This window comes from Saccharothrix sp. NPDC042600, assembly GCF_040647305.1.
GTDB lineage: Bacteria > Actinomycetota > Actinomycetes > Mycobacteriales > Pseudonocardiaceae > Actinosynnema > Actinosynnema mutabilis.
Genome location: NZ_JBEZBW010000036.1, coordinates 1 through 57,671 on the forward strand (window position 1 = coordinate 1; position 57,671 = coordinate 57,671).

Sequence of the window (57,671 nt, forward strand, 5' to 3'; positions counted from 1 at the left end):
AAGGGTGGTTGCCTCCGGCAGGCCGTACGGGGAACGAACCGACGCCCTTCCACCCCCGGGGGCCTGCCGCGCGGCGAGCGCCGCTTTTAGCTCTTGCTCTTCGCTCTTGCTCTTCGCTTTTGATCTCTCCGCTCTTCGCTAGTTCAAATGCGAAGAGGGCCGCTCCCCAAGAGCGGAACCGGTTCCCCAGTCCACTCCAGGGGAGCGGCTCATCCGCGCCCGCCCTCAGAGCTGCGCTTCCAGGTCCTCCTCGGACAACGCGTCAACCTCCAGGAAGATCTCCGCGACCTGCGCCAACCGCCCCGGCACCGACTCATCGGCCTGCATCCGAGCCGCCATAGCCCCCACCGTCAACGTCCCGAACAACGTCCTTACGGTCACCTCCGAGGTGTCCAGCGCCTCCCGCAACCGACCCACGATCATGGTCGCCAGCACCGAATCCCCGCCCAGCGCGAAGAACGGGTCGTCCAACCCCACCCGCTCGACGCCCAGCACCTCGGCCCACACCTTCGCCAGCACCTGCTCCACCGGGGTCACCGGAGCCACGTAGCTCTCGGTCTCGGCCTGCCAGGAAGCAGCCACCGCCTTGCGATCGACCTTCCCGTTGGCGGTCAACGGCATCTCGTCCAGCACCACCACCCGCACCGGCACCATGTGCGGCGGCAACAGGGACCGCACAAAGGAACGCACCTCTTCGCCATCAACCGCAGCACCATCAACCGCACCAGCCACGGCCGCCACCAACTGCGACCCCGCCACACCGGCCACACCGCGTCGCACACCGGGATGCTCGGCCAGCGCCGCCTCGACCTCGCCCAACTCGATGCGCATGCCGCGCACCTTCACCTGGTGGTCCCGACGCCCCAGGAACTCGACCGTCCCGTCCGGCCAGTACCGCGCGAGGTCACCCGTCCGGTACCAACGTCGGCCTTCATGACCCACGAACCGGTCCGCCGTGCGCGAAGGGTCAGCCCGATAGCCATGCGCGACGCCATCCCCGCCGATCCACAGCTCCCCGGTCACCCAATCCGGGCAGTCCCGACCCCGCACATCGACCACCCGCAGCGCCACGTTCCGCAAAGGCGTGCCATAAGGGACGGACCGCCAGTGCGGCGGCACCCCGGTCGACGCGTCCACCTCGCACACCGTGGAGTGGATGGCGGTCTCGGTCGTGCCGCCCAACCCGGCGAACCGGCACGCCGGGGCCTGCGCGTGCACGCGCCCCGGCAGGTCGGTCCCCACCCAGTCACCGCCCAGCAGCACCGTGCGCAGCTCGGCCAGCTCACCGGGCCGAGCGGCCACCAGCAGCATGTCCAGCAGCGCCGGCACGCAGTTGACCAGCGTCACCCCACGAGCCGCCGCGAGTTCGACCCACTGGCGGGCGTCCTTGCGGTCGCCCGCCTCCACCAGCACGACCGCGCCGCCCGCCGCCAGCAGCCCGAACACGTCGTAGACGGACAGGTCGAACTCCAGCGCCGACACCGCGAGGCACCGGTCGTCCGGCCCGACCCCGAACCGCTCGTTCAGGTCGTCGATCGTGTTCACCGCCGCCCGATGCGGCACCTCGACACCCTTGGGCTCACCGGTCGAGCCGGACGTGAACAGCACATACGCCACGTCCTCCTCCCCACCCCGCACCGGCTCGGCCAACGGCTCAACCAACCGCTCGGCCAACGGCTCAACCAACCGCTCAACCAACGGCTCGATCGCGCCCAACACGTCCGTCAACACATGCTCAAGCCCCGCGATGCGCCGAATCCGCTCGGCCCGCGCCGGCGGCTGGTCCACGCCGATCGGCACGTACCCCGCGCCCGCCGCCAACACACCCAGCACGGCCGCGATCTGGTCCGGTCCCTTGGGCATGCTCACCCCGACCAGGTCGCCGACCGAAACACCCTTGTCCCGCAACGAAGCCGCGATCCGCAACGCCCGGTCCGCCAACTCGCCATAGGTCAGCGCACCATCCCGGCCCCACAACAACGCGGGCGCGTCCGGGGTGCGGCGGGCCTGCGCGAAGAACCCGTCCTGCAACAGGTTCCCGCTGCGCGGCCCGTCCGTCGCGTTGGCCCGCGCACGAACCTCCAACTGGGCAGCCGGCAGCGCGTTGCCGACCGGCAGCTCCCACACGTCGTCACGCTGCCCCAGGCTCGTGACCAGGTCCCGGAACGCGGCGAACATCGCGTCCACCACGCCCTCGGGGAACGACCCCTCCCGCACGTCCCAGTTGATCAGCAGGCCTTCGTTGACCTCGGTGACCTGCGCGTCCAGCAGCACCTGCGGGCCCTGGGAGATGATCCACACCGCGTCGCCGAAGCAGCGGCGCACCCGCGCGTCGAACAGCTCGCCCAGGTTCAGGGCGCTGGTGAACACGACCGGGGCCAGCACCTGCTCGCCGTGGTGGCGGGACAGGTCGCGCAGCACCTCCACGCCGGAGTACGCCGAGTGCGCGGCGTCCTCGTGCATGCGGGCCTGCAACGCCTTGGCGTGCTCGGCGAAGGGGGCCTCCTCCGACAGGTCCACCTCCAGCAGCACCGAGGAGGTGAAGTCGCCGACCAGCTTGTCCACGTCCGGGTGGGTGCTCTGCCGGTCGAACATCGGCAGGTTCATCAGGAACCGGGGCTGCGCGCTCCACGCCGACAGCGTCTCGGCGAACGCGGCGGCCACCGCCATGGCCGGGGTGACGCCGTGCTCGTGGGCGCGGGCGGCCAGCCGCTTGCGGTCCTCGGGCGCGAGCCAGTGGTGCCGGCGGGTCACGCGTGACGAGTCGCCCTCCACCAGCGGCAGGTCCGGCGCGGTGGGCAGCTCGGGGATCCGGTGCTGCCACCACTGGCGGGCCTGCTCGCGCTCGGCGGCCTTGGTGACCTCGCGCTCGGCCAGGTAGCGCGGGTAGCTGTAGTCGATGGGCGCGGGCTCGTGGTCGGGCTCGTCGTAGTAGCGGGCGAGGTCGGCCAGCAGGACCCGGTAGCTCAGGGCGTCCGCGGCGAGCATGTCCACGTCCACGTGCAGCCGCGCCTTCCCGCCGGGCAGGCGGGAGAGCTGGATCTTGAACACCTCGCCGCGCGCCACGTCCAGGCGGGCGTGCGAGGAGGCGTCTCGCAGCTCCTCCAACGTCCGCTCGACCACGTCGTCGGCGGCCTCGCGCAGGTCGTGCACGACCACCGGGTCCTGGCGGCGCCGCGGCAGGATGCGCTGGCGGCCGTCGTCGCCGAACTCCGCGCGCAGCATCCCGTGCCGCGCCACCAGCTTGCGCACCGCGTCGGCGAGGCGCTCCGGGTCGAGGTCCGGCCCGTCGAACTCCACGTACAGGTGGGCGGCGACGGACCCGAGGGTGGCCTCCTCGTCGCGGCCGATCCAGTAGGCGTGCTGCATCAGGGCGAGCGGGAACGGCGCGTCCTCGTCGACCTCGACCGCCGGCTCCGGCTCGGGCGCGACGCCGGCCGCCTCGGCCAGGATCTCCCGCCAGCCGGCCAGCGTCGGGCGCTTGGCCAGCAACGCGAACGGCACCTTGATGCCGCGCCGGCGCCACCTGTTGGCCACCTGCATGAGCTGGATGGAGTCCAGACCCCACTCGATCAGGCTGTCCTGGTCGGACAGGCCCGCGGCCTCGGGTCCCAACAGGTCGGTGACCTCGCGCAGGAGTTCCCCCGCCGTCGGCTGCTGACTCACCACGTGCCCAGCTCCACTTCGAACTCGTCGATCTCTGCTTCGGAAACGTCCACCAGGGCCGTGTCCCGCGTGGTCGGCGCGCTGCCCGCCAACGCGGTGCGGAACGAGGAGACCAGGCCGGGTTCGTCGGCCCCGACCACCTCCACCCGCAACTCGTCGCCGATGACGACGGCGTTGACCTCCAACGCCCAGTGCTCCACCTTCGCCGGCACGCGCAGCACCGGCGCCTCCGGCGCGGGCGTCCACGGCGACCCGTCGCCCACGCGCAGCCGGCCGTGGTAGTTGACCACGATCGTCGGTTCCCGCAGGCCCGCGAGCGGGCGGACCAGGCCGTAGCCGATGCCGTTGTCGGGCAACGAGTCCAGCTGGTCCTTGATGTCGCGCAGCCGCGCGCCGGGGCGCAGCCGGACGGGGAAGACCGTGGTGAACCAGCCGACCGTGCCGGACAGGTCCACGCCGGGCGCGATGTGCTCTTCGCGCCCGTGGCCTTCGACGGCCACCACGACATCGCCCTTGCGCCCGCGCCACGACTCCACTGCCTGCGCGAACGCCGAGAGCAGCAGTTCCCGCACACCGGCTTGCTCCGCGCCCTCGGGCAGCGGCGCCGAGAACGCGGTGACGTGCCCGCCGCCCCTGGTCAGCACGGGGTCCGCGCCGTCGAGGACGTCCCGCCACAGCCCGGTCTCGCCGCCGCGCTCCTGCGCGGCCAGCAGTTCGGCCCAGCGGCGGAAGGACGTGCCGGTGCGGGTCAGCGGGCGGCCGGCCCAGGCGTCGGCGAGGTCGTCGGAGAGGATGCGCCACGACACGCCGTCCACCACCAGGTGGTCGGCGACGACCAGCACCCGGTCGGGGGCGAACCACACGACCTGGACCAGCCGGTCGGGGGTGAGGCGGTCGCGGGCGGCGAGCAGCTCGTCGTCCAACCCCCGCTCGGCCTTGCGGATGATCTCCCTGGCGTCGAACGACTCCTCGGGCACGACCAGCGTGCTGCCGTCCCACCGGGCGCGCAGCACGTCGTGCCGGTCCAGGACCGCCTGGACGGTGCGGACCAGCCCGTCCTCGGTCAGACCTCCGGGGGCCACCAGCAGCATCGCCTGCGCGAGGCCGCCCTTGGTCCACCGCATGATCGGGGTCGGTGCGACGCGGCCCACCGGGTCGTCGGTCGTGACCACGGCCGCCGCGGTGAGCGCCGCGAGGGCCGCCGGGGTGCGGTGCTCGAACACCTGTCGCGGCGTGATCGCCACCCCGGCCTTGCGGGCGCGGCTGACCAGCTGCACGGACATGATGCTGTCACCGCCCAGCGCGAAGAAGCTGTCCTGCGCGCCGACCTGCGGCAGTCCGAGCACCTCCGCGAACAACGCGCACAGCACGGCCTCGCGCTCGGTGGCCGGCTCGGCGTGACCGGCCAGCGCCGCGAAGTCCGGCGCGGGCAGGGCCTTGCGGTCCAGCTTGCCGCTCGGGGTGAGCGGGAGTTCGGGCAGTTCGACCACGACCGCCGGGACCATGTGCTCGGGCAGCACGCGGGCCAGGTCGTCGCGGATGTCGGCCCGGCCCACGACGTAGGCGACGAGCCGGTCGTCCCGCACCACCACGGCCGCCTGCCGGACACCCTCGACCGCGCTCGCGGCGGCCTCGACCTCGCCCAGCTCGACCCGGAAGCCCCGCAGCTTGACCTGGTCGTCGGTGCGGCCGAGGTACTCCAGGGCGTCTCCCCGACGCCGCACCAGGTCGCCCGTGCGGTAGAGGCGCTCGCCGGGCGCGAACGGGTCGGCCACGAAACGACTCGCCGTCAGCGCCGGGCGGTTGAGGTAGCCCCGCGCGAGCTGGACACCGCCCAGGTACAGCTCCCCCGCGACGCCGTCCGGCACCGGGCGCAGCGCGCGGTCCAGGACATGGACCTGCGTGTTCCACACCGGGCGGCCGATCGGCACCGTCGTCTCACCGGTGCCTTCGGACACCGGCCAGTACGTCACGTCCACAGCCGCTTCCGTCGGGCCGTACAGGTTGTGCGTGTGCGGCAGAGCCTGCGCGATGTCCGACGGAAGGGCTTCGCCGCTGCAAATCACCCGCCGCAAGGACTCCGGCCGGGCACCCGACTCCACGAAAGCCCTCAACATCGACGGCACGAAATGCACCGTCGTGACCCGCTCACGATCGATGAGATCCGCCAGATAAGCCGGGTCCTTGTGACCCTCCGGCTTCGCCACGACCAGCGTCGCACCGGTGATGAGAGGCCAGAAGAACTCCCACACCGACACGTCGAAACTCGACGGCGTCTTCTGCAACACCCGATCGTCAGCGGTCAGGCCGTACTCGTCCTGCATCCACAACAACCGGTTCACGATCGCCCGGTGTTCGACCACCACACCCTTGGGACGCCCCGTAGAACCCGACGTGTAGATGACATAGGCGGGATCGCCCGGCCTGGACTTCGCCGGTTCCGCGATCTCGCCGTCGCTCAGCAAGCCCGGCTCCAGCACGACCGTGGGCTGGGCGTCCTCGATCATCATGGCCAACCGGTCCGCCGGATACGACGGGTCCAAGGGCAGATAAGCCGCACCGGCCTTGACCACACCCACCAGAGCCACGACCAGGTCCAGCGAACGGTCCATCCGCACGCCCACCACGTGACCCGGACCCACGCCACGGCCCGCCAACCGACCGGCCAACTCGGAAGCCCGAGCGTCCAACTCGGCGTAGGTGGTGCCGACGCCCTCGAACACCACAGCGGTCGCGTCGGGGGTGCGGGAAGCCTGTGCCGCCAACAACTCCGCGAGGGTCGTGGCCGGCACGGGGCGGTCGGTGGTGCGGGCGAGAGCGGCCTCCCGCTCCTCCGGCGTCAGCACGCTGAACCGGGACAGCGGCCGGTCCGGGGCCGCGACCAGGTCGTCCACCAGTCGGACGAACCGGGCGACGACGGCCTCCACCGTGGCCCGGTCGAACAGGTCCTCCGCGTAGACCAGCCAGCCGTCCAGGCCGCCGTCGCCGCCGTGCTCGAACAGGTGGAACGACAGGTCCAGCCGGGCGGTGTAGAAGTCGACGTGCTGTTCGCGCAGGGACGCCGCGCCGAACGGCACCGGCCCGCCGGGGGCCTGGTTGAACGCGAGCATCACCTGGAACAGCGGGTGCCGGCCCAGCGACCGGGCCGGGTTGAGCGCCTCCACCAGCCGTTCGAACGGCAGGTCCTGGTGGGCGAACGCGGCCAGGTCGGTGCGCCGCACCCGGTCCAGCAACTGCCGGTAGGTCGGGTCGCCGCTGAGGTCGTTGCGCAGCACCAGGTTGTTGACGAAGAACCCGACCAGGCCGTCCAGGGCGGCGTCGGTGCGGCCGGCGACGGGCGCGCCGATCGGGACGTCGTCGCCCGCGCCGAGGAGGTTGAGCAGGGCCGCGACCGCGGCCTGCACGGTCATGAACACCGTGCCGCCGGACTGGCGGGCCAGCTCCGCCAGCGCCCGGTGGGTGCGCGGTGAGAGCCGGAACGGCACCGCGTCGCCGGCGTAGGTCGCCTCGGCGGGGCGGGGGCGGTCGGTCGGGAGGGTGATCTCCTCGGGCAGCCCGGCCAGCGCGGCGGTCCAGTGGGCGAGCTGTTCGGCGGCGAGGCTCTTGGGGTCGGCGTCGTTGCCGAGCAGGTCGCGTTGCCACAGCGCGTAGTCCGCGTACTGGACCGGCAGCGGGGCCCAGCCGGGGGTCCGGCCGCGCTCGCGTTCGGTGTAGGCGGTGGCGAGGTCGGCGACCAGGCGTTCGGCGGACCAGCCGTCACTGGCGATGTGGTGCGTGAGCAGGGACAGCACGTGGTGGTCGCCGACCCGGTGGAGCCTGGCCTCGAACGGCGGTTCGCGGTCCAGCTCGAACCTGCGGGCGGCGGCGTCGCGCGGGTCGCCGGTGTCCTTGATCAGGGTCGGCAGGACGTCCAGGACCTGCTGGTACGGCTTGCCCTCGAACTCGGGGTAGACGGTGCGCAGGACTTCGTGGCGGCGGACGACGTCGGCGAGGGCGAGGCCGAGGGCGTCCACGTCCAGGCGGCCGTCGATGCGGACGGCGAACGGGACGTTGTAGGTCGCGCTCGGGCCTTCGAGGCGGTAGAGGAACCACAGGCGCTGCTGGGCCGAGGACAGCGGGGTGCGGCGCGGGCGTGGCATCGGGGTGAGGGCGGGGCGCTTGCGCCCGCCGCCGTCGAGCAGGGCCGCGAGCCCGGCGACCGTCGGGGCGTCGAAGACCTCGCCGATGGCCAGTTCCACGTTGAGGTCCGCGCGGATGCGGCCGACCAGGCGGGTGGCGAGCAGGGAGTGACCGCCGAGGGCGAAGAAGTCGTCGTGGCGGCCGACCTCGGGGACGCCGAGGAGTTCGGCGAACAGCGCGGCGAGGGTGCGTTCGGCGCGGGTCCGCGGTTCTTCGTGGCGGGTGGCCGCGGTCACCTCGGGCTCGGGCAGCGCCTTGCGGTCGAGCTTGCCGCTCGGGGTGAGCGGGAGTTCGGGCAGCACCACGATGGTCGAGGGGACGAGCTGCTCGGGCAGGCCGGCCGCGACCGCCGCGCGGAGGGCGGCGGGGTCGAGCGCCGGCCTCCGGCCCCCGTCACCATTCTCCCACGCCCCACCGACAATTCCGGCACCACCGACAACCTCCGCCCCACCAGCGGCACCGGCGGCACCGGCGGCACCGGCGGTCTCAGCGGGCACGACGTAGGCGATGAGTTGCTGGCGGCCGGTGTGGACCGTCGCCGCTGCCGCTCGCACGCCGGGCAGAGCCGTGAGAGCCGCCTCCACCTCGCCCAGCTCGATGCGGAAACCGCGCAGCTTCACCTGGTCGTCGGTCCGGCCCAAGTACTCCAGGGCGTCGCCGGTCCAGCGCACCAGGTCACCAGTGCGGTACAGGCGCTCGCCGGGCGCGAAAGGGCTGGCCACGAAACGACTCGCCGTCAGCGCCGGGCGGTTCAGGTAGCCCTGCGCGAGTTGCACGCCGCCCAGGTACAGCTCCCCCGCCACGCCCGGTCCGACCGGCTTGAGGAACCGGTCCAGGACGTACACCTGCGTGTTCCACACCGGCCGGCCGATGGGGACGGTGCCCTGGCCCGCGCCCTCGGTCACCGGCCAGTACGTGACGTCCACGGCCGCTTCCGTCGGGCCGTACAGGTTGTGCGTGTGCGGCAGGGCGCGGCCCAGGTCGGACGGCAGCGCCTCGCCACTGCAGATCACCCGCCGCAGGCTTTCCGGCCGGGCGCCCGATTCGACGAAAGCCCTCAACATCGACGGCACGAAGTGCACCGTCGTGACCCGCTCCCGGGCGATCAGGTCGGCGAGGTACGCCGGGTCCTTGTGCCCCTCGGGCTTCGCCACGACCAGCGTCGCACCGGTGACCAGCGGCCAGAAGAACTCCCACACCGACACGTCGAAACTCGACGGCGTCTTCTGCAACACCCGGTCATCAGCGATCAGGCCGTACTCGTCCTGCATCCACAGCAACCGGTTCACGATCGCCCGGTGCTGCACCACAACACCCTTGGGACGACCCGTCGAACCCGACGTGTAGATGACATAAGCGGCATCACCCGGGCGAGGCGGTACGACCTCGGCGATCTCGCCGTCGGCCAGAAGGCCCGGCTCCAGGACCACCGTGGGCCGGGCATCCTCGATCATCATGGCCAACCGGTCCGCCGGATACGACGGGTCCAAGGGCAGGTAAGCCGCACCGGCCTTGACCACACCCACCAGAGCCACGACCAGGTCCAGCGAACGGTCCATCCGCACGCCCACCACGTGACCCGGACCCACGCCACGACCCGCCAACCGACCGGCCAACTCGGACGCCCGCGCGTCCAACTCGGCGTAGGTGGTGCCGACGCCCTCGAACACCACAGCGGTCGCGTCGGGAGTGCAGGAAGCCTGTGCCGCCAACAACTCCGCGAGGGTCGTCTCGGGGACCTCCACCGACGGCCCGACCAGGCGGGCCTGTTCGTCGGGGTCGAGGAAGTCCAGGTCGCGCAGCCGGCGGTCGGGGCCGGTGAGGCCGGCGGCGAGCAGGCGTTCCAGGTGGGTCAGGAAGCGGTCGACGGTGGCCGCGGTGAACAGTTCCGTCGAGTACGTGGCCTCCACGCGCATCCGGCCGTCGGTCAGGAACGCCTCCAGCGCCAGGTCGAACTGGGTGGTGTCGTTGTGCACCGTCTCCCAGCTCGCCTCCACGCCGGGCAGCTGGAAGCCCTGCAACCCCTGGGTCAGGAACAGCAGCATCACGTCGAACAGCACCGACCGGCCCGGCACGCGCGGCGGGCGCAGGCGTTCCACCAGCAGGTCGAACGGCAGGTCCTGGTGGGCGTAGCCGTCGGTGCACACCTCCTGCACGCGAGCCACCAGGTCGGCGAACGTCGGGTCGCCGGACAGGTCCGCGCGCAGCACCAGCGTGTTGCCGAAGTTGCCGATGAGCCGTTCGACCTCGCCGGCGTCGCGGTTCATCGACGCCGACCCGATCGGCACGTCCGTCGCGCCGGTGTACCGGCCCAGCAGGGCGGCGTACGCGGCGAACACCACCATGAACGGCGTGACGCCCCGGGCCTGCGCGAACTCGGCGATCCCGTCGGTCACGGCGGTGTCGAACGTGCGGAACCGGCGGTCGCCGCGGTCCGAGCGCAGGGCCGGGCGGGGCAGGTCGGTGGGCAGCGGCAGGTTCTCCGGCATCGGGTCCAGCGCGCGCCGCCAGTGGTCGAGGTCGCGGGCCAGGCGCTCGTCGGTGAACGTCCGGCGCTGCCACACCGCGAAGTCCGCGTACTGCACGGGCAGCGGCTCCAGGCCGGCGGGCTGCCCGGTGGTGTCCTCGCGGTAGAGCGCGGACAGGTCCCGGGACAGGGTGTTGAAGGTGAAGCCGTCCCACGCGATGTGGTGCACGGTCAGCACCAGCACGTGGTCGTCGTCGGCGCGGCGCAACAGCCGCAGCCGCAGCGGGTGGTCGCGGCGCAGGTCGAACACGTACCCCGACTCGGCTCGGGCGACCTTGCGCACGGTCCGCTCGCGCTCCTCGGGGGTGAGGCCGCGCAGGTCGGACTCGGGCATGGTGACCACCGCGTACGGGTCCACGACCTGGCGCGGCTCGCCGTCGTCGCCGGCGGTGTAGCGGGTGCGCAGGATCTCGTGCCGCTCCACCAGGCGTTGGAACGAGCGGTGCAGGGCGGCGGTGTCCAGCGCGCCGCGCAGCTCGATCGCCAGGCACACGTTGTAGGCCGGGCTGTTCGGCGCGATCTGCTGGAGGAACCACATGCGGGACTGCGCGTAGGACAGCGGCAGGTCGTCGTCGGAGGTCCGCTTCGGGATCTGCGTCGTGCTCGCCAGACCGGCCTGCGCCAGCCGTCGGCGCAGGAGTTCGCGCTTGCGGGCGGCCAGGTCACTCACCAGGGGTCTCCTTCGCGATCAGCGCCAGCGCGGTGAACCACTCGCGCGAGAGCTGGTGGATCCGGTCTTCGCTGAACAGGGCGGCCGGCCACTGCCAGTCCGCTTCGAGGGTGTCGCCGCGCACGAGCGCGTTGAGCACCAGGCAGTACGGCGCGGGCATGGCGTCGTCGACGCCGCCGCCCATCGCGCCCACCTCGGGCGCGCCGGACCACGGTTCGCCGGCGCGCTCGCCGAGGGTGAGCCGGCCCAGGTAGTTGAACTCGACCTGCGGCTCGGGCAGGGCCGCCAGCTCCGCGGCCGTGTCGGGGTTGAGGTGGCGCAGCAGGCCGTGGCCGATGCCCTTGTCGGGCAGCGCGAGCTGCTCGTTGACCCGCAGGAGTCCCTTGTGGACGCTCGCGGTCAGGTCGCCCGGGTCCACCCGGACCGGGAAGACGCTGGTGAACCAGCCGACCGTGCCGGACAGGTCCGCGCCGGGCACGACCGCCTCCTCCCGGCCGTGGCCCTCCAGCGCCAGCAGCAGCGAGGTGTCGTCGGCCGTGCCGCGCCACCGGGCCACGGCGTGCGCGAGGCCGGCGAGCAGGACGTCGTCCACGGTGACGCCGTGCCGCGCGGGGACCGTGGTCAGCAGCGCGGCGGTGGTGTCGGCGTCGAGGACCGTGCGGGTGGCGCGCATGGTGGCGCGGGTGTCCACCGCGGGGTCGAGGCGGCGGGCGCCCAGCACGGGGTCGGGGCCGGACAGGACGTCCCGCCACAGCGGCAGTTCGGCGGTCCTGGCGCGGGCCGCTCCGGTCAGGCCCACCGCCCACTCGCGGAACGACGTGCCGACCGGCGGCAGTTCGCGCCCGGCCCACAGGTCGGCCAGCTCGGGCACCAGCACGCCCCAGGACGCGCCGTCCACGACCAGGTGGTGCAGCAGGACCAGCAGGCGGCCGGCGCGGGTCGGGCCGGTGTCGAACCACACGAACCGGACCATGTCGCCGGTCGCGGGCCGCAGCCCGGCCAACTCCTCCTCCATCACCGCGCTGAGCTGTTCGGCGATGTCGGCGTACTCCAGGTCCGAGGCGTCGATCCGGCGCACGCACGCGTCCGCGTCCACGGCTCCGCGCGGCCGGACGGTGAACGTGCCGTCGAACGTCGCCCGCAGCACGTCGTGCCGGTCGAGCAGGGCCGCGACGAGACCCACCAGCCGGTCCCGGGTCAGCTCGGCGGGCGTGCACAGCATGCGCGCCTGGCTGAGCCGGTCGTAGGGGGCGTTGTCGTTGAGCCAGTGCAGCATCGGGGTCAGCGGCACCTCGCCGATCCCGGCGTCGGACGGTCCGCCGTGGACGGCGTCGCGGACGACCCGGGCGAGGCCGGCGACCGTGCGGTGCTCGAAGACGTCCTTGGGGCTGAACGACAGCCCCGCGCCGCGCGCCTTGCTGACCAGCCGCATGGACACGATGCTGTCGCCGCCCAGCGCGAAGAAGCTGTCGTCCGCGCCCACCTCGGGCAGGCCCAGGACCTCGGCGAACAGGTCGGCGATCCGGCGTTCGCGGTCGCCTGCGGGTGGTCGGGACGCCGTCGTCGTGTAGTCCGGCGCGGGCAGCGCCTTCACGTCGAGCTTGTCGTTGCGGGTCAACGGGAACCGGTCCACGGCGACGACGGCCGCGGGCACCATGTGCTCGGGCAGGGCCGCCGCGACCCGTTCCCGCAGGCCCTCGGTGCCGCTCGCCACGACGTAGGCGACGAGCCGCTTCACGCCCGGCACGTCCTCGCGCGGCACCACGACGGCCCGTTCCACGCGCTCGTCGCGCAGCAGCACGGCCTCGATCTCGCCCGGCTCGATGCGGAACCCGCGGATCTTGACCTGGTCGTCCACCCGGCCCAGCAGCTCGATCAGGCCCTCGGCGTTCCACCGGGCCACGTCGCCGGTGCGGTACATGCGGGTGCCGGGCGGGCCGAACGGATCGGCGACGAACCGCTCCGCCGTGGTGCCCGGCCGCTTGAGGTAGCCCCGGGCCAGGCCCGCGCCGGCCAGGTACAGCTCGCCCTCCACCCCGACCGGGCACGGCCGCAGGTGGCGGTCCAGCACGTAGGCCTGCGCGTTGCCTACCGGCGAACCGATGCACGGGTTCTCGGTGCGGTCGAAGTCGCACGCCGCCGAGTCCACGGTGCACTCGGTGGGCCCGTAGAGGTTCCACACGGCCAGGTCGGGCTCGTCGCGCAGCGACCGCCACAGCGACGGCGGCACCGCCTCGCCGCCCACGCCCAGCACCTTCAGCCCGCCGCGCCAGCCCGGTTCGGCGGCCACCTGCGCCAGCAGCGACGGCGACAACTCCACGAACTCGATGCGGTGGTCGTTGAGGAACGCGCGCAGCAGGTCGGCGTCGCGGCGGACGTCGGCGGGCACCAGGTGCATCTCGTGCCCGGCGAACATCCACAGCATCGGCTGCCAGGACGCGTCGAACGCCATCGGCCACGCGTGCGCGACCCGCAGCGGCCGGCCCAACCGGGCCTGGGCCGGGTCGAACAGGTCGGCGCGGTGGCTGACCAGCAGGTTGCGGATCGACCGGTGCGGCACGACGACGGCCTTGGGCGTCCCCGTCGAACCGGACGTGTAGATGACGTACGCGGGGTGCTCGGGCCGGGGCGCGGTGGGCAGGTCGTCGCCGGGGACGCCCGTGACGTCGGGCAGTCCGGTCAGCACGATCGCCGGGTCGGCGTCGGCGAGCATGAAGTCGATGCGCTCGGCCGGCCACTCCGGGTCCACCGGCAGGTAGGCCGCGCCGGCCTTGAACACGGCCGCGAGCGCGACCAGCATGTCCGGCCCGGCGGGCATCTTCAGGGCGACGATCTCCTCCGGCCCGGCGCCCCGCTCCACGAGGACCCGGGCGACCTGGTTGGCGCGGGTGTTCAGCTCGGCGAACGTGAGCCTCTCCGCGCCCGCGACGACCGCCACCGCGTCGGGCGTGCGGCGGGCCTGCTCGGCCAGCACCTCGGGCAGGGTCGCGGCGGGGACGTCGAGCGCCTTGCCGGTGCCGTAGCGGCGCAGGTCGGCCAGTTCGGCGTCGCTGAGCAGGGTGACCCGGGTGGCCTCGGTGGTCGGGTCGGCGACGAAGGTCCGGGCGGCGCGCTCGAACCACGCGGCGACGCGCTGCGCCCACCGCGCGGGGAACACGTCCGGTCGGTGCTCGAACACCACCGACAGCCGCTCCTCCGCCGCGACCGCGAGGGTCAGCGGGTAGTGGGTGGAGTCCTCGACCTCGACGCGGGTGATCGCGAGCCCCGCTTCCCGCTCGGCCGCCGCGACGGCGTCCCGGTCGACGGGGTAGCTCTCGAAGACCACGAGCGTGTCGAACAGGTCGCCGTGGCCGGCCGCGCGTTGCACGTCGGTCAGGCCCAGGTGCTGGTGCTCGATCAACCGCCCCTGCTCGTCCTGCACGGACTTGAGCACGTCCCGCAGGGTGCCGTCCACCCGGACGCGGACCGGGACGGTGTTGATGAACAGGCCGACCATGCCCTCCACGCCGGGCAGGTCGGCGGGGCGACCGGACACCGTCGCGCCGAAGACCACGTCGTCGCGGTTGGTCAGGCGGGCCAGCAGCAGACCCCACAGGCCTTGGACGACCGTGTTCACGGTCAGGCCGTGCTCGCGGGCGCGGGCGTAGAGGCGCTCGGACAGGTCCCGCGGCAGGTCCAGGCGGAGCTTGTCCGGGCGGGTGGGCGACTTCGGCGCCGCGGGGGCGAGCAGGGTCGGGCCTTCGAGGTCGCCCAAAGCCTCCTGCCAGGCCTTGACGGACGCGTCGCGGTCCCGGTTCGCCAGCCACACCAGGTAGTCCCGGAAGGGTCGGGGCGCGGGCGGCGTCGTGCCCCGGTAGAGGGCGAGCAGGTCGCCGACCAGCAGGGGCAGCGACCAGCCGTCGAGCAGGACGTGGTGGTTGCTCAGCACCAGCCGGTGCTCGCCGTCCGCCAGCTTGACCAGGGTCATGCGCAGCAGCGGCGGGTCGTCGAGCTGGAACTTCACCTTTCGGTCGCGAGCGAGGAAGTCGGTGAACTGGTCCTCGGTCAGCTCAAGCGACTCCCACGGCAGCTCGACCTCGCGCAGCACCACCTGGACCGGCTCGTCCACGTCCTCGTGCACGAACGCGGCGCGCAGGTTGGCGTGCCGCTCCAGGAGGGCCTGGGCGGCGGCGCGCAGCCGGTCCGGGTCGACGTCGCCGGTCAGGCCCAGCACGAACTGGACCGTGTAGACGTCGTCGGCGGTCTCGTCGTAGACCGCGTGGAACACCATGCCCTGCTGCAACGGGGACAGCGGCAGCACGTCCTCGATCGGGTCGCTCACTTCTTCCGCCATTTCGCCGCGATCTTGTCGAGTTGGGCCTGCTTGAGCGACACCAGCGGGACGTCGGACAGCGTCAGCCCGGACACCCCGCCCCTGGCCTCGGCGACCAGCGCGTCCAGCGCCCGCCGCCACTTCCCGGCCAGGTCCGCCACCTGCCGGTCGTGGTCGGTGTAGGACCAGGTGGCCTTGATGACGGGACCGTCCGCGCGGTCCTCGGTCACCACGTCGATCTCCAGCGGCCGGTGCTGGGTGGTCGGCGCGGGCAGCCGCTCGGGCGCGGGGACCCAGAAGCCGTCGGCGCCGCCGACGTCGAAGCGGCCCAGGTAGTTGAAGCCGATCTCCGGGTCGGGGGCGGTCAGGCGGTCGCGCAGGAGGCCGTGGCCGATGCCGTTGTTCGGCACCGCGCGCAGGGTCTCCTTGACCCGCTTGAGGGTGTCGCCCGGGGTGGGCGCGGGGTCGAGGCGGACCGGGAAGACGGTGGTGAACCAGCCGACCGTGCGGGACAGGTCCGCACCCGGCACCAGGTGCTCCTCGCGGCCGTGGCCTTCCAGCGCGACCCGTTCTCCTCGGCCCAGGGCCGTGGCGAGGGCGGCCAGCAGCACCTCTTGCGTACCCGTGCGGAACGCCGCCGGCACCTCGCGCAACAGCGCTTCCGCCTGCTCGCCGCCGATCTCGACGGTGTGGCGGCCGGCGGTCGGGCGTGGGCCACGCCCCCCGGTTTCCATTGTCCCACGGGGGTACGACATCGCGGCCGGGTCGGCGGCCAGGGCGCGGCTCCACCAGTCGGCTTCGGCGTCGCCCGGGGTGGGCAGGTTGCGGGCCCACCAGCGGAAGGACGTCGGGACCGGCTCCAGCTTCGCCGGGTTGCCCTCGCGGCGGGCGGTGAAGGCCTGCTCCAGGTCCGCCGCCAGGACGCGCCAGGACACGCCGTCCACCGCGAGGTGGTGCAGCACGAGCAGCAGGCGGCCGGGGGTGCTCTCCCCCAGGTCGAACCAGGTCGCCCGCAGCAGCACGCCTTCGGCCGGGTCGAGTTCGGCCACCGACCGCTCGTGCTCGGCGCGCACGACCGGTTCCAGGTCGCCCTCGACCCGCACGTGGGTCAGGTCGGCGGTGACGGTCCCGGCGGGCGGCACGTGGAGCGCGCCGCTCACCAGTCGGGCCCGGAGCAGGTCGTGGTGGTCGAGCAGCGCCTGCACGGCCTCCTCGAACACCTGCGGCCCGAACGCCGGCGGCACCCGCAGCAGCGCCGACTGGGCCATGCGCGGGTCGCCGGACTCGGCCCACCAGCGCATGATCGGCGTCAGCGGCACCTCACCGACGCCCAGGGCGCGGTCCTCGTCGTGCTGGACGGGCGGGTCGCCGACGACCCGGGCCAGCGCGGCGGCGTTCTGGAACTCGAACACCTGGCGCGGCGAGATCCGCAGACCGGCCGCGCGCGCCTTGCCGACGAACTGGATCGACAGGATGCTGTCGCCGCCGAGGGAGAAGAAGTTGTCCTCCGGCGAGACCCTGGGCACCCGCAGCACCTCGGCCATCAGCGAGCACAGCAGCTTCTCGGCGGCGGTCTCGGCGTCCCGGCCGCCGCTGACCGGTTCGGGCGCCGGTTCGGGCAGCGCCTTGCGGTTGACCTTGCCCGAGGGCAGCAACGGGAACTCGTCAAGGAACACGAACCGCTGCGGCACCATGTGGTCGGGCAGCCGGGTCCGCAGCCAGTCGGCGAGACCGTCCACCTCGGACCCGAGGCAGTACCCGACGAGCTTCTTGTCCCGCAACAGGACCACGGCGCGCCGGACCCCGCCGTGCTGTTCGAGGACCGCTTCGACCTCCTCCAGCTCGACCCGCATGCCCCGGATCTTGATCTGGTTGTCGGCGCGCCCGAGGAACTCCAACGTGCCGTCCGCCCGCCACCGGGCGAGGTCGCCGGTCCGGTAGAGCCGTTCGCCGGGCGGCCCGAACGGGTCCGCGACGAAGTGGTCGGCGGTGCGGCGCGGGTCGTTGATGTAGCCGCGCCCGAGGTAGACGCCGCCGGCGTACAGCTCGCCCGGGACGTCCACCGGCACCTGCCGCAGGTGCCGGTCCAGCACGTGGAGCCGGGTGTTCCCGTTGGGCCGCCCGATCGACACCGCGCGCCGCATGGCGTCCGGCTCCCGGTAGACGACGTGGCTCACCCCGATGGTCGCCTCGGCGGGCCCGTACCCGTGGTACATGACCGCGTCGCTGACCGCCCGGAACCGCTGGAACAGCTCGGGCGTGAGCACTTCCCCACCGCACCAGACGTGCTTGAGCGACCGACCCCGCTCGGCGAACCCGTCCACCTGGACCAGCAGGTCGAGGATCGAGGAGGGCAGGTAGGTGAAGGTCACCCGGTGCCGCTCGATCACCCCGAGCAGGTACTCGATGTCCCGCTCCCCACCGGGCTCGGCGATGACCAGCTTGCCGCCGGTGACGAGCGGCAGGAACACCTCGTTGATCGAGATGTCGAACCCGAGCGGAGCCTTGAACAACGCCGCGTCCCCGGGCCCGAACCCCAACATCTCCCGCTGCCAGAGCAACCGGTGCGTGATGGCCCGATGCCGGATCATCGCCCCCTTGGGGGTGCCGGTGGACCCGGAGGTGTAGATGACGTACGCCAAGCTCTCAGGCTCCACGACGACGCGACCCGCGCCCGCCCCCGGCGCAGGGGCCGCGGGCCGACCAACACCCGCCGCCTCCCCGCCGGCCGCCACTCCCCCGACAACCGCCGGCTGCCCAGCGCCCGCCGGCTCTCCAGCACCCGCCGGCCGCCCAGCATCCGCCGCACCCGCCGGCTCTCCCGCACCCGCCGCAGCCGCCGCTTCTCCCGCAGCCGCCGCGTCTCCCGCACCGACCGCGTCTCCCGCAGCCGCCGCGCCCGTCACCTCGGCCGGAATTGTCGTACCCCCGTGCGACACTGGAGACGGGGGCCGGAGGCCGCCCAACTCCACGTGCAGCACCGGAACGCCCAGGTCACGCACCGGCCCGTCGTGCCCCGGCCCGCTCAGCACCGCCGTCAGGCCCGCGCTCGCCGCCACCTCCGCGATCCGCCGCGCCGGCCACGACGGCTCCAGCGGCACGAAGGCGCCACCCGCCTTCTCCACCGCCAGCAGCCCGACCACCAGCTCCAGCGACCGCTCCCAGTGCATCCCGACGGTCCGCTCCGGCCCCACCCCGACCGCCGCCAGCCGCACGGCCAGCGCGTCGGCGAGGTCGTTCAGCTCCGCGTACGTCAGCCGCTCGTCGTGGAACTCCACCGCCGGCGCGTCGGGCGTCCGCGCGACCTGCTCCTCGACCATCGCGGTCAGCGTCGTGACCGGGCGCTCCTCCGCCGTGTCGTTGAACGACGCCAGCAGCGCGCGCTCGTCGTCGTCCAGCAGGTCCACCGAGCCGACCTTGCGGTCCGGCGCGTCCACCAGCGCCGCCAGCACCCGGACGAGCCGGCGGGCCATTCCGTCCACAGTGGACGGGTCGAACAGGTCCGTCGCGAACGTCACCTGGCAGTCGTCCGGTCCGAAGTGGAACGCCAGGTCGAACTTCGCGCCCGTCACGCCGGCGTCCAGCGGCCGCACGTCCAGGCCGGCCAGGCTCAGCTCGGTCGCGGTGACGTCCCGCTGCGACACCATCACCTGGAACAGCGGGTGCCGACCCGGCGCACGGGGCGGCGCGACGGCCTCCACCACCCGCTCGAACGGCAGGTCCTGGTGCGAGAACGCGTCCAGGTCGCTGTCGCGCACCCGCGCCAGCAGCTCCCGGAACGTCGGGTCGCCGGACACGTCCGTGCGCAACACCACCGTGTTGACGAAGAACCCGACCAGGTCGTCCAACGCCGCGTCGGTGCGGCCCGCGACGGGCGTGCCCAGCGGGACGTCCTCGCCCGCGCCCAGCGCCGACAGCAGCACGGCGGTCGCGGCCTGGCCGACCATCAACTCCGTCACGCCGAGCTTGCGCGCCAACGCCCGCACCCGGTCGGCCAGGCCGTCCGGGAAGGCGACGGTGACGCTGCCGGCCGCGCGGGTCGGGCGGTGCGGCCGGGGCCGGTCGGTCGGCAGGGGCAGTTCCTCCGGCACGTCCTCCAGCCGCCGCGTCCAGTACGCGCGCTGGTCCTCGACCGGGATCTCCTGCCGCCACAACGTGTAGTCCGCGTACTGCACCGGCAGCGGCGACCACTCCGGGGCACCGCCGGCGCGGCGCGCGGCGTAGGCGGTGGACAGGTCGCGCAGCAGCGGCCGGGCCGACCACTCGTCGGCGGCGGAGTGGTGGACGACCAGGACCAGCACGTGGTCCTCGGCGTCGACGGCGAGCAGTTCCGCGCGGATCGGGATCTCGGCGTCCAACCGGAACGGCCGCCGCGCCACCTCCGCCACGAACCCCGTGACGTCGTCGCCGGTCCGACGGGCGCACCGGACTTCCCGCGGCGGCTGGACGTGCTGGCCCTCCGCGTCGAGCAGGGTCCGCAGCGACTCGTGCCGGGTGACCACGTCGGTGAGCGCGGCGTCGAGGGCGTCGGCGTCGAGCGGACCGGTCAGGCGCGCGGCGAGCGGGATGTTGTAGGCCGGGTCCGGGCCCTCCAGCTCGTGGAGGAACCACAGGCTGCGCTGCGCGGGCGAGAGCGGCACGACGTCCGGGCGGGGACGGGCGTGCAGCGGCGGCCGGTCGGTGGCGCCTTCCAGGCGGCGCGCGAGGCGGGCGACGGTCGGCGCGTCGAAGATCGCCCGGATGCGCAAGTCGACGTTGAGCGTCCGGCGGATGCGGCTGACCAGGCGGGTGGCGAGCAGCGAGTGGCCGCCGAGGGCGAAGAAGTCGTCGTCGCGGCCGACCCGGTCGAGGCCGAGGACGTCGGCGAACAGCTCCGCCAGGATCTCCTCGCGCGGGTCGCGGGGCGCTTCGGCGGTGGCGTCGACGACCTGCGGCTCGGGCAGCGCCTTGCGGTCGAGCTTGCCGCTCGGGGTGAGCGGGAGTTCGGGCAGCACGACGATGGTCGAGGGGACGAGCTGCTCGGGCAACGATTCCGCGAGCGCCGCGCGCAGGGCGGCGGTGTCCAGCGCCGGCCTCCGGCCCCCGACACCATTCTCCCACGCCCCACCGACAATTCCCACACCACCGACGGTCTCTGCGGCACTGGCGGCACCGGCGGTCTCGGCGGCAGCGTCAGCGGGCACCACGTAGGCGATGAGTTGTTGGCGGCCGGTGTGGACCGTTGCCGCTGCCGCTCGCACGCCGGGAAGAGCCGTGAGAGCCGCCTCCACCTCGCCCAACTCGATGCGGAAACCGCGCAACTTTACCTGGTCGTCGGTCCGGCCCAGGTATTCGAGGGCGTCACCGGTCCAGCGCACCAGGTCACCGGTCCGGTACAGGCGCTCGCCGGCCGCGAAAGGGCTGGCCACGAAACGGCTCGCCGTCAGCGCCGGGCGGTTGAGGTAGCCGCGGGCCAACTGGACGCCGCCCAGGTACAGCTCGCCCACCACGCCGGGCGCGACCGGGCGCAGGTGGCGGTCCAGGACGTACACCTGCGTGTTCCACACCGGGCGGCCGATCGGCACCGTCGTCTCGCCGGCTCCTTCGGCGACCGGCCAGTACGTGACGTCCACGGCCGCTTCGGTCGGGCCGTAGAGGTTGTGGGTATGAGGGAGGGCCTGTGCGAGGTCGGACGGAAGGGCTTCGCCGCTGCAGATCACCCGCCGCAAGGACTCCGGCCGAGCACCCGACTCCACGAAAGCCCTCAACATCGACGGCACGAAATGCACCGTCGTGACCCGCTCACGATCGATGAGGTCGGCGAGGTAGGCCGGGTCTTTGTGGCCCTCCGGCTTGGCCACGACCAACGTGGCACCGGTGATCAACGGCCAGAAGAACTCCCACACCGACACGTCGAAGCTCGACGGCGTCTTCTGAAGCACCCGGTCGTCGGCGGTCAGGCCGTACTCGTCCTGCATCCACAACAGACGGTTCACGATCGCCCGGTGTTCGACCACCACACCCTTGGGGCGACCGGTCGAGCCGGACGTGTAGATCACGTACGCCGCGTCGCCGGGAGACGGCGGGGTTACCGCGGCGGTGTCGCCGTCGGTCAGCAGGCCCGGCTCCAGGACCACCGTGGGCTGAGCGTCCTCGATCATCATGGCCAGCCGGTCCGCCGGGTACGACGGGTCCAGGGGCAGGTAGGCCGCACCGGCCTTCACCACGCCCAGAAGCGCCACGATCAGGTCTGTAGAACGGTCCATCCGCACGCCCACCACGTGACCCGGACCCACGCCGCGCCCCGCCAAGCGTTCGGCCAGCTCCGACGCTCGGGCGTCCAGCTCGGCGTAGGTGGTGCCGATGCCCTCGAAGACGACGGCGGTGGCGTCCGGGGTGCGGGAAGCCTGTGCTGCCAACAACTCCGCGAGAGTCGTGGCGGGAACCGGGTGCGCGGTCGCGTTGGGGGCGGTGACCACCCTCGCGTACTCGGCGTCGGTCAACGGCCGCAAGCGCGCCACCGGCAGCTCGGGGGTCGCGACGAAACGGCCCAGCACGTCCTGCACGCGTTCGGCGACGCCGGCCACCGCCGCGCTGTCGAAGCGGGCCGGGTCGTGGTCGAAGCGCAGCGTCACCGTCTCGCCCGGGACGACCAGCAGCGCCAACGGGTAGTGCGTCGCGTCGCGCACCTCGACCCCGGTCAGCGGGGAGTCGGCCAGGTCGGTGCCGGGGTAGCTCTCGAACACCAGCAGGGTGTCGAACAGCGGCGACCGCCCGGCCGCGCGCTGGATGTCGGCCAACCCCAGGTGCTGGTGGTCCAGCAGGGCGGCCTGCTCGCGCTGCACGCGGGTCGCCAGCTCCACCAGGGTCTCGGCCGGGCGCAGGCGGACGCGGGTCGGCACGGTGTTGATCAGCATGCCGACCACGGACTCGACGCCGGGCACGTCGGGGTGGCGGCCGGAGACGGTCGCGCCGAACACCACGTCGTCGCGGCCGGTCAGCGACGCCAGCACCAAGGCCCACGCCGACTGCACCACGGAGTTCAGGGTCAGGCCGCGTTCGCGCGCGAACCGGGTCAGGGCCGCGGTGCTCTCCGACGACAGCGTGAACTCGGTGCGCCGCGGCAAGCCGGCATCCGCCGACGAACCCACGAGAGTGGGGCCGTCGAGGTCGGCCAACGCCTCGGACCACGCGGCCGAAGCGGCGGCGGTGTCCTGTTTGGACAGCCAGGTCAGGTAGTCGCGGAACGGCCGCACCGGCGGCAGGTCCTCGTCGCCGTACAGGGCGAACAGCTCGCGCACCAGCACCGGCGCGGACCAGCCGTCCCAGAGCAGGTGGTGCGAGGAGATCACCAGGGCGTGCTCGTCGCCCAGGCGCACCAGCGTGAACCGGGCCAGCGGCGGGCGTCCCAGGTCGAACGGCTCGGCGCGCTCGGCGTCCAGGAACGCCCGGAAGTCCGCCGGGTCCTCCACCACGCGCCACGGCACCTCGACGGTCCGCCGCACGACCCCGACGAACTGGCCCGACGCCTGCGTGCGGAAGGACACCCGCAGCACGGCGTGCCGCCGCACCAGGGCGGCCACGGCCCGGTGGAGCCGCTCGGCGTCCACCGGACCGGCCAACCGCAGCACGGTCTGCACCGTGTAGACGTCGGTCTGCTCGCCGAGGAGGGCGTGGAAGACCATGCCCTGCTGGAGCGGGGTGAGCGGGAGAACGTCCTCGACGCTCTTCGACACCGTCAGCGCTCGCTCTCGACCAGGCTGCGCGGCCTCATGTCCACCCAGGCGGCCTCGATGTGGGCCAGGCACGCCTCCCGCGAGTCCTCGCCGAACACGACCCGCCAGCCGGCGGGCACCTCGGCGAAGGTGGGCCACAGCGAGTACTGACCCTCGTCGTTGACCAGCGCGTAGAAGCGCCCGCTGTCGTCGTCGAAGGGGTTCGTCACGGCAAGCCTCCAGTGCGAGAAGTTAACTGAGGCTTACCTTAGTAAGGGCGGACTAAGAGTGTCCAGCGGCGAAGAAGGTGAGAATCGCGGAGTTGACCTCGGCGGGTCTTTCCAGGTAGCCGTAGTGGCCGCAGTCCGCGAGCTGCACGAATTCCGCCGTCGGGATCGCGTCGGCCACCTCGCGGCCCAGGTGCGCGGGCAGCCGGACGTCGTCGGCGAACCCGATCACCAGGCACGGCGTCCGGATGTCCCGGTAGGCCTCCAGCCGGCTCTCGGTGATGTCGAGGTCGAGCTGGCCGCGCAGGCCCGGTGTCCACAGGATCGGCGACATCTCGAAGATGTCCAGCCACTGCCGCACGGCCTCGTCGTCGTTCAGGGTCGCCGGGGACAGGTTGCGCAGCGCCCGGTTCACCGCCTCGTACCGCGGTGGCAGCGCGATGTCCTTGTCCCGCAACTCCCGCTCGGCCGCGCCCATCGCCGCGCGCAGGGCGTCCGGACGGCCGCGGGTGGCCATCAGGACCGCCTGCGACACCAGGTCCGGCCGGGCCAGCGCCAGTTCGGTGACCACCTGCGCGCCCATCGACGTGCCGACCAGCCGGCACGGCCCGAGGTCGAGGTGCTCGATCAGCGCGGCCGTGTCGGCGACCAGGTCGTCGATGGTGAACCCGGGCGGGGACGGCGTGATCCCCCGGTTGTCGAAGGTGACGGTCCGGTACCCGGCCGCGACCAGCGCGGGCACCTGGTGCAGGTGCCAGACCTTGCCGGTGGCGCCGGTGCCCATGACGAGCACGACCGGGTCGCCGGAACCCCGGACGTCGTAGGAGATCGTCAGGCCGTTGAGGCTCGCGACGGCCACGGTTCCCCCCGCAGGTCGGCCCGGCGCAGCGCGGGCATGGTCAGTGCCACCAGGCACACGCCCAGTATGCAGACGACGCCGCCTGCCGCGATACCGATGCCGGGCCCGAGCAACCGCGCCGCGAGGCCGGCTTCGGCGCTGCCGACGGCCGGGCCGCACGTCGCCTGCGCGAGCCACAGGCTGCTTACCCTGCCCTGCAAGCGATCCGGGGTGTGGTGCTGCAACAGGGCGCGCCGCAGGATCTCCGACGTGGTGTCGCCGACGCCGGCGACCACGAGGCACAAGAGAGCAAGCCAGAGGTTCCCCGCCAGGCCGAACGCGGTGATCGACACGCCCCACAGCAACACCGACGCGATCAGCGCGCGCCCGCTGTGCTTGAACCGTCCCGTCCACCCGCTGAACAAGCCGCCGACGAACGCGCCCACCGCCGGCGCGGTGAACAACAGGCCAACGGTGTACGCACCGCCGCCCAACACCTCGTCGGCCATCTGGGGGAACAACGCGTACGGCATCGCGAAGACCATCGCCCACAGGTCGATCACCAGCAGGCCGCGCACGACCGCGTTGCCCCGCACGAACTTCCAGCCCTCGGCCAGCGACCGCAACGGGTGTTGCTGCTCCTCGTCGGCGGACTCGGCGCGCATCGACGGCAACCGCCACAGCAACGCCACCGCCGCCACGTACCCGAGCGCGTCGATGGCGAAGCACGCCGCCACGCCCGGCCCGGACGCGATGACACCCGCGATCGACGGCCCGACCATCGCGCCGAACTGGCTGGTCAACGTGATCAGCGCGCCGGCGGCGGTGATGTGCGCGGGCGAGACCAGCGTGGGGATCACCGCCATCAGCGCCGACCCGCCCAGCCCCGCGACCGCGCCCGCGAGCACCGCGGCCACGTAGACGAACCACAGCGACGGGGACGGGGACGCCGCGTTCACCGCCAACCCGCCCAGCACGACCGCCACGACCCCGCGCGAGCCCAGGATCAGCTTGCGCCGGTCCACCCGGTCGGCCAGCACGCCGCCCGCGAGCAGCCCCACCAGCAGCGCCGCGCCGAACACCAGGCCCACCAGTCCGACCTGGACCGAGGACCCGGTGATTTGGTAGACGTGCAGGTTGATCGCGACGTTGGTCAACGCGGTGGTCAGCACGGTCACCGTCTGCGCGGCGAACACCAGCCGGTAGGCGGGGTCCGTGCGCAGGGGTGAGATGTCGATCACGAGTTCGCCGAGGCGCACGGCACCTTCCCTCCGGTATGTCGGCTAGCCTAACCTAACTTTCGCGAGGCGATCTAGGGAGTCGACGATGCTGGACGGCTGTGTGCCCTGGCCCAGTGAGCTGGTGGAGCGGTACCGGGCGGAGGGGTACTGGACCGACCAGCCCCTGGACGAGTTGCTGCGCGGCGGCGCGCGGCGGCACCCCGGGCGCACCGCGCTGGTGGCCGCCGACGGCACCCGCTGGACCTACGCCGAGCTGGACGCGTGGGCCGACCGGATCGCCGCCGGACTGCACGGCCTGGGCCTGGGCCGCGACGAGCGGGTGGTCGTGCAGCTGCCCAACGTCCCCGAGTTCGTGGCGCTGTTCTTCGCGCTGCTCCGGATCGGCGCACTGCCCGTGCTCGCCCTGCCCGCGCACCGCGAGAGCGAGATCGTGCCGCTGTGCGAGCTGAGCGACGCCTTCGCGTACTTCATCGCCGACTCCGACGGGGACTTCGACTACCGCGAACTGGCGCGAACCGTGCGCGGGGCGGTGCCGTCGCTGCGGCACGTCTTCGTGGTGGGGGATCCCGCCGAGTTCGAGGCGCTGCCCGAGGCCGCGCCGGTCGAGCTGCCCGCGCCCGACCCGGTCGCGCCCGCGTTGTTCCTGCTCTCCGGTGGCACCACCGGGACGCCGAAGCTCATCCCCCGCAGCCACAACGACTACCTCTACAACGCGCGCGCGAGCGCGGAGGTCTCCGGGTTCAGCGCGAGCACGGTGTACCTGGTCGCGCTGCCCGCCGCGCACAACTTCGCCCTGGCCTCCCCCGGCCTGCTCGGCGCGATGGCCGCCGGCGGCACCGTCGTGCTCGCGCCCGACCCCAGCGCCGACACGGTGTTCGAGCTGATCGAGCGGGAACGGGTCACCGTGACGGCGGTCGTGCCACCGATCGCGTTGCTGTGGATGGACGTCGTTGAGTTCATGGACGCCGACCTGTCGTCGCTGGAGCTGCTCCAGGTCGGCGGCGCGAAGTTCAACGCCGAACCCGCCTCCCGCGTCCGCGAGACCCTGGGCTGCGACCTCCAGCAGGTGTTCGGCATGGCCGAGGGCTTGCTGAACTTCACGCGCCTGGACGACTCCGACGAGCTGAAGACCACCACGCAGGGCGCGCCGCTGTGCCCGGCGGACGAGGTGCTCGTGGTGGACGAGGAGGGCGAGCCGGTCGCGCCCGGCGAGAGCGGCGAGCTGTTGACGCGCGGTCCGTACACGCTGCGCGGCTACTACAAGGCCGAGGCGCACAACGCGCGGTCGTTCACCGAGGACGGCTTCTACCGCAGCGGTGACGTGGTGCGGCAGCTCCCGTCCGGGCACCTGGTGGTCGAGGGCCGGCGCAAGGACCAGATCAACCGGGGCGGCGAGAAGATCCCCGCAGAGGAGCTGGAGAACCACCTGCTCGCGCACCCGGCCGTGCACGACGCGGCCGTGGTCGGCATGCCCGACGAGGTGATGGGCGAGCGGACGTGCGCGTTCATCGTGCCCAAGGGCGACGCGCCGACGTTGCGCCAGGTGACGGCGTTCCTGCGGGAGCGCGGGGTCGCCTCCTACAAGCTGCCCGACCGGCTGGAGACCCTGGAGTCGTTCCCGCTGACCAAGGTCGGCAAGGTCAGCAAGGTCGAGCTGGCGCGCAGGCTCACCGGGGCCGCCGGGTGAGCGTCACCGCCCCGGCGCGGGTCGCCGCGCCGAGCCGCAGGGTGTTCGGGCTGGTGTGCGGGCTGGTCGCGCTGGTCGCGGTGGCGTTGCTGAGCGTCGCCGTGGGCTCGCGGTCGATCCCGTTGGGGACCGTGCTGGACGTGCTGTTCGCGCGGGACGGCTCGGACTCGGCGTTCGTGGTGTGGGAGCTGCGGATCCCGCGCACGCTCATCGGCGTCGCCGTCGGCGCGTCGCTCGGGGTGGCGGGCGCGTTGATGCAGGCGTTGACGCGCAACCCGTTGGCCGACCCCGGTCTGCTGGGCGTGAACGCGGGGGCGTCCACGGCGGCGGCGCTGGCGATCAGCGTGTTCGGGTTGACCGACCTGCGGGTGTTCGTGTGGTGCGCGTTCGGCGGCGCGGCGCTGGCCGGGGTCGCCCTGTACGCGATCGCCGGGCGCGGCGGGGCTTCGCCGGTGCGGCTGGCGTTGGCGGGCGCGGCGGTGTCGGCGGCGTTGACCGGCATCACGCAGGCGGTGATCCTGCTCGACCAACAGGCGTTGGACCAGATGCGGTTCTGGACCGTGGGATCGTTGGAGCGGGCCGGCTGGACGACGTTGGTCGAGGTCCTGCCGTTCCTGGCGGTCGGGTTGCTGCTCGCGGTCGCGATGGGGCGGCCGTTGAACGCGTTGTCGCTGGGTGACGAGGCCGGGAAGGCGCTGGGCGCGCACCTCGGGCGGACGCGGCTGGTGACGCTGGTGGCGATCACGTTGCTGGCGGGCGCGGCGACGGCGGCCGTGGGGCCGTTGGTGTTCGTGGGGTTGGCCGTGCCGCACATGGTGCGGGCGTTCACCGGGCCGGACGAGCGGTGGGTGGTGCTGTACTGCGCGGTGCTGGCGCCCGTGCTGTTGCTGCTGGCGGACGTGCTGGGCCGGGTCATGGCCCGCGAGGAGATCGACGTGGGCGTGGTGACGGCCCTGCTGGGCGCGCCGGTGTTCCTGTGGCTGGTGCGGCGCGGGAGGGCGCGGGCATGACCCGGTCGCTCTCCGTGTCGCTGGTGCTGGTGGCGGCGATCTTCGTCATCGGGGTGCTGGCGCTGGGCACCGGGGCGATCCCGGTCGCGCCGCTGGACGTCGTGCGCACGTTGTTGGGCAACGGCAGCCGGATCACCGACTTCGCCGTGCTGGACCTGCGGCTGCCGCGCGTGCTGATCGCGCTGGCGGTGGGCGCGGCGCTGGGGATGAGCGGCGCGGTGTTCCAAAGCCTGTCGCGCAACGCGTTGGGCAGCCCGGACATCATCGGCTTCAACTACGGCGCCGCGACCGGTGGCCTGTTGGTGATCCTGGTGTTCGGGGGCAGCGCTTCCACGGTGTCGGTGGGTGCGCTGGTCGGCGGCGTGGTGACCGCCGTGCTGGTGTACGTGCTGGCGTGGCAGCGGGGTGTGCGCGGGTTGCGGTTGGTGCTGACCGGGATCGGGGTCAGCGCGATCCTGCAGGCGGTCAACTTCTACCTGATCGTCAACGCCGGGGTCGCGGACGTGACGCGGGCGACGGTGTGGCTGACGGGGAGCCTGAACAACCTGGGCTGGCCCCAACTGTGGCCGCCGGTGATCGCGCTGGCGTTGCTGGTGCCGGCGCTGCTGTTCGGGGCGCGGTGGCTGGAAATGCTGGAGATGGGCGACGACGCCGCGCGGGCGCTGGGCGTGCCGGTGGAGGGCAGCCGGGTTTATCTGTTGGTGGTGGGGACGGCGGCTTGCGCGGTGGCCACGGCGGCGGCCGGCCCGATCGCGTTCGTGGCCCTGGTCGCGCCGCAGGTGGCCAAGCGCTTGACTCGCGCGTCGGGGGCGGGGTTGCTGCCCGCGGCCTGGGTGGGGGCGCTGCTGGTGCTGGCGGCGGACTTCTCGGCTCAGCGGTTCGCGGGAAACCTGCCGGTGGGCGTGGCGACCGGCGCGTTGGGCGGGGTCTACCTGGGCTGGCTGCTCTGGCGACGGCGCTGAGCCCAGACGTTCTGGAAGCACTCCGCACGGCGGAAGAGAGAGCCACGGGGAGAGCGAGGAACGCTCCGATCGCGGGCCGCGCCGCCGGTTCTACCGGCTCACCGCGGACGGCGCCCCGGCCGCCCGCGCGCTGCCGGCCGAGCGCGCGGCGAGGTCGTGCGACGACCGAAGTCCGGCACGTCCCCGACTCATACCGGGGAGGGCGGGCGCGTGAGCGAGGCACTGCTCTTCCTGGTGCTGGTGATCGCCACGCCGCTCGTGGTGAACGAGGTGGGTGAACTCGCACCCTGGCTCGCCCGGCACCTGCTCCGGTGGGGAGCGCGACGCCTGGGCGACGAACTCGCCACCGAACGCTATCGCGAGGAATGGCCGGCGGACCTCGAAGACGTGCCGGGGAAGCTGACGAAGCTGGGGCATTCCCTGGTGGTCGTGGCGTGGAGCGTGCCGGTGATGCGCGGCCGTCACGAGTGGCGACGGCTGGAGGCCGCCCGGCGAGATCGCCGGGCGCGGCGGCTGGTCACCACGTGGACGCCGGTGATGTGGCACGTCGCGCGATACCCGGGAGAGGAAAACCGCACTGCACAGGTTGAGGAGGGCCCTCTCCACCGGCGACACGGAGGTCGTACGGGTCGACCGGCCGTGAGTCGTGGCCGTGCGCGCCTCCTGGCGGCGGGAGGCGCGCACGATCGTCGAACCTCAGGCCTTGACGACGAACGGGGCCACCGAGGACAGCTTCTCGCAGGTCTCCTCGAACTCGCGCTCCGGAGTCGAGTCGGCCACGATGCCGGCGCCGGCGCGCAGCCACGCCCGGTCGGAGTCCTGGTAGACCGCGCGCAGCACCAGGGCCGCGTCCAGCGAGCCGTCGTGGCCGACCGTGACCACCGCGCCCGAGTACAGGCCGCGGGCCTCGTCCATGCGGGAGATCGCGTCCAGGGACTCGCGCTTCGGGATGCCCGACGCCGTCACCGCCGGGAACACCGCCTCCAGCGCGTCCCACGCCGTGCGGCCCGGGGCCAGGTCGCCGTTGACCAGCGACGCCAGGTGCTGGACGCTGCCGCGCTCCTTGATGCCCATGAAGTCACCGACCCGCACCGACTCCGGCGCGCAGATCCGGCGCAGCTCCTCCTGCGCGGTCCGCACGGACACCGCGTGCTCGAAGACCTCCTTGGGGTTGGTCTCCAGCTCGGTGCGCGCCGCCGCGTCGACCTCGGCACCCCGGCCGAACGCGCGCGTGCCGGCCAGCGGCTGCGTCACGACGCGGCCCTCGGCGTCCACCGACACGATGATCTCCGGGCTGAACCCGGCCGCCTCCAGGCCGTCCAGGCGCAGCACGAACGACCGCGCCGGGGTGTTGCCGCGCCGGCCCAGCTCGTAGGTGGCGACGATGTCCACCGGGAACGGGATGCGCACCGACCGGGACAGGATCACCTTCTGGTACTGCCCCTGCCGGATCTCCTTGACCGCCTGCGCGACCCGCTCGCGGTAGCTCGCGCCGTCCGACCGGATGTCCACCGGCTCGGCCGCCAGCGCGTCCCCGCCGAACTCGCCGCGCAGCACGTCGCACACCCGCTCCAGCTCGCGCGGATCGACCCCCCGGACCACGGCGCGGCCGTCGCGCAGCGTGACCTCCGTGCGCGGCACGATCAGGCGCACGATCTCCCCCGCCGGCACGTCCGCGCCCCGCAGCGCCAGGCCCGGGACCAGCTGGGAGAACCCGAAGTCCACCCGCCCGTAGGCGTTCCACCGCCGCACCGGCAGCCCGGCCAGCGCCTCGCCCAACGCCTGCCCCGGCGACCCCGACCACGGCCGTTCGACCTGCTCACCGGCGTGACTGACGCGCACGTGCCCGGCGTCCAGCGTCACCGTCGCCAGCGCACCGCCCGCGAACGTCCACGCGCCCCCGCGCTCGTAGGCCACGTAGTCGTCGAACCCGGCCCGCGCCAGCCGCCCCACCAGTTCCAGCGGATCAGCCGACCCCGTCGCGATCTCTTCCAGGGCGTACTCGGTCACACCAAACTCCTCGGTCTCTGCGCCGGTCCACGGCAGGGCAAACCAAGGCCACCCTAACCTAAGTTAGGCCAGCCTGGGTTGCCCTGTTCGGCTCGAAGACGGACCGGATGGATCACACTTGACGCGAGGGGTCGCCGCCGCCTAACGGGGTCCACAGTGGACCGGCGGGCTCACGGGCCGGCGGCTCGGAGGGGGCACGGAGGGGCAGCGGCGAGGAGGAGCGGCGGCAGGCCGAGCACGAGCGGCACGACGGCCAGCATCACGGCGGGCGGAATCCGGGCGGCAGGCCGGCATCGGGGGGCAGGCCGGTGTCGGAGGGCGGGCCGGCGTCGGGTGGCCGGCTGTTGCCGCGGCGGGCCGACCGGCATCGCGAGGGCCGGCGTCGGCCGGTCGGCGCGGGGTGTGGGCGAGGCTTCGGCGGGAGGTGCGGGGTGCGTCGCCGCCGGGTGCCGGGTCGTCGCCACGGCGGTCGCGCGGCCCACCCGCGGCGCAGCGCACCTCCCCCGTCGAGACGACGTCCAGGCCGCGAGCCTGCCCGCCACCCCGCGCGCGGGGATTTCGTCAGGCGGGCGTCGTGCCGTTCGCCGAGTTTCGCCGCGCGTCGTCGCCGTGCGCGGACTCGGTGGTCGAGCCGGTCGGGGACGTGGTGGGCTGGGCGGTCCAGTCCGCGGCCAGCCGGGTGCGGCGGGGGTTGGCGACGGTGCGTCGCGCGTCGAGCTCGTGCATCATGATCCTTTCAACCGAATGGCGCATCCTTTCATTACCGGCCGCCGGTACTGGTCAAACGGAGAGATACGTCACTCTACGAAACGTCGGTAACGGGCTACAGCCAGCGGTGGCCGGCGGCGCACACCCCCAGTTGGAAGCGCGACCGCACCCCCAGCAGGGTCTGCAAGCGGGCGATCTTGCGGTGCACGGTCCGGGTGCTCACGCCCAGCTCGCGGGCGATCGCGCGGTCGGTGGCGCCGGTGGCCAGCAGGGCCATCAGCCGCAGGGTCTCGGCGGTGGGCTCGGGGCCCACCGCCACCACCTCGGCCATCGGGATCAACCGTCCTCGCGGCGCGCGAACGCGGCGTCGAACGCCGCCGCCGGCGGGTCGAACAGCAGCCCGCGGAGGAACCGCACCGCCTCCTCCGCGCCGCGCAACCGGTCCATGCCCGCGTCCTCCCACTCCACCGAGATCGGCCCGCGGTAGCCGATCGCGTTCAACGCCCGGAAGCACTCCTCCCACGGCACGTCGCCGTGCCCGGTGGACACGAAGTCCCAGCCGCGCCGCGGGTGCGCCCACGGCAGGTGCGAGCCCAGCCGCCCGTTGCGCCCGTCGAAGCGCTTCTTGGTGTCCTTGCAGTCCACGTGGTAGATCCGGTCGGCGAAGTCCAGGATGAACGCGACCGGGTCCAGGTCCTGCCACACGAAGTGCGACGGGTCCCAGTTCAGGCCGAACGCGGGCCGGTTGCCCACCGCCTCCATCGCCCGCTTGGTCGTCCAGAAGTCGTAGGCGATCTCAGACGGGTGCACCTCGTGCGCGAACCGCACCCCGACCTCGTCGAACACGTCCAGGATCGGGTTCCAGCGCCGCGCGAAGTCCGCGTACCCGTCCTCGACCACCTCCTCGGGCACCGGCGGGAACATCGCCACGTACTTCCAGATCTTGGACCCGGTGAACCCGACGACGGTGTCCACGCCGAGCTTGGCCGCCGCCCGCGCGCAGTCGGCCATGTCCCGCGCCGCCCGCTGCCGCACGCCCTCGGGCTCCCCGTCGCCCCACACGCGGGCGGGCAGGATCGCCCGGTGGCGGAAGTCGATCGGGTCGTCGCACACCGCCTGCCCCACCAGGTGGTTGGAGATCGCGAACACCCGCAGGCCGTGGCGGTCGAGCTGGGCGAGCTTCGCCTCGACGTACCCGTCCTCGGCCACGGCCCGGTCGACCTCGAAGTGGTCACCGGAACACGCGATCTCCACCCCGTCGTACCCCCACCCGGCGGCGAGCTCGCACACCTCCTCGAACGGCAGGTCCGCCCACTGCCCGGTGAACAACGTGATCGGCCGGCTCATCGCTGCGACTCCTTCACAGGCATCCCTTGCAGTTCCAGCAGGAGGTCACGCACCTCGACCGCCTCGACGCGGTCGCGGTCCAACGGCTCCGAGCACAGCAGCACCGGCCCGTCGGCGTCCCGGTCGGGCAGGCGGCCGTGCGTGCCCCGCACGCACGACGGGTCCAGCGGCACCACGTCCATCGCGTACCGCAACCCCACCTCCTTGCGCACGAGGTTCAGCCCGGCGCGGGCCTTGGCCCACCGGTCGGCCGGGTCGAAGAACAGCTCCGCCGGGTCGTAACCGGGCTTGCGGTGGATGTCCACGCCGCGCGCGAAGTCCGGCGCGCGGGCGTCGTCCAGCCAGTAGTAGTAGGTGAACCAGGCGTCCGGCTCGGCCACCGCGACCAGCTCGCCGGACCGCTCGTGGTCCAGCCCCACCGACGCCTGCGCGGCCCGGTCGAACACCTCGTCCACGCCCGGCGACTCCGCCAGCACCGCCCGCACGCGCGGCACGTCCGCCGGGTCGCGGACGTAGACGTGGGCGATCTGGTGGTCGGCCACGGCGAACGCCCGGGACGTCCACGGGTCCAGGTACTCCATCCCGGCCTGCGCGTACACCTCCAGCAGCCCGGCCCGGCGCAACGCCCGGTTCACGTCCACCGGCCGCCGCGCCTCGGTGATCCCGTACTCCGACAGCACGACCACCGTGGCGTCCAGCTCCAGCAACGGCCGCACCGCCCGGTCCACGTCGGCCGCCGCCCGCGCGGCCCGCGGCGAGGACGGCCCGAACCGCTGGAGGTCGTAGTCCAGGTGCGGCACGTACACCAGCAGCAGGTCGGGCCGTTCCTCCCGGAACACCTTGACCGCCGCGCCCACGATCCACTCGCTGGACCGCAGCGACGCCGTCGGCCCCCAGTACCGGAACAGCGGGAACTCCCCCAGCGCCCCGGTCAGCCGGTCGTGCAGCGCGGGCGGCCGGACGTAGCAGTCCGGGGACTTGCGGCCGTCGGCGTGGTAGATCGGGCGGGGCGTGACGGTGATGTCCGTCGTCGCGCCCATCGCGTACCACCAGCACACGTTGGCGGCCCGGTACGAGGGGTGGAACCGCCGCGCGGTCTCCCACAGCTTCTCCCCGCGCACCAGCCGGTTGTGCTGCCGCCACAGGTGGACCTCGCCCAGGTCGCGGAAGTACCAGCCGTTGCCGACGATCCCGTGCTCGGCGGGCGTCAACCCGGTCAGGAAGGTCGCCTGCGCGCTGCACGTCACCGCCGGCAGCACGGTCCCCAGCGCGGCCCGGCCGGACAACGCGGACAGGTTCGGCATGTGCCGCAACAGATCCGGCGTCAGGCCGACGACGTCGATCACCACCAACGGCTTCACACCGCCACCCCCGTCGCCAGGTTCGCCCGCGCCCAGGCCAGCTCGGCCGCGATGCCCTCGGTCAGGTCGCCCGCGTCCGGCAGGACCGTCCACGTGTAGGTCTCCACCTCGACGTGGACCTCCTCCACCAGCGCGGCCACGGCCGTGACCAGCACGTCCGTCGTGGACCGCAGACCGCCGCCGGGCGCGGCGTGCAGCGGGACGTGGAAGTGCACGCGCCACGGGTGCTCGCCGGGCAGTTCGTCGAACGCCTCGGGCAGGTCGTCGGCCGCCAGCACGCCCGCCGGCGTGTTCTCCCGCACCTGGTGCAGGTAGCGGGGCTCGGCGAAGGCCGCCAGCTCGTCGCGGGACGCGCGCGGGTCCGGCACCTCCAGCGCGGCGGACGCCTGCACCTTCACCACCGACAACCCCGACCGCCGGATCAGCCCGACCGTCTCCACGGGGTCGGCGAAGGACACCGCGAGGTGGCAGGTGTCCAGGCACACCCCGATGTGCGCGGGGTCCACCCGGTCCGCCAGCCACTCGACCGCGTCGGCCACGGTGTCCAGCACGCACCCCGGCTCGGGCTCGACCGCGAGCCGCACGGGCCGCTCAAGCCCCCGGAGGAACAACGTCAACTCGGTCAACGCGGCCTCGGCGTGGGCGTCGTCCCACTCGGTCCACGGCTCGCGCCACCCCAGCGGCAACGTGGAGATGCTGCCGTAGGACGCCGACGAGGGCAGCAGGTCGGCCAGCACCGTCGCGCAGTCCTTGGTGTAGGCCAGCCGGCGCGGATCGACCCAGTTCGGCCGGTACACCGCGTGCTTGACCACCGTGTCGTGGAAGTCGCCGTAGGGGAAGGCGTTGAGCGTGCTCACCGACAGCCCCCGGGCCGTCAGCTCCGCCGTGAACGCCCGCCGCGCCACCGGGTCCGCCGCCAGACCCCGGGCCACGGACGCGGGCAGCCACAGCCCGAGCGGCAGCACGTCCACCTCCAACCGGTCCCGCACGCCCACCGCGTGCCGGTCGAGCTGGTCGAGCACGCCCGCCAGGTCGTGCGCCGGGTGCACGTTGGTGCAGTACGCGATCACCGCTCACCCCGCAGCACGGAGTTCCCGGTGCCCGCGTGCACGGCGCCGACCTCCTCGACGTCCAGCAGCAGCCGCCCGCTCTGCCCGTAGAACTCCACGGGGTTGCGCCACAGCACCTGGTCCACGTCGGCGTCGGTGAACCCGGCCGCCAGCATCGCGAGCCCGGTCTTGTACGTCTTCAACGGGTCCGACCGCCCCCAGTCCGCCGCGGAGTTCACCAGGACCCGGTCCGTGCCGTACTCCTTGAGCAGCGCCACCATCCGCGCCTCGTCCATCTTGGTGTCCGGGTAGATCGAGAACCCCATCCAGCACCCGGAGTCGGCGACCTCCTTGATGGTCGTCTCGTTCAGGTGGTCCACCACGACCATCCCCACCGGGACACCGGACTCGCGCACCACGTCCAGCGTGCGTCGCGTGCCGGCCTTCTTGTCGCGGTGCGGGGTGTGCACGAGCACGGGCAGTTCGTGCAGCAGCGCCAGTTCGAGCTGCCGGGCGAACGCCTCGTCCTCCTCCGGGGTCATCGAGTCGTAGCCGACCTCGCCGACCGCGACCACGCCGTCCTTGACCAGGTAGCGCGGCAGGACGTCCAGCACCGCCACGCACCGCGGGTCGTTGGCCTCCTTGGGGTTCAGCGCGATGGTGCAGTGGTGGGCGATGCCGTGCTGGGCGGCCCGGAACCGCTCCCAGCCCACCAGGGCGTCGAAGTAGTCCACGAACGACCCCACCGACGTGCGCGGCTGGCCCAGCCAGAACGCCGGTTCCACGACCGCGCGCACACCGGCCGCGTGCATGGACTCGTAGTCGTCGGTGGTGCGGGAGGTCATGTGGATGTGCGGGTCGAAGATGCGCATTCAGGCGACCTTTCCGAGCAGGGCGAGGGCGTCGTCGGGGACCGCGCGGCCGGCGGCTTCGCGTTCGTCGGCGAACGCGGCCACCATCCGCAGCAACTCCTCGTCGGTGCGCGCGGCGAGACCCGCGACCGCGTCCAGCGGGACGCCCATGAACAGGCACTTCAGCACGCCGTGCCGCCACGAGTGCTGGTCGAGGTGCTCGGCCGCGAAGGGCCCGAGCGCCGCCGCGACCAGCCCGGTCTCGTTGGCGCGCAGGGCGTCCTTGACCAGCTCGACGCCAACCTCGGGCACGCGCGCGCCGACCGTGGCGAGCGCTCGCAGCACCGCGCGGCGTTCCGCGGAGCTGCCGTGCCGGTACAGCGTGGTCAGGGTTCCCGCCAGGTCGCCGGGACACGCCTCCAGCAGCCGGACCCTCAGGTCGTCCTCGCGCGCCCGGTCCACGCGGCCCGCGCCGGCGAAGAGGCGTTCCAAGGACGTGGGATCGGCCCGGACTTCTCGTTCGGCCGCCGCCACCCACGACGCCGACCGCAACGCGCCGAACGCCCGCCGGGCCACGTCGGGTGCGGCGTGGCTGTGCCGGGGCAGTTCGACGGCGGCGACCCCGGTGTAGCCGATGTCGGTCAGCGCGCCGAGCGTGGCGGGCAGGTCGAGGTGGCCTTCGCCGAACTCCAGGTGCTCGTGCACCCCCGGCAGCATGTCGTCCAACTGCACGTTGACCAGGAGGTCCCCGGCACGGCGGACGCAGGCGGCGGCGTCCACGGGTTCGACGGCCACGCAGTGACCGACGTCCAGCGTGATCCGCAGGGCCTCGGGCTCGCCCAGTTCGGCCCGCAGGCGAAGGGCGTCTTCCAGCCGTTCCACCAACATCCCCGGCTCGGGTTCCAGGCCCAGCGGCACCGGCGGCTCCTGGTCCAGCACCGCCGACACCCCGGACCTGAGCAGGTCCCAGGAGGTGCCGATGCCCGACCAGAACGACACGCAGTCCGATCCGAGGTCGGCGGCGATCCTGGTGGCGCGCACCAGGAAGTCCACCCGGACCTCCTGGGACTCGCTGACCAGGGTCGGATGGTGCTTGCGGCGCGGGTCGAGCAGGTAGCGCGCCCCGGTCTCCACCACCGACCGCAGCCCCAGCTCCGCCAGCCGCGCCGCGACCCGCTTGGTCTGCTGGGCCACGTCGTCGGCGTACGGGTCGAGGTGGTGGTGGTCGAGGGTCAGGGCGACGGCGGTGTAGCCGAGGTCGGCGATCACGGCCAGGGCGTCGTCCAGGCGGTGGTTGGCGAACCCGTTGGTCCCGTACCCCAGGTGGAACGTCATGTCGGACCCACCTTCCGGCTGAGCAGGCGTGCCAGCGGCAGCACCAGCGGCACGAAGGAAGCGTTGCGGGACAGGGCGGACTGCAACAGCACCATGCCGTGGATGCCGGCCTTGGTCGCCGCCCGCGCCGAACCCGCCGAGGGGTCGCGCACCGCTTCCCACTGGGCACGGCCGACCGTCGCCGCGTATCCCAGCGCGGACGCGACCCCGGCCAGACCGGGCTTCCTCACCAGGGCCGCCAACGCGGTCGCGGCGGTACCCGAGAGCACCGCGCGAGCCACCCCCGGTGATGTGCCGTGCACCTCGCCGCGCGACAACACGGTGACGCCCAGGGTGTGGGCCGCCATCAACGCCGCCGGCAGCACGGCCCGTCCGCCCATCAGCACGTCCAGCCCCCGGCACGCGGCCATCGCGAACGGCCCGGCGGGGGTGTCCTTCAGGACTGTGTCGTAGCTCCACACGGCGGCGGCCAGCGGCACTGCGTTGCGCCCGGCCATGGCCGCGAGCCCGACACCCACCGCCGTCAGACCCGCCGCGGTCGCCAGCGCGGCCTCCGGGCTGACCCGGCCGGACGGGATCGGGCGCTCCGGCCGTTCCACCGCGTCCACCTCGCGGTCGGCCCAGTCGTTGAGGGCCATCCCCGCCCAGTACAGCGCGACCGACGCCAGCGGCAGCAGCAACCGGCGGCCCCGCAGGGGTTCCCGCGCGCCGACCAGGGTGTCCCCCAGCACCGTCAACGCCGCCGGCGCCCGCACCAGCTCCAGGTACGCCCTCACCGGCCCAACCCCGCCGCCCACCGGCACAGCTCGTCGGTCTGCGCGGCGAACCGGTGCTCGTCACCGCCCAGCGGGTCCTTGAAGAAGAACGCCAACGCCCCCAGCGGCCCGACCTCGCCCGCCCGGTGCGCGGCGGCGGTCAGCCGGGCCAGGTCGAGCACCAGGGGCGCGGCCAGCGCGGAGTCCAGGCCGGTCCAGGTGAACTGGAGGCTCATCCGCGCGCCCAGGAACCCCTCGAACGACACGTGGTCCCACGCGGTCTTGACCTCGCCGAGGTCGGGGACGTTGTCGATGTGCAGCGGCGCGGGCACCGGCTCGCCCAGGAGGGCTTCCAACCCGCGCGCCTTGGAACGCAGCTTGCTGTCGGCGTGCGCCGGGTCCTCCAGGGTCGCGCCGTCCCCGCCGCCCAGCAGGTTCGTGCCCGCCCACGACCGCACGCGCAGTGCCCGCGCGGTGAACATGGGGGCGAGCACGGTCCGCACCAGGGTCTCGCCGGTCTTGCCGTCCCGGCCGGCGTAGGGCAGGCCCTCCTGGCGGGCCAGGGCGTCCAGCGCGGGCAGCGCGATCCCGGTGGACGGGGTGAAGTCGACGAACGGGCAGCCCGCGTTCAGCGCCGCGTAGGCGGCCAGCGAGCTGGGCGGCAGCACCCGCTTCGCGGGGTCGGCCAGCGCCTTCTCCAACGCGCCCAGGTCGTCGTGCGCGGGCACGTGCGGCACGGGCGGTTCGGTCGAGGACACGTTCACCACGACCACCCGGGCCAGGCCGTGCCGGTCGCGGAACGCGGTGATGTCGGAGGCCAGCCGCCGGGCCGCGTCGGCCTGCGGGCCCTCGGCGGTGGCGGGGTGGTAGCCGTCGCGGATCTCGGCGTCCACCGCCCGCAGGCCGGTGCGCACGGCGCCGAGCACGTGGTGGGGCACCACTCCGCCCTGGGCCAGCGCCTCGGCCCGCTTCTCCAGCGGGGTGCAGGTGACGTCGTGCCCGCCGACCACGAGGTCCGACCAGCCGGGCAGCGGCAGGCCCGCCAGCTCCGGCCGTTCGGTCACGCAGCCGGTCGCGGGCACCAGCCCGGCGCGCAGGGCGAGCAGTCCGCTGACCGCGGTGGTCGCGACGGAGCCGCGCGCGCCGATCAGCCACAGTCCGGTGGGTTCGTCCGCCATTGGTCGTCCCTCTCGGCAGGGTGTGGGGACCGCGGGCGGGCCGGGTTCGCGCGACCCGCCCGCGGTGGCTCCTTACTTCCAGGGCTGCGGGTAGCCCGGCATCTGGTCGCAGCCGCACATCGCGTAGTGCAGCGGCGGCATGTCCTCCTTGATGAAGTTCTGCAGCGTGTCCTGGGTGACCTTCGGCTGCGGCAGCACCCACTCCTGCGGCACCTGCTTGCCCTGCAGGATCCGCAGCGCGGCGATCACCGGGGTGCGCCACTGGTAGGTCGGGTAGGTCGGCGCGACCGCGGTCAGCCCGTCCTTGGCCCACATGCGCAGGAAGTCCTGCTGGTCCTCGCCCACGATCGCGGGCAGCGCCGCGCCGGCGTCCTGGAACGCCTCCACCGCGGCCACGGCCGTCGCGCCGGCGTCCATCCAGACACCGTCGATCTTGCCCTCGCGCTGGATGTAGTCGTTGACGATCGACTTGGTCTTCGCCGCGTCACCGTCGGTGAACTCCACGCCCACGACCTTCAGGCCGCTGCCCGCGAAGATCTCGTTGGCCGCCGCCCACCGCTGCTCCAGCACGTCCACGCCGGGCAGGATGCGCAGCGCCAGCACCTTGCCGCCCGAAGGCACCTTCTCCTTGAGGAACTCCGCGCCGTCCGCGCCGAACGCGAACCCGCCGATCGGGTGGATGAACGTCACCGGGCAGTTGGTCTTCACACCGCGGTCGAACACGATCACCGGCACACCGGTCTTGCACGCCGCCTCCACCGCCGGCGTCAACGTGGCCGTGGTGTTCGGCGACACGATCAGCGCGGAGCAGCCCTGCGAGGCGAACGACTGGATGTCGCTGATCTGCTTGTCGTCCTTGGCCTCGGCGTCCAGCACGGAGAACTTCGTGATCTCCGGGTGCAGCTTCACCTCTTCCTGCATGGTCTTCCAGCCGACCTGCCGCCACGGGTTGTCCACCGAGGCGTTGGAGAAGCACAGGTGGTAGCCGCCGCCGGGCTTGGCGAACTTGGCGGTGTCCACCAGCTTGGGGTCCAGCGCCTGCTGCCACGGCTTGAACTGCGAGTTGTCGCCGTCCAGGTCCACCGCCTTCGCGGAGCGGAACTTCAACTGCCGCTCGTACTCGGCCTGGTCGAAGAACTCCGACTTCGCCGCGTCCTTCGCGCCGGACGTCGGGCTCGTGCCGCCGCTGCCGGTGTCGGGCAGGTCGCTCGAACACCCGGCCATCGCGAGCGCCGCGACGGCTGTGCACACAACCGCGGCGACGGCCAACTTCCTGTTCATCGTGCTACTCCTCGGCTTCATTGGCGGAGTTCTAGGGGAGGGACGGTGCGGCCTTGCGAGGGCGGAACCTCTGCCGCAGCCCGGCTCCGTGCGCGGCGTAGGCGACCGCCGCGATGATGATCACGCCCTGGACGGCCGACTCCAGCGCGCCCGAGACGCCGATCAGGTTCAACAGGGAGAACAACGCTTCCAACGACAGCGCTCCGGCGGCTGCGGCGACGACCGAGCCGCGCCCTCCCCCGAGGAGCACGCCGCCCAGGACCACGGCGGTGATGGCCCGGAACTCCAGGCCCTGCCCGACCTGCGCGGACACGCCGGCGAACCCGGCGAGCAGGATCGCGGCCAGCGCCGCGAGGACGCCCGAGAGGACGAACGCGAGCAGCCGCAGCCGTTCCACCCGGCCGCCGGCCAGCCGCACCGCGTTCTCGTTGTCGCCCACGGCCAGCAGCGTCCGACCGGTGCCGCTGCGCATGAACAGCACCGCGGCCACCAGCACCGCGAGCAGGACCAGCACCGACCACGGCACCGCGCCCAGCAGCGGCAGGTCCGCCGAGCCGCGCCCGAACACCCGGAACGACGGGGACAACGCGCCGCGCGGCGCGCCGCCGGTCCACAGGAACACCGCGCCGTCGAGCACCAGCAGCATGCCCAACGTCACGATGAACGACGGCACCAGCAGCCGCGTGGTGATCAGCCCGTTGACCAGGCCGACCAGCACGCCGAACCCGAGCAGCAGCGCGATGACCCAGGCGGTGTTGCCGTCGTCGCCGGAGATCAGCCGGGCGGCGATGACCACCTCGGCGGTGACCAGCGACCCGACCGACAGGTCGAACCCGCCCGACACCACCACGAAGTACTGCCCGATGGCCAGGATCACCAGCGGCGCGGCCCGCTTGAGCAGCGCCAGGTACCCGGCGGGCTCGCTGTAGGCGGGGCCGGTGAACGCCAGCGCCACCAGCAGGACCACCAGCACCACCAGGACCGGCGCGGTGCCGTCGGCCAGCCTCGGTCGCCACCGCGTCACCCGGTCGCGCGCGATCGCGTTCATGAGGCCCTCCCGGACAGCTTGCGGCGCGCGTACAACGCCACCGCGACGATGAGCACGACACCGCGCACCACGTCCTTGAAGAACGGGTCCACCGCGAGGTCGTCGAAGATGGTGTCCAGCGTGGCCAGGATCAGCACGCCACCGAGCGTCCCCACGACCCCGCCCCGGCCACCGGCCAGCGCCGCGCCGCCGAGCACCACGGCCGCGATGGACTCCAGGTCGTAACCCGCGTCCGTGCCGACGTAAGGAGCGCCCGACCCCAGTCGGGACGCCAGGAACACGCCCGCCAACCCGGCCATCAACGCGCACAGGACGTGAGCGGTGACGATGGTCCGCGAGGTGCGGACACCGGACAGCCGGGCCACCTCGATGTCACCACCGACGGCGTACATGTGGTAGCCGGGGCGGGTGCGGCGCATGTACCACCAAGCGCCCGCCGCGATCAGCAGCATGAGCAGCGCCGCGACCGGCACCGGGCCGATCCGGTCATAGCCCAGGTGCTGGAAGGAGCGCGGCACGCTGCCGGCGGGACCGGTGTAGTTGTGCTCCAGGTAGCCGCGCAGGATCAGCGCGACGCCGAGCGTGGCGATGAACGCGTTGGCCTTCAACACGGTGATGACCAGCCCGTTGACCAGGCCGACCGCCGCCGCGACCGCGAGCGCCAGCGCGACGCCGGGCACCACCATCGAGCCCTGGCCGGCCATCGTCTCGGCCGCGACCAACGAGCACAGCCCGATCAGGTAGGCCACCGACAGGTCCAGCGACCCGGTGACGATCACCATGGTCTGCCCGACCGCGACCAGGCCCAGGACCGTGCTGCGGGTGAGGATGTTGAGGATGCCGCCCTGGTCGAGCAGCACGCCGCCGTCCACCGCGACCAGGACGCTGCCCACGACCAGCAGGGCCGCCAGCGCCAGGTACACCGTCACCGTGGGGGTGAAGGAGAACCGGCGCGCCTTCACCGGGAGCGCTCGGCGCGCGACCGGGGCTTTCTGTTCCACGACGCTCACGCCACTTCTCCGATCCCGTGACCGGTGGCCAGCCCCATGACCGCTTCCTCCGACGCCCCCGCGGGCAGCTCGCCGGCCACCGCGCCCTCGTGCATGACGAGGATGCGGTCGCTCATGCCGATCAGCTCGGGCAGTTCCGAGGAGATCATCAGGATCGCCATGCCGTCCGCGGCCAGGTCGCGCAGGAGCCGGTACACCGCCTGCTTCGCGCCGACGTCGATGCCGCGGGTCGGCTCGTCCACCACCAGGACGCGCGGGCGGACCGCGAGCCACTTGCCCAGCACGACCTTCTGCTGGTTGCCGCCGGACAGGTAGCGCACCTCCTGGTGCTGGCCGCGCGACACGACGTTGACCGACTTGAGCAGGTCGGCCAGGTCGGTGTGCCGGCGCGCGGCCGACCCGCGCAGGGCCGCCCGGCGGACCAGCAAAGCGTTGTCCCGCACCGATTGCCGCAACGCGAGCCCCTCGCCCTTGCGGTCCTCGGTGACGTACCCGATGCCCTTGCGGACGGCCGTGCGCGGGTTGCCGATCCGCACCGGCTCGCCGTCCAGCTCCAGCGTCCCGGTGGTGAACGGCTGCACGCCCCAGATCGCGCGGGCGATGGCCGACCGGCCCGAGCCCTGCAACCCGGCCAGGCCGACGATCTCCCCGGCCCGGACCTCCAGGCCGACGTCCCGCACCCGCCCGTTGCCGGCGTTCTTCAGCGCCAGCCGCACCTCACCGGCCCCCGCGCCGCGGTCCGGGTACAGGGCGTCGAGCGAACGGCCCACCATGTGGCGGACGAGCTGGTCGGAGGAGATCTCCGCGGTCTCGACGCACGTCACGAACGCGCCGTCCTTGAGCACGGTGATGCGTTGGCTGAGGTCGAACACCTCGCGCATCCGGTGGGACACGTAGAGGATCGCCATGCCACGCTCGCGCAGCCGCTTGACCAGGTCGTAGAGCAGCTCGACCTCGTGGTCGGCCAGCGCGGCGGTCGGCTCGTCCATCGCGAGCACCTTGGCGTCGGTGGACAGCGCCTTCACGATCTCCACGACCTGCCGCTGCGCCACCGAGAGGCGGACCACCTCGGCGTCGGCCGCGATGCCGTCCTCGCCCAGCCACTCCAGCAGCCGGCGGGTCTCGGCCTCCATCGCGCGCCGGTCCACCTGGCCGCGCTTGAGCGGCTCACGGCCCAGGAAGACGTTCTCGGCGACCGTGCGGTGCGGCAGGAGGTTGAGCTCCTGGTGGATGATCGCGATCCCGGCCGACTGGGCGTCGCGCGGCGCGGCGAACGCGACCTCCTCGCCGTTGAGCAGGATCCGGCCCGTGTCCGGCTTGTGCACGCCCGCCAGCACCTTCAGCAGCGTGGACTTGCCCGCGCCGTTCTCGCCCATCAGCGCGTGCACCTCGCCCGCGCGCAGTTCGAGGTCCACGCCGCGCAGCACCCGCACGCCGAGGAAGCTCTTGGTGATGCCTTCCAGCCGGACCGGGATGTCGTTCACGCCGGCACCTCCGTCCACGCCCCGCCCGCCGCCGCGGACCGCAGCACGGCGTCGGTGATGCGCACCGCGCGCAGGCCGTCGGCGAAGGTCGGCAGGCCGTCGGCGGGGTCCTCGCCGAGCACGGCCCGGTAGGTGTCGGCCACGAACGCGTCGAAGCAGTCCTGGTAGCCCTGCGCGTGCCCGGCGGGCAGGCGGGCGTAGCGGGCCGCGCCCGGCGAGAGGGTGCCCGGGTCGCGCAGCAGCACGGTGCTGCCCGCGCGCCGGCCGACCCACAGCCGCTCCGGGTCCTCCTGGTCGAAGCCGAAGCTGGCCTCGGTGCCGGAGACCTCCAGGTGCAGCCGGTTCTTGCGGCCGGCGGCGACCTGCGAGACGACCAGGATGCCGACCACGCCCCGCGCGGTCGTGAACTGGACGGTGGCGATGTCCTCGGTCGCCGCGCCGCTGCGCTCGTGCACCACGACGGTCTGCGCGGACAGCCTGGCGATGCGGTCGCCGGTGGCGAACTCCACCAGGTCGCACCAGTGCGAGCCGATGTCGGCGAAGGCCCGCGACGGGCCGCCCAGCGCCGGGTCCACCCGCCAGTCGTGGTCGGTCTCGCCGGCCAGCCAGTCCTGCAGGTAGCTGCCGCTGACCGCGGAGACGATCCCGGCCTCGCCGCCCGCGAGCCGGGCCCGCATCTCCCGGACCATCGGGTGGAAGCGGTAGACGAACGGGACGGTGGCGATCCGGCCGGCCGAGGCGGTCACCAGGGCGGTGGCGTCGGCGACCGAGGTGGCCAGCGGCTTCTCGCAGATCACGTGGACACCGGCGGCGAGCGCGGTCTCGGCGATGCCGGCGTGGGCGCTGTTGGGGGCGCACACGTGCAGCACGTCGACCTGCGCGTCGGACAGCAGCGCCTCCAGGTCGGGATAGCCCCGGTCGGCGCCCACGGCCGCGGCGGCGGCGTCCGCGCCGACCGGGCTGCTCGCCGTCACGGCGACCACCCGGCCGCCCGCGCGGCGCGCCGACTCGGCGTGCACCCGGCCCATGAAGCCGGCACCGACCACGGCCGTCCGCAGCGTGCGGGCACCGACGTGGCCGTCACCGGCCGCCAGTGTTCCGTGGGTCACAGTCATGCGGCGAACCCTAAAACCACTATTGGCGAGTGTCAACCAAAAGTCTGGCGTGCTCCGCAAAAGTTACGTCGCTTAGGGCAACTTGTTCGAACACTTCCGTTGATGTGGTTCACTTACCGGGGTGTACGACCACCTCACGCCGTCGGCGGCGGGTTCCCCGGGTCACCTGCTCGGCCTCCTGCTCGACGGAACCCCCCGCACCCGCGCCGAGCTGACCGCCGAGACCGGGCTGGCCCGCTCGACCGTCCGCGCCCGCCTGGACGCGCTGCTGGACCTCGGCCTGGTCAGCGACCGGCCGGGCGGGGTGTCCACCGGCGGCCGGCCCGCCGGGCGGTTCGCGTTCAACGCCCGCTCCCGCGCCGTGCTGGCCGCCGAACTGGGCGCGACCCACGCGACCGTCGCCGTCACCGACCTCAACGGGGTGGTGCTCGCGCGGCGGCCGTTGCGCATCGCGGTCGCGGACGGTCCCGACGCCGTCATGGACTGCCTGGTGGAGACGTGGCGGGAGCTGCTCGTGGACGTGCCGCCCGTGCCGCTGGCCGGGGTGGGGATCGGGCTGCCCGGCCCGGTCGAGCACTCGTCCGGGCGGCCGAACCACCCGCCGATCATGCCCGGCTGGGACGGGTTCGACGTGCCCGCGCGGGTGTTCGCGGAGTTCGGCGTGCCCGTGCTGGTGGACAACGAGGTCAACCTGATGGCGCTGGGCGAGCACGCCCGGTCCTTCCCCGACGCCGACCACATGATCGTGGTGAAGGTCGCCACCGGCATCGGGTCCGGGTTCATCAGCAACGGCGTGCTGCACCGGGGCGCGGTCGGCGCGGCGGGCGACCTGGGCCACGTGCTCGCGCCGCACGGCGGCGACACCCCCTGCCACTGCGGCAACACCGGCTGCCTGGAGGCCGTCGCCGGCGGACCGGCCATCGCGGCGTCGTTGCGCGCCAAGGGGATCGAGGCGCACGGCAACGCCGACGTGGTGGCGCTGGTGCGGTCGGGGAACCTGGAGGCCAGCCACGCCGTGCGGCAGGCCGGGCGCGACATCGGCGACGTCCTGGCGGGCTGCGTGAGCATGTTCAACCCGTCGCTGATCGTCATCGGCGGGGCCCTCGCGGCGGCCGGGGAGATGCTGCTGGCCGGCGTCCGCGAGTCGATCTACCGCCGCTCGCTGCCGCTGGCCACCGGGAACCTGCGCATCGTGCCGTCCCAGGCGGGCGAGGACGCGGGCGTGCTCGGCGCGGCGGTGATGGTGGTGCAGCACGCCCTGTCCCCGGTCGTGGTGGACCGACAACTCGCCTGAACGCTCCGGGAGGTCACCGTGGCCACACCCGTCACCGGGTCGCGCACCGCGCCCGCCGTGCTCGCGTGGAGCCGCGACCTGGTGCGCCCGCCCCTCCTGCACGCCGTGCAGGGACTTCCGGCGACCGTCCGCCACATCGCGGGCTACCACCTGGGCTGGTGGGACCACCACGGCCGCCCCGCCCGGACGTCGTCGGGCAAGTCCGTCCGCCCGGCCCTGGCGCTGCTGGCGGCCGAGTCCCGGGGCGCTCCGGCGGAATCCGCCCTCCCGGCCGCCGTGGCGGTGGAACTGGCCCACAACTTCTCGCTGCTGCACGACGACGTCCTGGACCAGGACACCACCCGCCGCCACCGCCCGACGGCGTGGGCGGTCTTCGGCACCGGCGCGGCCATCCTGACCGGCGACGCCCTGCTGGCCCTGGCCACCGACGTGCTGGCCACCTCCGCGTCCCCGGCCACCGCGCACGACCTGTCGACGGCCGTGCTGTCCCTGGTGGAGGGTGAGCAGTCGGACCTGTCCTTCGAGACCCGCGACGACGTGACGCTGGCCGAATGCGTCTCCATGGTCGAGCACAAGACCGCTCCCCTGCTGGCGGCGGCCTGCGCCCTGGGCGCGACCTTCGCCGGAGCGCCACCGGACGTCACCGCCCACCTCCACGCCTTCGGCCACGCGCTCGGCGTGGCCTACCAGCACGTGGACGACCTGCTGGGCATCTGGGGCGACCCGAAGACCACCGGCAAACCCGCGCACGCGGACCTGGTGCGCCGCAAGAAGTCCCTGCCGGTGGTCGCCGCCCTCACCTCCGGCACGGCCGCCGGCGACGAACTGGCGGCCCTGTACGGCACCGTCGATGCGGACCCCGGGCGCTTGGCGGCCTTGGTCGAGCGAGCCGGCGGCCGGGCGTGGAGCGAATCGGAAGCGGACCGCCTGCTCACCGAAGCACTCGACCACCTCACCGCCACCGACCCCACGCCCCGAGCCGCCGCCGAACTCACCGCCCTGGCCCACCTCATCGTCCGCCGCAACGCCTGAAGGCCCCGGCGCTCGACGTTGAGCACCGGGGCCGCTTCTCAGGGCGTTACGTCAGCGCCCACTTCTGGTTCGTCCCGCCGTGGCACGTCCAGATGATCAACTGCGTGCCGTCGGCTGAGCCGCCGCCGTAGGCGTCCAGGCACTTGGCGCCGTTGCGCAGCGACCCGTCGGACTGGACGGACCAGTTCTGCGCCGACGTCCCGTTGCACGCCCACAGCTGCACCAGCGCGCCGTCGGCCTGGCTCGCGCCGTTCACGTCCAGGCACTTGCCCAACGCCTGGAGCGTCGAACCCACCTGCGTCCACTTCTGCGCCGACGACCCGTTGCACGTCCAGAGCTGCACCTTCGTGCCGTCCGCCGTCGCGCCGTTGTTGACGTCCACGCACTTGTTGCTCTGCGCGCCGACGATCTGCTTCGCCGTCGAACCACCACCGCTGCCCACACCGGGCCCGATGTAGCTGATCGAGTCGAGGTCGAAGTTGTTGTTCGACGGCGTCTTGAACACCACGAACAGCTCGACCGTCCCCGCGGGCCGGGTCACGTTCACCGCGGGCAGGCTGACGTAGTTGTCCCACCCGCCGGTGGAGGTCACCGGGGCCGACGCGATCAGGGCGCCGGTGGGCGAACCCGCCCGCAGCTCGATCGAGCCGCCGCCCGAGGGTGACGACACCTTGAACGACACCTGGTTGATCCCGGTGAAGTTGACCGGCTTGAACGAGATCCAGTCGTTGTTGGACACGTCGCCGATCCGCGCGCCCGACTCGGCCCCGGACTGCGACACCACCCGCACGCCGGACGAGCCGGTGAAGAACTCCGCCTGCTTCTTCTTGGGCTGCAACACCACGCTCGCGCCGCCCTTCAACGACGGCAACCCGGTCGCCCCGTTGTCGGCGTACTCCGACGAGATGATGATGTGCGCGTTGCCGTTCTGGTGCTCGGTGTCCGCCACCGCCGCCACGCTGCCCGAACAGCCGTTGATCGGGCTGCCCAACGGGTGCTTGTGCGAGTCGTGGCCGATGTTGCCCTGGGTGACCACGCGGGAGCAGTCGATCGAGCCGTCCTCGGGGTCGGTCACGCTCACCGTGTAGGGGATGTTCTGGCCCCAGTCGAACATGCCGCCCTCGGCCGGCCCGGTGAACCGGACGGTCGGCGCGGTGTTGCCCGCGGTCACCGTCAGGTTCGCCGTGCCGGTCTTGCCGGTCGGGTCGGTCACCGTCAACTGGACGTTGAACGTGCCGCGCGAGTTGTAGGTGTGCGAGGGGTTCGCGGTGGTGGACGTGCCGCCGTCGCCGAACGTCCACCGGTAGGACAGCGCCCCGCCCTCCGGGTCGCGCGAGCCCGCGCTGGAGAACGCCACCGTCAACGGCGTCCCGCCCGACGACGGGGTGGCCGACGCCTGCGCGATCGGGCTGCGCTCACCGGCGTTGTAGTCGATCCGGAACAACCCCGCCCCGGGCAGGTGGACGTTGTCGTCCCAACCCTGTCCCCACGTCAGCAGGTACATCGAGCCGTCCGGTCCGAACTTCATGTCCATGGGTGAGCTGAAGGACATGTTCGACAGGAAGTTGTTGATCTTCAGCAGGTTCCCGTTCGAGTCCGGCCGGAACTCCCAGATCCGGTTGCGCGCCCACTCGCCCACGAATGGCACCTGGTCGTAGTACGCCGGGAACTTCGTCTGCGACGGGTTGTTGGCGTTGTACTGGTAGATCGGGAACGCCATCGGCGCCTCGCCGCCGTTGCCCAGCTCCGGGAACTTGAAGCCCTCGGCGGCGCTGTTGCCGTACCAGACGTCGGCGGCGCGCGCGGCCGGTAGCGTGGTCAGGCCGGTGTTGTTGGGCGAGGTGTTGGTGGGTGCCGCGCAGTTGAACTTCGCGCCCGAGGTGCCGGTGGCGAAGTCGTAGTCGTTGAACGGGGTGTTGTTGCCGATGCAGTACGGCCAGCCGTAGTTGCCCGGCGACTTCACGATGTTCCACTCCACCAGGCCACCCGGCCCGCGGTTGGCGTTGTCCGCGCCCGCGTCGGGGCCGTAGTCGGCCACGTAGATCGCGCCCGTGGTCGGGTGGACGCTGAAGCGGAACGGGTTGCGGAAGCCCATCGCGTAGATCTCCGGCCGGGTCTTGGCCGTGCCGGGGGCGAACATGTTGCCCGACGGGATCGTGTACGTGCCGTCGGACTCGGGGTGGATGCGCAGGATCTTGCCGCGCAGGTCGTTGGTGTTGGCCGCGGTGCCCTGCGCGTCCCACCACTTGCGACCCGAGCGCTCGTCGATCGGCGAGTAGCCGTCGGAGGCGAACGGGTTGGTGTCGTCGCCGACGCCGACGTAGAGGTTGCCGCCCGGACCGAACGCCAGGTACCCGCCGGTGTGGCCGGGCTCGTTCTCCCGCCACATCGGGTAGGTCAGCAGGACCTTCTCACTGGCGAGGTCCAGGGTGTCGCCGGTCATGGTGAACCGCGAGATCCGGCCGATCTGCTCGGTCGTCGCGCCCGGCGAGTACGCCAGGTAGACCCACCTGTTCGTGGCGAAGTTCGGGTCCAGCGCGATGCCGGTCAGACCGTCCTCGGAGTTCTGGCCCGCGCCGTAGACGTTCAGGGTCGCGGCGGTGACGGTGGTTCGGGTGTCCGGCTTGAAGACCTTGAGCTTGCCGCCGTACTCGGTGAAGAACGCCCGGCCGTCCGGGGCCACGTCCACCGCGCCGGGCGCGATCGTGGTCTCGTCCAGCGCGACCTTCTCGAAGCTGCTCCACACCGTCGGGCCGCAGTCGGCCGCGACCTTCCCGCCGGCGGTCTCCACACCGCCCGCGACGTGCGAGACGAACAGCGGCTCGGTGTAGCTGCCGGACTGGTGGCCCATGCCGGTCGCCCAGAGCTTGCCGCCCTCGAAGTTGCGGCACCACGAGATCGGGTGGTCGTGGCCCATCGCCGAGCCGCCCGCGTTGTAGGTGGTCTCGTCCGCGGTCACCAGGACGTGCACGTCACCGCGCGCGGAGCGGTCGAAGTTGTACCACTCCTCGGTGCGCACCCACCGGTCCGGCAGGCCCGTGCCCGAGGGGTGCTTCTTGTCCGCGACCTTGGCCGTGCCCTGCACGATCGCCGAGTGCGCGGTCATGGTCATGCCGAGGAACTGGTCCCACCACGGGAACTGCGCCTCGATGTTCATGTCCGTGGCGTTGTGGATGGCCACCACACCACCGCCGTTGCGCACGTACGTCTGCATCGCGGCGCGCTGCGCGTCGGTGTCCCACACCATGCCCGAGGTCTGGAGCATCACGATCACGTCGTAGGTGGCGAGGGTGGCGTCGTTGAAGACCGCCGAGTCCTCGCTCTTGGTCATCTCCCACTGCCGCTCGGCCGCGAGCTTCTCGAACATCGCGATGCCGGCCGGGATCGAGTCGTGGCGGTACGCGCCGGCGGCAGTCTTGCTGAACAGCAGGACGTGCAGGCCCTCCGGGTGCGCGGACGCGGCCGGCGCGGATGTCACCCCGGTCACTAGAAGTACTGATGCAACTACTGTGAGTAGTCGCCTGAGGGTGTGGTGCATTGCCACTCCTTCGGGGCGGTTGTCGGGCGGGCGGTTACTCGGTGAAGGCGGCGGTGGCGCCGCGCAGGAAGGCCAGACCGTCGGCGGCGAGGGCGTCCGGCGACGAGGCCAGCGGCCTCCAGATGGAGGCCGCGGTGGCGATGGAGGCGTTGTCCGGCGTGAACGACTCGATGCACAGCGGGCCGCGGTAGCCGGTCTCGGCCAGGGCGTGGAGGATGCCGGGCCAGTCGAGGTGGTCGCGGCCGGGCGTACCGCGGTCGTTCGCGCAGACCTGGACGTGGGCGGTGCGCGCGCCCGCGGCGAGGATCGCGGTGACCGGGGAGGTCTCCTCGATGTTGAGGTGGTAGACGTCCAGCGCCAGGCCGCAGCCCTCTTCGGGCAGGCCGGCCAGCGCTTCCAGGGTCTGGTCGACGGTGTTGAGCAGGCTGGTCTCGTAGCGGTTCAGCGGCTCGACGGCGATCCTGACGCCCCGGCCGGCCGCGTACTCGACCACCGGGGCCAGGTTCTCGCGTAGCCGCGCGTAGACCTCGGCGCGGTCGTCGATGCGCCACGTCCGGCCGACTGAGCTGTACGCGGGGCCGGCCGCGACCGGGCTGCCGACGGTCGCGGCGACGTCCACCACGTGCCGGAGGTAGTCCTGGGTCTCCGGGACGGTGTCGGCGTCCACCAGCTCGCGGCCGGGCGGCATCACCAGGCAGACGGACGCCTTGAGGCCCAGGTCCGCCAGCAGGTCGGCCGCGCGGTGCGGGTCCCAGTCACCCGGCTGCTCCACGGGCAGCTCGATGACGTCGAAGCCCTGCTCCCGCACCCACGGGGCGAGCTTCGCCAGGTCCTCGTCGGTCAGCGGGGAGGTCCATACCCACGTGTTGACGCCGATGTCCCACATGTGGGTGAACGTAAGCCAGGTCATATGACCTGGTCAATACAAAAGGAACGCTCCCAGTACCTACTTATGTCTACTTCTCGCCAAAAGCCAGCTCGCCGGTCAGCTCGCGAGTTGCATGTCGAGCACTTCGGGCGACAGCGCGTGCTTGGCCACCATCGCCGCCGCGCCGAGCACGCCGGCCTCCGGGCCCGCCTTGGACGCCACGATCCGCAGGTTCTCCGTGGCCAGCGGGAGCGAGCGGCGGTAGACCGACTCGCGCACGCCGGCCAGCAGCATCTCCCCCGCCTGCGCGACCAGCCCGCCCACCACGACCAACGACGGGTTGAACATGCTCACGCACGCCGCCAGCACCTCGCCGATGTCGCGGCCCGCCTGGCGCACCACCTGCCCGGCCTCCAGGCTGCCCGACCGCACCAGCCGCACCACGTCGGCCGTCGTCGTCGCGTCCACGCCCCGCTCGCGCAGCTTCGCCGCCATCGCCGGACCGCTGGCCACGGCCTCCAGGCACCCGGTGTTGCCGCACCGGCACAGCACGTCCCCGCCGTGCGGGGCCTGGATGTGCCCGAGGTCGCCCGCCGCGCCGACCGCGCCCCGGTGCAGCACCCCGTTGCTGATCAGACCCGACCCGATGCCGGTGGCGACCTTGACCACGATCATGTGCTCGGCCTCGGGGAACGCGGTGGTGTGCTCGCCCAACGCCATCAGGTTGACCTCGTTGTCCACCAGCACCGGCACGCCCAGTTCGGCGGTGACCAGGCCCGGCACGTCGAAGCCGTCCCAGCCGGGCATTATCGGCGGGTTGTTGGGCCGCCCCGTGGAGTGCTCGACCGGGCCGGGCAGGCCGATGCCCACGCCCGCCACCGGCGCGCCGCCCGCGGGCAGCAGCTCGCGCCAGGCCTTGACCAGCAGCGGGAGGATGACCGTCGGGCCGTCGGCGATGTCCAGCTCGATCTGCTCGACCGCGATCAGCCGGCACCCCAGGTCGGCGACGGCGACCGTGGCGTGGGTCGCGCCGACGTCGGCGGCCAGCACCAGCCGCGCGCCCGCGTGGAAGGCGAACCGGCTCGCGGGCCTGCCGCCGGTGGACACGTCGTCGCCGATGTCGCTGACCAGGCCCGCCGCCATGAGCAGGTCCAGACGGGCGCGGACGGTCGAGCGGGCCAGGCCGGTCTCGGCCACGATGTCCGCGCGCGTGCGCGGCCGGCCGTCCATCAGCAGGCGCAGCAGGGCTGCGGGCGAGGCGGCGTCGACGGTCGGGGCGCTCTCCATCGCTCCATTGTTCCAGACCACTGCCGTTTGCGGCTGGCACACGTCATTAGTCCGGCGAGTTGACGAACGGCGACCGGTGACTTCGGCCCATCGGCGGGCAATACACCCGCGACGAACTGTGTGGACTGTTGACGGCCCGTCCGTCCCGGCCGGCGGGTGATCGCGCCGATAACCTCCGACACGCCGCAGGAGCACGGGACGCGAGGAGCCGAGGTGCCGTACGCAGTGTGGATCGAGCTGTCCGATCCCGATCCACCGGGGCCCGACGACGTCGCCCACGCCCGGCGGCCCGACCTCGTGCTGGAGCTGATCGAGGCGGGCGGTTCGGGGGACGGTCCGGCGCTCGACGGCGAGGACGAGCCGGGGGCCGTCGCCGACGAGCCGGTGGCCCTGCTCGACGTGCGGGTGCTGACCTACCCGGAGGGCGCACGGGTCGGGCTGGCCGTGGACGCCGTGGACCTGCCGGCGGCGCTGGCCGTGGGCCTGGGCGTGGCCCGGTACCTGTCCGGCACGCCGGCGCTGTTCGGGTGGCGGCTGGAGTCCATCAGCGGCGCGAAGCTCGACGCGCCGCTGGAGCCGGACGTGTGGCTGCCGTCGGTGGACGACGACCGGCCCCGGTTCCCGATCGCCGAGCACCTGCCCCGCGAGCTGCAGGAGCCCGCCGCCCAGTACCTGCTCGCCGCGGCGGCGGCCGACGTCAACGACCCGGTGGGGCGCGGGCCGTGGCGGGTGGACGCGGCGGACCTGGTCGCCGGGTCGGTCGAGCACCCGTGGGGCCGGGAGCTGGTGGCCGCGCTGGGCGGCCTGCTGGTCGCGGCGTGCCGCGCGGAGGCGGTGCGGCACCCGCTGGTGGGTCGCGGCGGCGGGGACACGGCGCTGGCGCAGGCGCTGCTGGACGCCGTGCGCGCCGACCACGACGCGCCGGTCACCGACGTCGACCAGGACGGCATGCGCGGCCACCTGCTGCTGGAGGACTTCGCCGCCGCCCACGACCTCCAGTGGCACCGCGTGGACCCGGACCTGGCCCCCGACCTCGCCGAGGAGCGGCGGCGGGCCCAGTTGCGCGCCCTGCTGTGGGCGGGCATCCGGTGCCTGGCGACGTTGGGCCGCGACGGGCTGGCCGCCGCCGAGACGCCGTGGGTGTGGCTGGCGGACCTGGACAGCGACGACGTGGCCGCCGTGGTGGACCACTTCGCCGACCGCGACACCGAGCAGACCGCCGAGGCCGCCGAGGAGGCCGAGGCGCTGCTGTACGGGGCGACCCAGGCGCACCTGCTGATGCGCCTGGCGCTGCTGCACCCGGAGCTGCTGGCCGCCGACCGCATCACCGCCGTGCGCAACGACCTGCGGATCTCCACCGAGCCGCTGCAACACCTCGGGTTCCACGCCCTCACGTCGTTCGGGTCGGCGGCCCTGGAGCGGGCGACGCCGCCCCCGCACGCCGCCGGGGTCGCCCGGACCGTGCTGACGGCGTTGCGGGCCGTCGACGCCGAGGAGGACGACGCGCTCGACGAGCTGTACGCGGCCATCGAGGACGTGCTGCCGACCCGCCACATCGCCGACCGCGAGCGGCAGGCGCACACCGACGCGTTCCTCGACGTGGTCACCGCGACGGCGGCGGCCGGCGAGGACGCGGCCCGGGTGGCGCGCGAGCTGTTGGCGTTCCCGGCGGAACTGGCGTGCATCGTGGCCGACCTGCCCGACGGCGGCCGGGCCGAGCACACGTTGCGGCTGCGCGTGCTCGCCGCGGCGGCCAGCCTGGACCCGGCGGTGGCCGGCGAGGTGGCGGCCGACCTGCCCGGGCTGCGCGGCAAGGACCCCCGCGACGAGCCGGCCCTGCACGCCGAGGCGAGCACGTGGTGGGGGCGCGCGGTGCGGGCGTTCGGCGACCGGCCGGACGTGGTGGCGCGGGCCGCCGCCGGCTGCCCGGAGCCGGGGGCCGGCCTGTTGCGGCGGATCACGACCGCCTCACTCGACGACCTGCCCACCCCGACGGCGGTCGTCGCGGTCGTGCAGGCCGTCTCCGCGCTCGGCATCGCCGCGCAGGCCCCCTACCTGCCGCACGAGATCATCACCGGGTGAGCGCGGCAGGCGCGGCGCGGCGAGCAGCGGCAGGACCATGAGGGCGGCGGCGGTCGCGGTGAGGGCGGCCGGGGCGGTGTCCAGCACCAGGCCGCCGAGCAGCGCGCCGCCCGCCACGGCCGCGTTCCAGGCCGCGATGGTCAGCGACTGCGCCGAGTCCGCGCTCCGCCCGGCCACCACCGCGGTGACCGCCTGGAACGCCGTCGGCGCGCCCCCGAACGCCAAGCCCCACAACGCCATCGAGCCCCACAGCCAGTCCACCGGCAGCAGCACCGCCACCACGATCGCCGCCGGGCACACCACCAGCACACCCCTCGGGCACCGGTCCAGCGCGCGGCCGACGACGAGGATGCCCACGACGGCCGCGAGCCCGAACACCAGCAGCGCCGCGCTCAGCGACGACTCCCTCCCCGACCGCGCCAGCACCGGCCCGAGGTAGGTGTAGAGGGTGTTGTGCGCCAACGAGAACGCCGACACCGTCACCACCACGCGGACCATCCCGGGCACCCGCAGCGCGGCCGGGACGCTGACCCGCACCGGTTCGGCGGCCACCGGCGGCACCACCGCCGAGACCCACGCGAACAACGGCACGGCCACCAGGCCCATCAGCACGAACGTCCACCGCCACCCCACCAGCTCCCCCAGCGCGGCGCCCGCCGGCACGCCGACGGCGAACCCCAGCGGTGTCCCCGCCATGGCCACCGCCAACGCCCGACCGGACCGCCCCGGCGGCGCGAGGCGCATCGCGTACACCGCCACCAGCGACCACATCACGCCGGTGATCGCACCGGACGCGACCCGCGCGCCCAGCACGACCGCGAACCACGGCGACGCGGCGATCACGAGGTTGGTCACCGCGAACCCGGCCACGAGCGCGAGCAGCACCCGCTTGCGCGGCAGGCGGGAGGTCCACGCGGTCAACGGGATCGCGGTCAGCGCGGTGGTGAGGGCGTACCCGGTGACCAGGTGCCCGGTGGTCGAGGGCGGCACGCCGAAGTCGGCGGACATGCCCAGCAGCAGCCCGGCCGGCAGCACCTCGGTCAGGCAGCCGAGGAACACGATGACCGACAACGCGAGCAACGCCCGGAGCGGGAGCACGGACGGCTCCTTTCGACGGGGGACGGCCGGCGTCCCGCGCGGGGGACGCCGGCCGAGCGGGTCAGCCCTTGGCGAGCTGGGCGTTGATCCAGGACCGCAGGGCGGCCTCGCCGCGGTACCCGACGTGCCGGGAACCGGTCAGCTCCGCGCCGTTGCGCACCGGGACGAGCGTGGGCAGGTACTGGATGCGGTACTTGGACGCCAGGTCGCGGCTGGTGTCCACGTCGACCTCGCCGAGCAGGAAGCGCCCGTTGTACTCGGCGGCCAACCGCTCGATGACCGGCTTCATCTGCCGGCACGGGCCGCACCAGGTGGCGCCGAAGTCCAGCACGACCAGCTTGGTCTTCGAGATCTCCATGACCTGGGCGTGGTTGGCCGAGGTCACCTTGACGACGTTCTCGTTGGCGGTGGTGGTGGGCGCGGCGCCGGCCGGGGCCACCGCCATGATGGTGGCGGCGGCGACCGCGACGGCGGTGACGCCGAGGCGCAGCAGTCTGGCGAACATGGGCGTTCTCCTCCATTGGCAGGGAAAGGCGGCGGAACGTTCGGGCCGGCCCCCGGGGGACCGGCGCGGACCGGGTCAGTCCGAAGTGGACGTCGGCAGGCCGGCGGCCACCCAGTCCTCGATGCCCTCGCGGTACTTGCGCACGTTCGGGTAGCCCAGCTCGGTGAGCCGGGCGCCCACGAACTCGCTGTTGCGGCAGGGGGTGTTGGCGCAGTACACGACGATGTCGGCGGACTTGTCGGGCAGGACGTCGGGCGCGTGCCGGTCGGTGGACGCCGCCGCCTGCTCGTACGGGTAGCCGGGGATGTTCACCGCGCCCGGCAGGTGTTCCTTCTCGTAGTACGCCACGGGCATCGTGTCCACCACGACCAGCGTGCCCGCGTCGATGCCCTTCCTGAGTTCCTCACGGGTGATCAGCGGCA

At 73.0% G+C, this 57,671-nt stretch carries 34 protein-coding genes (1 of these 34 running past the window's edge); 6 read left to right on the forward strand and 28 right to left on the reverse strand.

The window, feature by feature from the left end; all coding sequences use genetic code 11:
* Positions 1-225: 225 nt before the first annotated feature.
* The 7 genes from AB0A74_RS21800 to entS are packed head-to-tail and all read right to left on the reverse strand — an operon-like array spanning position 226 to position 25,372.
* Complete coding sequence (locus tag AB0A74_RS21800; protein ID WP_358251961.1) at positions 226-3,669, reverse strand: amino acid adenylation domain-containing protein; 3,444 nt, start codon at positions 3,667-3,669, stop codon at positions 226-228.
* Positions 3,663-11,042, reverse strand: a complete 7,380-nt coding sequence (locus tag AB0A74_RS21805; RefSeq protein WP_358251962.1) for an amino acid adenylation domain-containing protein — start codon at positions 11,040-11,042, stop codon at positions 3,663-3,665. The genes AB0A74_RS21800 and AB0A74_RS21805 overlap by 7 nt, the downstream gene beginning before the upstream one ends.
* On the reverse strand, positions 11,035-15,363 hold the full coding sequence (locus tag AB0A74_RS21810; RefSeq protein WP_358251964.1) for an amino acid adenylation domain-containing protein: 4,329 nt from the start codon (positions 15,361-15,363) through the stop codon (positions 11,035-11,037). Before AB0A74_RS21810 ends, AB0A74_RS21805 begins: the two co-directional genes overlap by 8 nt.
* On the reverse strand, positions 15,360-23,069 hold the full coding sequence (locus tag AB0A74_RS21815) for an amino acid adenylation domain-containing protein (protein ID WP_358251965.1): 7,710 nt from the start codon (positions 23,067-23,069) through the stop codon (positions 15,360-15,362). The genes AB0A74_RS21810 and AB0A74_RS21815 overlap by 4 nt, the downstream gene beginning before the upstream one ends.
* Before the next feature lie 2 nt (positions 23,070-23,071).
* The gene (locus tag AB0A74_RS21820) at positions 23,072-23,278 is read right to left on the reverse strand and encodes an MbtH family protein (RefSeq protein ID WP_309116028.1); all 207 of its coding nucleotides are present in this window, start codon (positions 23,276-23,278) and stop codon (positions 23,072-23,074) included.
* 52 nt (positions 23,279-23,330) lie between these two features.
* Positions 23,331-24,134 carry an alpha/beta hydrolase gene (locus AB0A74_RS21825; RefSeq protein ID WP_358251967.1) on the reverse strand — a complete coding sequence of 268 codons (804 nt, stop codon included), beginning with the start codon at positions 24,132-24,134 and terminating at the stop codon, positions 23,331-23,333.
* A complete protein-coding gene (entS, locus tag AB0A74_RS21830; protein WP_358251968.1) occupies positions 24,107-25,372 on the reverse strand; it encodes an enterobactin transporter EntS in 1,266 nt (421 codons plus the stop codon). Before entS ends, AB0A74_RS21825 begins: the two co-directional genes overlap by 28 nt.
* A 67-nt stretch (positions 25,373-25,439) precedes the next feature.
* Here entS and AB0A74_RS21835 point away from each other — a divergent pair, with 67 nt between their 5' ends.
* From AB0A74_RS21835 to AB0A74_RS21845, 3 genes are read left to right on the forward strand one after another with little or no spacing between them, the layout of a single operon-like run.
* On the forward strand, positions 25,440-27,041 hold the full coding sequence (locus tag AB0A74_RS21835) for an AMP-binding protein (RefSeq protein ID WP_358251970.1): 1,602 nt from the start codon (positions 25,440-25,442) through the stop codon (positions 27,039-27,041).
* Positions 27,038-28,051, forward strand: coding sequence for an iron ABC transporter permease (locus AB0A74_RS21840; protein ID WP_358251972.1), 1,014 nt, complete (start codon positions 27,038-27,040; stop codon positions 28,049-28,051). The genes AB0A74_RS21835 and AB0A74_RS21840 overlap by 4 nt, the downstream gene beginning before the upstream one ends.
* Positions 28,048-29,013 carry an iron chelate uptake ABC transporter family permease subunit gene (locus AB0A74_RS21845; RefSeq protein WP_358251974.1) on the forward strand — a complete coding sequence of 322 codons (966 nt, stop codon included), beginning with the start codon at positions 28,048-28,050 and terminating at the stop codon, positions 29,011-29,013. The genes AB0A74_RS21840 and AB0A74_RS21845 overlap by 4 nt, the downstream gene beginning before the upstream one ends.
* Positions 29,014-29,709: 696 nt before the next feature.
* On the opposite strand, the gene AB0A74_RS21850 is transcribed toward AB0A74_RS21845, so the two are convergent.
* The 15 genes from AB0A74_RS21850 to AB0A74_RS21920 form a co-directional block, all read right to left on the reverse strand.
* Complete coding sequence (locus AB0A74_RS21850; RefSeq protein WP_358251976.1) at positions 29,710-31,023, reverse strand: salicylate synthase; 1,314 nt, start codon at positions 31,021-31,023, stop codon at positions 29,710-29,712.
* A 561-nt stretch (positions 31,024-31,584) separates the two neighbouring features.
* The gene (locus AB0A74_RS21855; RefSeq protein WP_358251978.1) at positions 31,585-31,752 is read right to left on the reverse strand and encodes a hypothetical protein; all 168 of its coding nucleotides are present in this window, start codon (positions 31,750-31,752) and stop codon (positions 31,585-31,587) included.
* A gap of 94 nt (positions 31,753-31,846) precedes the next feature.
* Positions 31,847-32,062, reverse strand: coding sequence for a helix-turn-helix transcriptional regulator (locus AB0A74_RS21860; RefSeq protein WP_343940395.1), 216 nt, complete (start codon positions 32,060-32,062; stop codon positions 31,847-31,849).
* 5 nt (positions 32,063-32,067) lie between these two features.
* A complete protein-coding gene (locus AB0A74_RS21865; protein ID WP_358251979.1) occupies positions 32,068-33,078 on the reverse strand; it encodes a sugar phosphate isomerase/epimerase family protein in 1,011 nt (336 codons plus the stop codon).
* Positions 33,075-34,439, reverse strand: coding sequence for a nucleotide pyrophosphatase/phosphodiesterase family protein (locus AB0A74_RS21870; RefSeq protein ID WP_358251980.1), 1,365 nt, complete (start codon positions 34,437-34,439; stop codon positions 33,075-33,077). Before AB0A74_RS21870 ends, AB0A74_RS21865 begins: the two co-directional genes overlap by 4 nt.
* Positions 34,436-35,509 (reverse strand): metabolite traffic protein EboE, encoded by a 1,074-nt coding sequence (gene eboE, locus AB0A74_RS21875; protein ID WP_358251981.1) that lies wholly within the window; start codon positions 35,507-35,509, stop codon positions 34,436-34,438. Before eboE ends, AB0A74_RS21870 begins: the two co-directional genes overlap by 4 nt.
* The gene (locus AB0A74_RS21880) at positions 35,506-36,360 is read right to left on the reverse strand and encodes a TatD family hydrolase (protein ID WP_358251983.1); all 855 of its coding nucleotides are present in this window, start codon (positions 36,358-36,360) and stop codon (positions 35,506-35,508) included. The genes eboE and AB0A74_RS21880 overlap by 4 nt, the downstream gene beginning before the upstream one ends.
* Positions 36,361-37,674 carry an EboA domain-containing protein gene (locus tag AB0A74_RS21885; RefSeq protein ID WP_358251984.1) on the reverse strand — a complete coding sequence of 438 codons (1,314 nt, stop codon included), beginning with the start codon at positions 37,672-37,674 and terminating at the stop codon, positions 36,361-36,363.
* A complete protein-coding gene (locus AB0A74_RS21890) occupies positions 37,671-38,450 on the reverse strand; it encodes an SCO3242 family prenyltransferase (RefSeq protein ID WP_358251985.1) in 780 nt (259 codons plus the stop codon). Before AB0A74_RS21890 ends, AB0A74_RS21885 begins: the two co-directional genes overlap by 4 nt.
* Positions 38,447-39,607 (reverse strand): inositol-3-phosphate synthase, encoded by a 1,161-nt coding sequence (locus AB0A74_RS21895; RefSeq protein WP_358251986.1) that lies wholly within the window; start codon positions 39,605-39,607, stop codon positions 38,447-38,449. Before AB0A74_RS21895 ends, AB0A74_RS21890 begins: the two co-directional genes overlap by 4 nt.
* A 72-nt stretch (positions 39,608-39,679) precedes the next feature.
* Complete coding sequence (locus AB0A74_RS21900) at positions 39,680-40,888, reverse strand: ABC transporter substrate-binding protein (protein WP_358251987.1); 1,209 nt, start codon at positions 40,886-40,888, stop codon at positions 39,680-39,682.
* Between the two features lie 31 nt (positions 40,889-40,919).
* Complete coding sequence (locus tag AB0A74_RS21905; RefSeq protein WP_358251988.1) at positions 40,920-41,936, reverse strand: ABC transporter permease; 1,017 nt, start codon at positions 41,934-41,936, stop codon at positions 40,920-40,922.
* Entirely contained in the window at positions 41,933-42,898 is a 966-nt protein-coding gene (locus AB0A74_RS21910; RefSeq protein WP_358252023.1) for an ABC transporter permease, read from the reverse strand. The genes AB0A74_RS21905 and AB0A74_RS21910 overlap by 4 nt, the downstream gene beginning before the upstream one ends.
* A 44-nt stretch (positions 42,899-42,942) precedes the next feature.
* On the reverse strand, positions 42,943-44,430 hold the full coding sequence (locus AB0A74_RS21915; RefSeq protein ID WP_358251989.1) for a sugar ABC transporter ATP-binding protein: 1,488 nt from the start codon (positions 44,428-44,430) through the stop codon (positions 42,943-42,945).
* On the reverse strand, positions 44,427-45,545 hold the full coding sequence (locus AB0A74_RS21920; RefSeq protein WP_358251990.1) for a Gfo/Idh/MocA family oxidoreductase: 1,119 nt from the start codon (positions 45,543-45,545) through the stop codon (positions 44,427-44,429). Before AB0A74_RS21920 ends, AB0A74_RS21915 begins: the two co-directional genes overlap by 4 nt.
* 121 nt (positions 45,546-45,666) lie before the next feature.
* On the opposite strand from AB0A74_RS21920, the gene AB0A74_RS21925 reads away from it, so the two are divergent.
* Both AB0A74_RS21925 and AB0A74_RS21930 read left to right on the forward strand, forming a co-directional pair.
* Positions 45,667-46,839: an ROK family transcriptional regulator gene (locus tag AB0A74_RS21925; protein WP_358251991.1), complete on the forward strand. Its 1,173-nt coding sequence runs from the start codon at positions 45,667-45,669 to the stop codon at positions 46,837-46,839.
* 18 nt (positions 46,840-46,857) lie between these two features.
* Positions 46,858-47,871, forward strand: coding sequence for a polyprenyl synthetase family protein (locus AB0A74_RS21930; RefSeq protein ID WP_358251993.1), 1,014 nt, complete (start codon positions 46,858-46,860; stop codon positions 47,869-47,871).
* Between the two features lie 46 nt (positions 47,872-47,917).
* Here AB0A74_RS21930 and AB0A74_RS21935 read toward each other — a convergent pair whose 3' ends face one another.
* The 3 genes from AB0A74_RS21935 to AB0A74_RS21945 form a co-directional block, all read right to left on the reverse strand.
* Positions 47,918-51,349 carry a ThuA domain-containing protein gene (locus AB0A74_RS21935; RefSeq protein ID WP_358251994.1) on the reverse strand — a complete coding sequence of 1,144 codons (3,432 nt, stop codon included), beginning with the start codon at positions 51,347-51,349 and terminating at the stop codon, positions 47,918-47,920.
* A 94-nt stretch (positions 51,350-51,443) separates the two neighbouring features.
* Positions 51,444-52,295, reverse strand: coding sequence for a sugar phosphate isomerase/epimerase family protein (locus AB0A74_RS21940; protein ID WP_358251996.1), 852 nt, complete (start codon positions 52,293-52,295; stop codon positions 51,444-51,446).
* 99 nt (positions 52,296-52,394) lie between these two features.
* Entirely contained in the window at positions 52,395-53,564 is a 1,170-nt protein-coding gene (locus AB0A74_RS21945; RefSeq protein ID WP_358251997.1) for an ROK family transcriptional regulator, read from the reverse strand.
* A 213-nt stretch (positions 53,565-53,777) separates the two neighbouring features.
* On the opposite strand from AB0A74_RS21945, the gene AB0A74_RS21950 reads away from it, so the two are divergent.
* Positions 53,778-55,646 carry a hypothetical protein gene (locus tag AB0A74_RS21950; protein WP_358251998.1) on the forward strand — a complete coding sequence of 623 codons (1,869 nt, stop codon included), beginning with the start codon at positions 53,778-53,780 and terminating at the stop codon, positions 55,644-55,646.
* Here AB0A74_RS21950 and AB0A74_RS21955 read toward each other — a convergent pair.
* From AB0A74_RS21955 to AB0A74_RS21965, 3 genes are all read right to left on the reverse strand, one after another.
* Positions 55,533-56,744: an MFS transporter gene (locus AB0A74_RS21955; protein WP_358252000.1), complete on the reverse strand. Its 1,212-nt coding sequence runs from the start codon at positions 56,742-56,744 to the stop codon at positions 55,533-55,535. The genes AB0A74_RS21950 and AB0A74_RS21955 overlap by 114 nt on opposite strands.
* Positions 56,745-56,805: 61 nt before the next feature.
* Positions 56,806-57,249, reverse strand: a complete 444-nt coding sequence (locus tag AB0A74_RS21960) for a thioredoxin family protein (RefSeq protein ID WP_358252001.1) — start codon at positions 57,247-57,249, stop codon at positions 56,806-56,808.
* Positions 57,250-57,324: 75 nt separating this feature from the next.
* Positions 57,325-57,671, reverse strand: the 3' portion of a protein-coding gene (locus AB0A74_RS21965; protein ID WP_358252003.1) for a rhodanese-like domain-containing protein. The gene runs 4 nt beyond the window's last position; 347 of the gene's 351 nt are visible here — the last part of the coding sequence; the start codon falls outside the window, past its right edge — the gene reads right to left on this strand; the stop codon is at positions 57,325-57,327.

Coding starts and splice junctions, on each gene's coding strand:
- AB0A74_RS21880 (WP_358251983.1), bottom strand. CDS start 36,360: ATGCGCATCTTCGACCCGCACATCCACATGACCTCCCGCACCACCGAC.
- AB0A74_RS21940 (WP_358251996.1), bottom strand. CDS start 52,295: ATGTGGGACATCGGCGTCAACACGTGGGTATGGACCTCCCCGCTGACC.
- AB0A74_RS21920 (WP_358251990.1), bottom strand. CDS start 45,545: ATGACTGTGACCCACGGAACACTGGCGGCCGGTGACGGCCACGTCGGT.
- AB0A74_RS21895 (WP_358251986.1), bottom strand. CDS start 39,607: ATGGCGGACGAACCCACCGGACTGTGGCTGATCGGCGCGCGCGGCTCC.
- AB0A74_RS21860 (WP_343940395.1), bottom strand. CDS start 32,062: ATGGCCGAGGTGGTGGCGGTGGGCCCCGAGCCCACCGCCGAGACCCTG.
- AB0A74_RS21865 (WP_358251979.1), bottom strand. CDS start 33,078: ATGAGCCGGCCGATCACGTTGTTCACCGGGCAGTGGGCGGACCTGCCG.
- AB0A74_RS21900 (WP_358251987.1), bottom strand. CDS start 40,888: ATGAACAGGAAGTTGGCCGTCGCCGCGGTTGTGTGCACAGCCGTCGCG.
- AB0A74_RS21945 (WP_358251997.1), bottom strand. CDS start 53,564: ATGGAGAGCGCCCCGACCGTCGACGCCGCCTCGCCCGCAGCCCTGCTG.
- AB0A74_RS21855 (WP_358251978.1), bottom strand. CDS start 31,752: ATGATGCACGAGCTCGACGCGCGACGCACCGTCGCCAACCCCCGCCGC.
- AB0A74_RS21845 (WP_358251974.1), top strand. CDS start 28,048: ATGACCCGGTCGCTCTCCGTGTCGCTGGTGCTGGTGGCGGCGATCTTC.
- AB0A74_RS21835 (WP_358251970.1), top strand. CDS start 25,440: ATGCTGGACGGCTGTGTGCCCTGGCCCAGTGAGCTGGTGGAGCGGTAC.
- AB0A74_RS21905 (WP_358251988.1), bottom strand. CDS start 41,936: ATGAACGCGATCGCGCGCGACCGGGTGACGCGGTGGCGACCGAGGCTG.
- AB0A74_RS21960 (WP_358252001.1), bottom strand. CDS start 57,249: ATGTTCGCCAGACTGCTGCGCCTCGGCGTCACCGCCGTCGCGGTCGCC.
- AB0A74_RS21885 (WP_358251984.1), bottom strand. CDS start 37,674: ATGACGTTCCACCTGGGGTACGGGACCAACGGGTTCGCCAACCACCGC.